This is a genomic window from Streptococcus infantis (assembly GCF_047464615.1).
Lineage (GTDB): Bacteria > Bacillota > Bacilli > Lactobacillales > Streptococcaceae > Streptococcus > Streptococcus infantis_Y.
The window spans coordinates 1-57,671 of record NZ_JASHBO010000008.1; the positions used below are offsets into that span (position 1 = coordinate 1).

At 39.7% G+C, this 57,671-nt stretch carries 58 protein-coding genes, 1 tRNA gene and 1 pseudogene (1 of these 60 running past the window's edge); 6 read left to right on the top strand and 54 right to left on the bottom strand.

Annotated elements, in window-relative coordinates; genetic code table 11:
* Nucleotides 1-336: 336 nt before the first annotated feature.
* A pseudogene (locus tag QM450_RS05680) lies at nucleotides 337-531 on the top strand (helix-turn-helix domain-containing protein); the annotation flags it as partial.
* A 645-nt stretch (nucleotides 532-1,176) separates the two neighbouring features.
* On the opposite strand, the gene QM450_RS05685 reads toward QM450_RS05680, so the two are convergent.
* From QM450_RS05685 to QM450_RS05750, 14 genes are all read right to left on the bottom strand, one after another.
* Complete coding sequence (locus QM450_RS05685; protein ID WP_414320015.1) at nucleotides 1,177-1,638, bottom strand: GNAT family N-acetyltransferase; 462 nt, start codon at nucleotides 1,636-1,638, stop codon at nucleotides 1,177-1,179.
* 37 nt (nucleotides 1,639-1,675) lie between these two features.
* Complete coding sequence (locus QM450_RS05690; RefSeq protein WP_414319937.1) at nucleotides 1,676-2,461, bottom strand: ABC transporter permease; 786 nt, start codon at nucleotides 2,459-2,461, stop codon at nucleotides 1,676-1,678.
* 1 nt (nucleotide 2,462) lies between these two features.
* A complete protein-coding gene (locus QM450_RS05695; protein ID WP_414319938.1) occupies nucleotides 2,463-3,281 on the bottom strand; it encodes an ABC transporter permease in 819 nt (272 codons plus the stop codon).
* A gap of 1 nt (nucleotide 3,282) precedes the next feature.
* Nucleotides 3,283-4,275 carry an ABC transporter ATP-binding protein gene (locus tag QM450_RS05700; RefSeq protein WP_414319939.1) on the bottom strand — a complete coding sequence of 331 codons (993 nt, stop codon included), beginning with the start codon at nucleotides 4,273-4,275 and terminating at the stop codon, nucleotides 3,283-3,285.
* A gap of 286 nt (nucleotides 4,276-4,561) precedes the next feature.
* Nucleotides 4,562-5,443 (bottom strand): class II fructose-bisphosphate aldolase, encoded by an 882-nt coding sequence (locus QM450_RS05705; RefSeq protein WP_049531395.1) that lies wholly within the window; start codon nucleotides 5,441-5,443, stop codon nucleotides 4,562-4,564.
* Between the two features lie 144 nt (nucleotides 5,444-5,587).
* The gene (gene vncS, locus QM450_RS05710; RefSeq protein WP_414319940.1) at nucleotides 5,588-6,910 is read right to left on the bottom strand and encodes a sensor histidine kinase VncS; all 1,323 of its coding nucleotides are present in this window, start codon (nucleotides 6,908-6,910) and stop codon (nucleotides 5,588-5,590) included.
* The gene (locus tag QM450_RS05715) at nucleotides 6,907-7,563 is read right to left on the bottom strand and encodes a response regulator transcription factor (RefSeq protein ID WP_414319941.1); all 657 of its coding nucleotides are present in this window, start codon (nucleotides 7,561-7,563) and stop codon (nucleotides 6,907-6,909) included. The genes vncS and QM450_RS05715 overlap by 4 nt, the downstream gene beginning before the upstream one ends.
* A 70-nt stretch (nucleotides 7,564-7,633) precedes the next feature.
* Nucleotides 7,634-9,013 carry an ABC transporter permease subunit Vex3 gene (vex3, locus tag QM450_RS05720; protein WP_414319942.1) on the bottom strand — a complete coding sequence of 460 codons (1,380 nt, stop codon included), beginning with the start codon at nucleotides 9,011-9,013 and terminating at the stop codon, nucleotides 7,634-7,636.
* A gap of 47 nt (nucleotides 9,014-9,060) precedes the next feature.
* Nucleotides 9,061-9,708: an ABC transporter ATP-binding subunit Vex2 gene (gene vex2 / locus QM450_RS05725; RefSeq protein WP_414319943.1), complete on the bottom strand. Its 648-nt coding sequence runs from the start codon at nucleotides 9,706-9,708 to the stop codon at nucleotides 9,061-9,063.
* Nucleotides 9,709-9,720: 12 nt separating this feature from the next.
* Entirely contained in the window at nucleotides 9,721-10,998 is a 1,278-nt protein-coding gene (locus tag QM450_RS05730) for an ABC transporter permease (protein ID WP_414319944.1), read from the bottom strand.
* A gap of 133 nt (nucleotides 10,999-11,131) precedes the next feature.
* Nucleotides 11,132-11,217: transfer RNA gene (locus QM450_RS05735), tRNA-Leu, on the bottom strand.
* Between the two features lie 81 nt (nucleotides 11,218-11,298).
* Nucleotides 11,299-11,874 (bottom strand): cysteine hydrolase family protein, encoded by a 576-nt coding sequence (locus tag QM450_RS05740; RefSeq protein ID WP_281334752.1) that lies wholly within the window; start codon nucleotides 11,872-11,874, stop codon nucleotides 11,299-11,301.
* Nucleotides 11,874-12,662, bottom strand: coding sequence for a GTP-sensing pleiotropic transcriptional regulator CodY (gene codY, locus QM450_RS05745; RefSeq protein ID WP_414319945.1), 789 nt, complete (start codon nucleotides 12,660-12,662; stop codon nucleotides 11,874-11,876). Before codY ends, QM450_RS05740 begins: the two co-directional genes overlap by 1 nt.
* 284 nt (nucleotides 12,663-12,946) lie before the next feature.
* Nucleotides 12,947-14,524 (bottom strand): DEAD/DEAH box helicase, encoded by a 1,578-nt coding sequence (locus QM450_RS05750; RefSeq protein WP_414319946.1) that lies wholly within the window; start codon nucleotides 14,522-14,524, stop codon nucleotides 12,947-12,949.
* A 339-nt stretch (nucleotides 14,525-14,863) separates the two neighbouring features.
* Here QM450_RS05750 and QM450_RS05755 point away from each other — a divergent pair, with 339 nt between their 5' ends.
* From QM450_RS05755 to QM450_RS05770, 4 genes are all read left to right on the top strand, one after another.
* Nucleotides 14,864-16,180: an FAD-containing oxidoreductase gene (locus QM450_RS05755; RefSeq protein ID WP_414319947.1), complete on the top strand. Its 1,317-nt coding sequence runs from the start codon at nucleotides 14,864-14,866 to the stop codon at nucleotides 16,178-16,180.
* An 86-nt stretch (nucleotides 16,181-16,266) separates the two neighbouring features.
* Nucleotides 16,267-17,610 (top strand): lipid II isoglutaminyl synthase subunit MurT, encoded by a 1,344-nt coding sequence (murT, locus tag QM450_RS05760; protein ID WP_414319948.1) that lies wholly within the window; start codon nucleotides 16,267-16,269, stop codon nucleotides 17,608-17,610.
* Entirely contained in the window at nucleotides 17,610-18,392 is a 783-nt protein-coding gene (gene gatD, locus QM450_RS05765) for a lipid II isoglutaminyl synthase subunit GatD (protein WP_414319949.1), read from the top strand. The genes murT and gatD overlap by 1 nt, the downstream gene beginning before the upstream one ends.
* 114 nt (nucleotides 18,393-18,506) lie before the next feature.
* On the top strand, nucleotides 18,507-19,589 hold the full coding sequence (locus QM450_RS05770) for a M24 family metallopeptidase (protein ID WP_414319950.1): 1,083 nt from the start codon (nucleotides 18,507-18,509) through the stop codon (nucleotides 19,587-19,589).
* Nucleotides 19,590-19,635: 46 nt separating this feature from the next.
* On the opposite strand, the gene QM450_RS05775 is transcribed toward QM450_RS05770, so the two are convergent.
* From QM450_RS05775 to QM450_RS05865, 19 genes are all read right to left on the bottom strand, one after another.
* A complete protein-coding gene (locus QM450_RS05775; RefSeq protein WP_414273171.1) occupies nucleotides 19,636-20,178 on the bottom strand; it encodes a GNAT family N-acetyltransferase in 543 nt (180 codons plus the stop codon).
* Nucleotides 20,179-20,235: 57 nt separating this feature from the next.
* The gene (gene nadE, locus QM450_RS05780; RefSeq protein WP_414319951.1) at nucleotides 20,236-21,060 is read right to left on the bottom strand and encodes an ammonia-dependent NAD(+) synthetase; all 825 of its coding nucleotides are present in this window, start codon (nucleotides 21,058-21,060) and stop codon (nucleotides 20,236-20,238) included.
* Nucleotides 21,057-22,517 carry a nicotinate phosphoribosyltransferase gene (locus tag QM450_RS05785; RefSeq protein WP_414319952.1) on the bottom strand — a complete coding sequence of 487 codons (1,461 nt, stop codon included), beginning with the start codon at nucleotides 22,515-22,517 and terminating at the stop codon, nucleotides 21,057-21,059. Before QM450_RS05785 ends, nadE begins: the two co-directional genes overlap by 4 nt.
* Before the next feature lie 107 nt (nucleotides 22,518-22,624).
* Nucleotides 22,625-23,113, bottom strand: coding sequence for a DUF6773 family protein (locus QM450_RS05790; protein WP_414319953.1), 489 nt, complete (start codon nucleotides 23,111-23,113; stop codon nucleotides 22,625-22,627).
* Nucleotides 23,103-23,312: a helix-turn-helix transcriptional regulator gene (locus QM450_RS05795; protein WP_001107501.1), complete on the bottom strand. Its 210-nt coding sequence runs from the start codon at nucleotides 23,310-23,312 to the stop codon at nucleotides 23,103-23,105. The genes QM450_RS05790 and QM450_RS05795 overlap by 11 nt, the downstream gene beginning before the upstream one ends.
* Nucleotides 23,313-23,459: 147 nt before the next feature.
* The gene (locus QM450_RS05800) at nucleotides 23,460-23,990 is read right to left on the bottom strand and encodes an HAD family hydrolase (protein WP_414319954.1); all 531 of its coding nucleotides are present in this window, start codon (nucleotides 23,988-23,990) and stop codon (nucleotides 23,460-23,462) included.
* A gap of 117 nt (nucleotides 23,991-24,107) precedes the next feature.
* Nucleotides 24,108-24,518, bottom strand: coding sequence for a GNAT family N-acetyltransferase (locus QM450_RS05805; RefSeq protein WP_414319955.1), 411 nt, complete (start codon nucleotides 24,516-24,518; stop codon nucleotides 24,108-24,110).
* Nucleotides 24,519-24,616: 98 nt separating this feature from the next.
* The gene (locus QM450_RS05810; protein WP_414319956.1) at nucleotides 24,617-25,990 is read right to left on the bottom strand and encodes an amino acid permease; all 1,374 of its coding nucleotides are present in this window, start codon (nucleotides 25,988-25,990) and stop codon (nucleotides 24,617-24,619) included.
* Between the two features lie 82 nt (nucleotides 25,991-26,072).
* Nucleotides 26,073-26,555: a transcription elongation factor GreA gene (gene greA / locus QM450_RS05815; protein ID WP_000818756.1), complete on the bottom strand. Its 483-nt coding sequence runs from the start codon at nucleotides 26,553-26,555 to the stop codon at nucleotides 26,073-26,075.
* A gap of 353 nt (nucleotides 26,556-26,908) precedes the next feature.
* A complete protein-coding gene (gene mltG / locus QM450_RS05820; protein WP_414319957.1) occupies nucleotides 26,909-28,756 on the bottom strand; it encodes an endolytic transglycosylase MltG in 1,848 nt (615 codons plus the stop codon).
* Nucleotides 28,757-28,837: 81 nt separating this feature from the next.
* The gene (locus tag QM450_RS05825; RefSeq protein ID WP_414319958.1) at nucleotides 28,838-29,332 is read right to left on the bottom strand and encodes a GNAT family N-acetyltransferase; all 495 of its coding nucleotides are present in this window, start codon (nucleotides 29,330-29,332) and stop codon (nucleotides 28,838-28,840) included.
* Nucleotides 29,329-29,844: a GNAT family N-acetyltransferase gene (locus QM450_RS05830; protein ID WP_414319959.1), complete on the bottom strand. Its 516-nt coding sequence runs from the start codon at nucleotides 29,842-29,844 to the stop codon at nucleotides 29,329-29,331. Before QM450_RS05830 ends, QM450_RS05825 begins: the two co-directional genes overlap by 4 nt.
* A gap of 8 nt (nucleotides 29,845-29,852) precedes the next feature.
* Nucleotides 29,853-31,187, bottom strand: coding sequence for a UDP-N-acetylmuramate--L-alanine ligase (gene murC, locus QM450_RS05835; protein WP_414319960.1), 1,335 nt, complete (start codon nucleotides 31,185-31,187; stop codon nucleotides 29,853-29,855).
* Nucleotides 31,188-31,198: 11 nt separating this feature from the next.
* Nucleotides 31,199-31,795, bottom strand: coding sequence for a cystathionine gamma-synthase (locus tag QM450_RS05840; protein WP_414319961.1), 597 nt, complete (start codon nucleotides 31,793-31,795; stop codon nucleotides 31,199-31,201).
* Nucleotides 31,796-31,853: 58 nt separating this feature from the next.
* Nucleotides 31,854-34,940 (bottom strand): DEAD/DEAH box helicase, encoded by a 3,087-nt coding sequence (locus tag QM450_RS05845; RefSeq protein ID WP_414319962.1) that lies wholly within the window; start codon nucleotides 34,938-34,940, stop codon nucleotides 31,854-31,856.
* 91 nt (nucleotides 34,941-35,031) lie between these two features.
* Complete coding sequence (locus QM450_RS05850; protein ID WP_414319963.1) at nucleotides 35,032-36,198, bottom strand: MalY/PatB family protein; 1,167 nt, start codon at nucleotides 36,196-36,198, stop codon at nucleotides 35,032-35,034.
* A gap of 4 nt (nucleotides 36,199-36,202) precedes the next feature.
* On the bottom strand, nucleotides 36,203-37,297 hold the full coding sequence (locus tag QM450_RS05855; RefSeq protein WP_414319964.1) for a cystathionine gamma-synthase: 1,095 nt from the start codon (nucleotides 37,295-37,297) through the stop codon (nucleotides 36,203-36,205).
* Nucleotides 37,298-37,442: 145 nt separating this feature from the next.
* Complete coding sequence (locus QM450_RS05860; RefSeq protein ID WP_414319965.1) at nucleotides 37,443-39,401, bottom strand: peptide ABC transporter substrate-binding protein; 1,959 nt, start codon at nucleotides 39,399-39,401, stop codon at nucleotides 37,443-37,445.
* Between the two features lie 201 nt (nucleotides 39,402-39,602).
* Nucleotides 39,603-41,225 carry a putative polysaccharide biosynthesis protein gene (locus tag QM450_RS05865; RefSeq protein ID WP_414319966.1) on the bottom strand — a complete coding sequence of 541 codons (1,623 nt, stop codon included), beginning with the start codon at nucleotides 41,223-41,225 and terminating at the stop codon, nucleotides 39,603-39,605.
* Nucleotides 41,226-41,328: 103 nt separating this feature from the next.
* On the opposite strand from QM450_RS05865, the gene QM450_RS05870 reads away from it, so the two are divergent.
* Nucleotides 41,329-42,774 carry a UDP-N-acetylmuramoyl-L-alanyl-D-glutamate--L-lysine ligase gene (locus tag QM450_RS05870; RefSeq protein ID WP_414319967.1) on the top strand — a complete coding sequence of 482 codons (1,446 nt, stop codon included), beginning with the start codon at nucleotides 41,329-41,331 and terminating at the stop codon, nucleotides 42,772-42,774.
* 132 nt (nucleotides 42,775-42,906) lie between these two features.
* On the opposite strand, the gene QM450_RS05875 is transcribed toward QM450_RS05870, so the two are convergent.
* The 21 genes from QM450_RS05875 to QM450_RS05975 all read right to left on the bottom strand — a co-directional run.
* Nucleotides 42,907-43,557, bottom strand: a complete 651-nt coding sequence (locus tag QM450_RS05875) for a DUF1803 domain-containing protein (protein WP_414319968.1) — start codon at nucleotides 43,555-43,557, stop codon at nucleotides 42,907-42,909.
* Nucleotides 43,541-44,053, bottom strand: coding sequence for a YiiX/YebB-like N1pC/P60 family cysteine hydrolase (locus tag QM450_RS05880; protein WP_414319969.1), 513 nt, complete (start codon nucleotides 44,051-44,053; stop codon nucleotides 43,541-43,543). The genes QM450_RS05875 and QM450_RS05880 overlap by 17 nt, the downstream gene beginning before the upstream one ends.
* Before the next feature lie 69 nt (nucleotides 44,054-44,122).
* Complete coding sequence (locus QM450_RS05885; protein WP_414319970.1) at nucleotides 44,123-45,058, bottom strand: manganese-dependent inorganic pyrophosphatase; 936 nt, start codon at nucleotides 45,056-45,058, stop codon at nucleotides 44,123-44,125.
* A gap of 83 nt (nucleotides 45,059-45,141) precedes the next feature.
* Entirely contained in the window at nucleotides 45,142-45,426 is a 285-nt protein-coding gene (locus QM450_RS05890; protein ID WP_414319971.1) for a GIY-YIG nuclease family protein, read from the bottom strand.
* Nucleotides 45,416-46,162, bottom strand: coding sequence for a tRNA1(Val) (adenine(37)-N6)-methyltransferase (locus QM450_RS05895; protein WP_371561507.1), 747 nt, complete (start codon nucleotides 46,160-46,162; stop codon nucleotides 45,416-45,418). Before QM450_RS05895 ends, QM450_RS05890 begins: the two co-directional genes overlap by 11 nt.
* 49 nt (nucleotides 46,163-46,211) lie before the next feature.
* Complete coding sequence (locus QM450_RS05900) at nucleotides 46,212-46,574, bottom strand: S1 RNA-binding domain-containing protein (protein WP_000689622.1); 363 nt, start codon at nucleotides 46,572-46,574, stop codon at nucleotides 46,212-46,214.
* A 1-nt stretch (nucleotide 46,575) separates the two neighbouring features.
* On the bottom strand, nucleotides 46,576-47,976 hold the full coding sequence (locus QM450_RS05905) for a bifunctional Cof-type HAD-IIB family hydrolase/peptidylprolyl isomerase (RefSeq protein WP_414319972.1): 1,401 nt from the start codon (nucleotides 47,974-47,976) through the stop codon (nucleotides 46,576-46,578).
* 80 nt (nucleotides 47,977-48,056) lie between these two features.
* Nucleotides 48,057-48,560, bottom strand: coding sequence for a GNAT family N-acetyltransferase (locus QM450_RS05910; protein ID WP_049530705.1), 504 nt, complete (start codon nucleotides 48,558-48,560; stop codon nucleotides 48,057-48,059).
* A gap of 324 nt (nucleotides 48,561-48,884) precedes the next feature.
* Nucleotides 48,885-49,124 (bottom strand): 30S ribosomal protein S18, encoded by a 240-nt coding sequence (rpsR, locus tag QM450_RS05915; protein WP_000068664.1) that lies wholly within the window; start codon nucleotides 49,122-49,124, stop codon nucleotides 48,885-48,887.
* A gap of 32 nt (nucleotides 49,125-49,156) precedes the next feature.
* The gene (gene ssbA / locus QM450_RS05920) at nucleotides 49,157-49,627 is read right to left on the bottom strand and encodes a single-stranded DNA-binding protein SsbA (RefSeq protein ID WP_049549356.1); all 471 of its coding nucleotides are present in this window, start codon (nucleotides 49,625-49,627) and stop codon (nucleotides 49,157-49,159) included.
* A gap of 11 nt (nucleotides 49,628-49,638) precedes the next feature.
* A complete protein-coding gene (rpsF, locus tag QM450_RS05925) occupies nucleotides 49,639-49,929 on the bottom strand; it encodes a 30S ribosomal protein S6 (RefSeq protein ID WP_414319973.1) in 291 nt (96 codons plus the stop codon).
* Nucleotides 49,930-50,057: 128 nt separating this feature from the next.
* Entirely contained in the window at nucleotides 50,058-50,714 is a 657-nt protein-coding gene (locus QM450_RS05930) for a CBS domain-containing protein (protein ID WP_414319974.1), read from the bottom strand.
* A gap of 408 nt (nucleotides 50,715-51,122) precedes the next feature.
* Nucleotides 51,123-51,833: an ABC transporter ATP-binding protein gene (locus QM450_RS05935; RefSeq protein ID WP_045763246.1), complete on the bottom strand. Its 711-nt coding sequence runs from the start codon at nucleotides 51,831-51,833 to the stop codon at nucleotides 51,123-51,125.
* On the bottom strand, nucleotides 51,833-52,597 hold the full coding sequence (locus tag QM450_RS05940) for an ABC transporter ATP-binding protein (RefSeq protein ID WP_049503117.1): 765 nt from the start codon (nucleotides 52,595-52,597) through the stop codon (nucleotides 51,833-51,835). The genes QM450_RS05935 and QM450_RS05940 overlap by 1 nt, the downstream gene beginning before the upstream one ends.
* Nucleotides 52,597-53,553 carry a branched-chain amino acid ABC transporter permease gene (locus tag QM450_RS05945; protein WP_000662278.1) on the bottom strand — a complete coding sequence of 319 codons (957 nt, stop codon included), beginning with the start codon at nucleotides 53,551-53,553 and terminating at the stop codon, nucleotides 52,597-52,599. The genes QM450_RS05940 and QM450_RS05945 overlap by 1 nt, the downstream gene beginning before the upstream one ends.
* Nucleotides 53,554-53,556: 3 nt before the next feature.
* Nucleotides 53,557-54,426, bottom strand: coding sequence for a branched-chain amino acid ABC transporter permease (locus QM450_RS05950; protein WP_000941435.1), 870 nt, complete (start codon nucleotides 54,424-54,426; stop codon nucleotides 53,557-53,559).
* Nucleotides 54,427-54,541: 115 nt separating this feature from the next.
* Nucleotides 54,542-55,702: an ABC transporter substrate-binding protein gene (locus QM450_RS05955; RefSeq protein WP_414319975.1), complete on the bottom strand. Its 1,161-nt coding sequence runs from the start codon at nucleotides 55,700-55,702 to the stop codon at nucleotides 54,542-54,544.
* 86 nt (nucleotides 55,703-55,788) lie between these two features.
* Complete coding sequence (locus QM450_RS05960) at nucleotides 55,789-56,058, bottom strand: YlbG family protein (protein ID WP_414284433.1); 270 nt, start codon at nucleotides 56,056-56,058, stop codon at nucleotides 55,789-55,791.
* Nucleotides 56,059-56,133: 75 nt separating this feature from the next.
* Complete coding sequence (clpP, locus tag QM450_RS05965; protein WP_000613459.1) at nucleotides 56,134-56,724, bottom strand: ATP-dependent Clp protease proteolytic subunit ClpP; 591 nt, start codon at nucleotides 56,722-56,724, stop codon at nucleotides 56,134-56,136.
* A gap of 172 nt (nucleotides 56,725-56,896) precedes the next feature.
* Entirely contained in the window at nucleotides 56,897-57,526 is a 630-nt protein-coding gene (upp, locus tag QM450_RS05970) for a uracil phosphoribosyltransferase (protein ID WP_000517029.1), read from the bottom strand.
* A gap of 87 nt (nucleotides 57,527-57,613) precedes the next feature.
* Nucleotides 57,614-57,671, bottom strand: the end of a protein-coding gene (locus tag QM450_RS05975) for a deoxycytidylate deaminase (RefSeq protein ID WP_000136981.1). It continues 410 nt past the right edge of the window; only the last 58 of its 468 coding nucleotides appear in the window; the start codon falls outside the window, past its right edge; it ends in the stop codon at nucleotides 57,614-57,616.

Below are 57,671 nucleotides of genomic sequence, written 5' to 3' on the forward strand. Positions count from 1 at the left end.
TTATAGTCAGGTTTTTCTTTGTGAAACATAGGGAACACCTCACAACTCTTCTTACCTCTATTATACGACTTTACACAAAGAAAAGCCCTTAGAAACTTGACTTCCAAGGACTTTGTCTTCAATCTGAGTACTCAATTTCATTTGATATGAGGCTTAATGATGTTAAGCTGGTGTCCAAGACTAAGACTAGCCTTGCTTTAGCTGACAAAACAGCTTCAAGGGGTCCTCTTGTCACATGAAAGCTCTTATAGGCATAAGAAAACAGCTCTGTGTTATACTTGCTGTTCAACCACAAACACAAGAAAGGCACAGAGATTCAAAGCCATTATACTACAAATGACAATCGATAGCCGTCGGTTAATCGAACGATGGAAAAAGGAAGGGAAATCAAATAGAGAAATTGCCTCTCTACTTGGAAAAACTCCTCAAACTATCCATACTGAAATCAAGCGCGGGACAATTCTGCAATGTGTTGGAAAAGGGCGCTTCAAAAAGGTTTATTCGGCCGACTATGCTCAACAGTCTTATGAAAGTGCTGGCATTAAGAAATCCTCACACATCACGCAAGGAAATCGATATATCAAGCAAGCTTTGACCATGTCGGGATTAATTGCAGCACATTCTAATGATTCAGCTTTTTCTTCTTTTTACAATCGAATTTCCCAAAGAGGAATCAAAATGAAAGCCGTCATTGCTTGCGCCCATAAGATTCTCATACTCTTCGAAAATCTCTTCAAACTGCGTCAACGTCGCCTTGCCGTATATATGTTACTGACTTCGTCAGTTTCATCTGCAACCTCAAAACAGTGTTTTGAGCTGACTTCGTCAGTTCTATCTACAATCTCAAAACAGTGCTTTGAGCAACCTGCGGCTAGTTTCCTACTTTGCTCTTTGGTTTTCATTGAGTATCAGAATCATTTCTCCACCAAACAGACTTATCAAAAAGAAAAGGCGCTAGGACTGAGGAAACAGTTCTAACGCCCAAACTAAAAAAATTTCAATTACAGTATAGCACAGGAAGTGATTTCTTGCGCTTTTTTACTGTTTTTATTCATTCTAAGATTGCAGGGCTTGAACATGTGACCTTCGCTTTACGAGTGCGGTGCTCTACCAACTGAGCTAAATCGGCGATTCCACTTATAGTATAGCACTATAAGAAAGGATGCCCAGGGATTCTTAACCTATCTTTTTAATCAAAATCTGACAAGGATTTTGGGGTCCCCACAGTTGTGGAAAAATCTCTAATTTTTTAAAGCCAAGATTGCGATAAAAGACATTTGTTCGGTCATAATCTTTATTAGATCCTTCTGCCACTGTTTTCACCTGCAAAAAATCAACATTTTTGTTGGCTTCACTTTCTAAAGTAGCAAGTAACTGACTCCCAATTCCTCTACCTTGATAAGCTTTTTTTACGCCGAGACAGTCAATCTCCGCACAATCTTCACTGGAATAGGACAAGCTTACAAAGCCAGTCAAATCATTCTCCTGATAGGCAGCCCACACTTGCAAGTCCTTGGCTCCTTCGATATAGGCTTGAGTACTTTCGGGAATTCCAAACCATTCTGGCAAATCCTTTAAAACCTCAGCGACAACTGCCATTTTTTGATTGGCATCTTTCACTTCTTCAATTACAAACATCATAAAATCCTTTCATGATTTGGTCCAATTTTTGCTATTAAGAACCCGCACTTTCATAGGCATCTAAGCCCCTATCCCAGAGTTTTAGAGAGATTCCAAAGAAGATAAGAGAAATCAGAATCAAACCACCAATATTAAAGAGTCCATCTTTATACTGCAAGAAATAGCTGGCAGGGTAGTAAGCCGTAAAGGCAAAAGGCACGATAAAGCTAATCAACCAACGAAGAGCTGAATTATAAATTGAAATGGGATACTTGGCAAAATCATTAAACATATAGAAAATGTAAATCATGGCGCCTGACTGCTTAGTCCGAAAAGCGATGCTAGCTGTCGCGATTTTCAAAGAAGTATAAATCAAGGTCGCAAAAGGAATGCAAACTAGGAAAAGCAGGAATTTTGGAAGAGTCCAAGCAATGCTGGTCACTGTTGTTCCCAATAAAATACCACCGACTAAGAGTTCACCCAAGGCATCAATCTGAAAGGTCTCAACCAGGATGTGAAAAAGAGGATTGATAGGACGCGTCAGATACTTGTCAAATTCTCCTTTGCGGACTAGGCGTTGCCCTAGTGCCCATAAATTGTCAAAAAAGAGATGGTCCAATCCCTTAGGAATCAAGGAAAAACCATAGATAAAGGCTATCTCTTGAAAGGTCCAGCCTTCTAGGGATGGGATGTGTTGAAAGAGTACATTGAGAAACAAGAGGTTCAAGCCTTGAGTCAGAAAAACACCCAGCACACCAACCACAAAATCGACCTTGTATTCCATGATTTGTTTAATGTATTGTCTGATAAAAATCAGATGCATGCGTTGATATTTTTTCATACTAACCTCCCTGAATGGTGATAAATGACTGAACTCGTTTCCAAATCAATTGAGATAAGCCCACCATCACTAAAAGCCAGAAAAACTGCAAAGCGAGTGCCTGAAGAATCTGACTGGCATCGTATTTCCCAACAATAATCATGACTGGTGTGTAGATTAAAGATGAAAAAGGCAGGAAGGAGAGAATATCTGAAACAACTTTTGGAAAGAAAGCCAAGGGAATCAAGCTTCCTGACATAAAGGCCACTAAGGAAGTCTTGAGTAGATTGGAACCCCAAAGATTTTTAAAGACAAAGGCTGAAAAACCAAAGCAGATATTAAAGAAAAAGTTAATCAGATAGGCCAGCGTCAAGCTAAAAAGATATAGTACCGTTAATCCTAGCACTTCTACAATCCCTTGACCAGATAAGATTTTCATCAAGACAATAACACTTAAAAATGGAAAGCCAACAGAGATAAAGATCAACCACTTGGAACCAAGCTCTGTAAAAAGGTAAGATGCCGCAAAATGCACTGGTCTCAACAAACGCATGATAATAGAGCCATCCTTGACCTCCTCCCCAATCATAAAAGAGCTATCTGACTTGGTCAACAGATTGGTCACAAAACTCATGATGATGTAAAGGGTGATATCTGCCATGCTGAAGCCCTGAATCAAGGACTCCTGCGAGGAATCAAAGACAGCCTTCCAGAGATAAAAAGCCACAAAAGCTCCCATAACATCGCCAATCCGATAGAGAAGAAAATTGACTCGATAGGTGATCAACTCCTGAATCCCTGCATTGATAAAGGGTTTATAACGTCTCCACAATTTGACCATCTTAGAGCTCCTTTCGGTAGAAACGACGGATAATATCCTCAATATCCGTATCCACCATCTTCAAATCGCGGATTTCAAAATCAGACAGGGTTTGCTTAATAATATCAGCCGACTGGTAGCGCGAACTATCAAATTCAATATTGAGGCTATTTCCTTGTCTATCAATGATCATATCAGGCAGGCCTTCATAGCGAGAAACGAGATGACTTTGACCCGGTACTAGTTCAAAGGAAAGAGTCTTCATCTTGCCAAAGGTCTCCTTGAGCTGGCTCACCGTTCCATCAAAAATCTCCTGCCCCTTGTCAATCATAAAAATCCGATCACAAAGTTGCTCAATATCACTCAAATCGTGAGTGGTCAAGAGGATTGTTGTTTCTTCCTCCTGATTGATCTGGGTAATAGCACGGCGAATGTTGTCCTTGACTGAAACGTCCAAACCAATGGTCGGCTCATCTAAAAAGAGAACCTTGGGATTGTGAAGCAAGGAGGCTGCAATATCCGCCCGCATCCGTTGACCTAGTGAAAGAGTTCGCACAGGATCCTTGATAAATTCCTTCAAATCCAAGACTTCATTTAAAAAGTCCATGCGCTTATGAAAGAGCGAATCTGGAACATCGTAAATCTCTTTCAAGACCGTGTAGGTCTCTTGAAGAGCCAAATCCCACCATAACTGAGTACGTTGTCCAAAGACAACTCCAATATCCTTGACATAATCTTGGCGATTGTCCTGTGGAATCTTGCCATTAATCCGACAAAAACCAGATGTCGGTTTCAAAATCCCAGTCAGCATTTTGATGGTTGTCGACTTCCCAGCACCATTTGCCCCGATAAATCCTAAAATCTGCCCTTTTGGAACTTCAAAAGTCAAATCCTTGACCGCTTCAAAGGTCTGCTTTTCAGGATGAATAAAGGAGCGTAAAGCCCCCTTCAAACCTGGCTCCTTGACCGTCTTCACAAAATTTTTCTGAAGATGTTCCACTTCTATCATTGCCATATCTATCTCCCTATGGTAAGGAAGAGCAATATTGTATTATTGACTACAAATATTCTAAATCCTTACTTTCTAAACCTTCTACATTTTATTATTACAAAAGGCTTTATACCAACCTATTATAGTCTAATAAAAAATGGAATGCAAGCGTTTGCCTACAGATTATGAAATTAGAGATTTCTCTCTTAAAATAATAGTTTTAATCAAAAATTCTGGTTTGATAGTTTTCTTAGAACGCCAAAAAACCCACCCTCAGGGGCAGGTTTCTGTTTTGTATTGTTCAGCTAGATTAAGCTTTACCTTCTGAACCGAATACGTCGATACGTTCTTCAACTGATGCTTGGATAGCTTTTACACCGTCAGCCAAGAATTTACGTGGGTCGAAGAGTTTTTTCTTGTCGTATTCTGCTTCGTTTGCTTCGTAGTCACGAGCAAATTTACGAGTTGCGTTAGCGAATGCGATTTGGCATTCAGTGTTAACGTTAACTTTAGCAACACCAAGTTTGATAGCTGCTTGGATTTGCTCATCAGGAATACCTGATCCACCGTGCAATACGATTGGGAATCCTGGCACAGCTTCAGTCAATTTTTGCAAGTGGTCAAGGTGAAGACCTTTCCAGTTTGCTGGGTAAGGACCGTGGATGTTACCGATACCAGCTGCCAAGAAGTCGATACCAGTTGCAACCATTGCTTTAGCGTCTTCGATTGGAGCCAATTCACCATCACCGATGATTCCGTCTTCTTCACCACCGATAGTACCAACTTCAGCTTCTACTGATACACCATTTGCGTGAGCAAATTCTACAACTTTACGAGCTTTTTCAAGGTTTTCTTCAACTGGAAGGTGCGAACCGTCAAACATAACTGAAGTGTAACCAACTTGAATACACTCAAGTGCATCTTCGTAGTGACCGTGGTCAAGGTGGATAGCCACTGGTACAGTGATACCCATTGATTCAACAAGGTTAGCGATCAAGTTGCGAGCAACTTTGTAACCACCCATGTATTTAGCAGCACCCATTGAAGTTTGGATCAAAACTGGAGCTTTTTTAGCTTCTGCTGCGCGCAAGATAGCTTGAGTCCACTCAAGGTTGTTTGTGTTAAATCCACCAACTGCATAACCGTTGTCACGAGCTGCTTGGACAAATTTTTCTGCTGAAACGATTGCCATTTTATCAGGCCTCCTGTATATTTTTATGGGACATCCCATTTACATTGTTCATTTTATCACTTTTTCACAAAAAAAGCTAGTTTTTCCCGTGGTTTCGATTGAATTTCTTCTATTTTCAGATATGTAAACCTTTTCCCTCTTTGTCTAATCCTTGTTCTCAGGCAGGTTCATGTAAAATACCAAGTGATCATCATGTCTTTCAAAGCGATAGTCAATTTCTTCGTTTTCCAATAAACTTTTAACTACGAAAAGTCCCAAACCAGCTCCCTTGCTTTGTCGACTAGAGGACGTGAAGGATTGTTCAAATTTATCTTGCTCTTCTGTTGTACAGGTGTTTTCAATGAAAAACCAGCCATCTTCTGTCCCAATTTTTAGATAGCCTCCTTGGACAGAGTGTTTCACCGCATTACTGATAAGGTTGGAAAGAATCAGCTTGAGTACTGAAGGATTTAGATAAACGTGCTGATCAGTTAGCTGGTTCTCTACTGAGATTTTTCTCTCCTTGGCTAACAAGTCATAGTCCTTCAATAGAAGATTGGTCATATCCAGAAGATTGATTTCTTCCTTCTTATCTCGCAATTCCTGCACTGAAGAAAGGGATAAGATTTGCTGAACGTGGTGAGTCAAATCATCCACAATTCCTAGAGAAACTCCAAGGTAATGGTCTCTATCTTTATAGCGTCCAATATTGGCTTTCATATTCTCCAGAAGAATCTTTAGACTAGCTAGAGGTGTTTTCAGTTCGTGGGAAGCTCCTCGTAAAAACTCAACCTTCATCTTTTCCAGCTGTAGAATGGCCTCGTTTTTCTCATGCAAATCTGCAATCACAGTCAAGAGATGCTGATAAAGGCTGTTGATTTGTTCTTTAAGATCGCCAATTTCATCCTTAGAATCTACGCGCAACCTCACTTCTGCATCCAAATCCATCATCCGTCGAGTTACTCGTTTGATTTCCAAAATAGGAGCAACAATGGTTCTAGCATAGATAAAGGCAATGAGGAGCGAAATGATGAAAGACGCTAATAAAGTATAAGGCAGAAATTGAAGACTGATGTCTTCTGCTTCTTTCTGCAAATCCATAGAAGCTAAAAACTGCAAGGTCATAGTCTGACCATCCTTGGTTTGAACTTCTCTTTCCTCAATAACCAAGGAGGCCGTTTGTCGTTCTTTATCAATGGGAAGATTATCATTGACCTCCAACTTGTCCTGGGTCATTTCTCCCTTGATGGCTCCCTTAATATCGCTACTTTGAGAATAAAGTTCAAGGACTTCCTGAATAGCTTGACTATCTTTGCCTTGGAGGGACTGGGCAATTTCTGTAGCCTTTTGCCCTATGCTCTCCTGACGATGACTGAGATAGGTCGGAGGAAAGAGGAAATAGATGGCCAAATGCAAACAAATGACCATGGTAGAAAATACCGAGAAGGTATAGATAAAAATTTTTTTAAATAAACCTGAACGTCTCATTTTCTCTCCAATTTATAACCAACATTGCGCACGGTAAGAATACAGTCTAAATCCAATTTTTTCCGTAGTTCCTTGATATAGACATCGATCACTCTGTCAAAAGGAACCTCATCTGTCATCTTCCATACAGCATCGATAATCTGCGACCGTGTTAAGGCTCGACCTTCATTTCTAACCAGATAGTCTAAAATTTCCAGTTCTTTTGCATTCACTGCAACTTCTTGACCAGCCACTTTGGCGCTATAGCTGTCAAAGTCTACCTGGGTGTCTCTATAGGTAAAAATACGACCAGTATCATAATAACGCTTGAAAATAGCATCCACTCGTACCTTTAACAAAGATAGAGAAAAAGGCTTTTCCAAATAACCATCTGCTAACGCTGAAAAGGCACTCATCTTATACTCCTCATCCTGAAAGGCAGTTAACATCAAGACCGGAACTTGACTGCTTTTACGGATTTCTGACAAGACCTCTAAACCATTAAGTTTAGGCATTTGAATATCTAGGAGAATCAGAGCAACTTGGTGATTGGAAAATTGTTCTAAGGCCTCAAGACCATCTGCTGCCTGAATGGTTTCATAGCCACAATCCGTCAAATAGTCACTAAGCCCCTCACGGATCATGTCCTCATCTTCTACAATTAGAATTTTCATATAAATCCTTTTCTATCAAAAATGCTACCTATATTATATCTCATTTGAGTGAGAATAGGTAGCAGGTTTTTTATTCACTATCCAACAAGAGTTCTTTTGGTTGTTTAAAGAGAAGATTGCTTGAAGCAAGAGCCATAACTAGTACTACTAAAACCAAGCCAAGTACAAAGATGATGGCAAAGTCAGAAGCTTGAATGGAAATATCAAGACTAGAAAGTGTTTTACTAAAGCCGTCCACTTCTGCACCACCACCGAGATTGGAAGCTTGGGCTGCCTTACTTGCCTGTTTAGCCACATCTGATGTGACATTTGCAAGAACAGTATTTCCAATGGCACGAGCAGTATAGTTGGCTAGGAAGTAAGCTGAGATCAGCGCTGGAATAGCAATCATAACTGCTTCTGTGATAAATTGTCCTAAAATACTTGCTTGTTTTAGACCAATTGAAAGGAGAATTCCCACTTCTTTGCGACGGGCATTGATCCAAAGTGTCAGTAAGAGACCAAGTAGGAGAACTGAGAATCCTAAGCTACCCCAGAAAAGCAGATTAGCCATCTTGTACATCCCTGAGATCGATTGCTCAAGGGCAGGGTAGTTAGATGAACTCTTAATCAAGCTATACATCTTCCAGTTGATACCGTTGATAGACCCTAATTCTTGCATGACAGTATCTAGATTCTTATCTCCAGCTACAAAGAAGGTAGCATCTACATAGATAGCTGTATCTTCTGTATAACCATAGAGTTGGGCAGCTGTGTGAATATCTGTGATAGCTGTATTCTCATAAAGTTCTTGTGAGTAGGTTACAGCAGATTTGTTATGTCCATCAAAAAGTCCTTTGATCGTTACTTCTACTGTTTCCTTGGCTCCTTTTTCATTATCGGCATCGTAGATATTGGAGTTGAGTTTAACCTTGTCTCCTACCTTCCATCCATGCTTTTCTGCCAAATCTTTATGCATGAGAATCTGGTACTTGTCGTCATTGGTTAAATGCTCACCTTCGACCAGCTTGTAAGAGCCTGATACAAACTTGTCTTCTTTAGAAGAGTCATTGACACCTGTTATCATCAAACTACTTCCAAAACGTTGAGCTCGATCAGCCGTTAGATTTTTCTTGGTTTCAGGCGTTTCAATCAGTTCATAGCCTGTTAAATCACCGATAGCATTAATCCGTTTGATGTAGGATTCGATGGCCTTATTTTCAGTAATTTTTTTAATATCTTCACCCTTGATATTCCCTGCACCACGTGGAGTTCCTTGGTTGACTCTACGATTGATTTGCATAGAAAAACTATTGGTGATATTTTTAAAGGTTTCCTGAGAAGCCTTAGCTGTCGCCCCCTTGATAGACAAGCCGACCAAACTCAAACTAGCCATCAAAAGAATGATAAGAAAGATCACAATAGACTTAAAAAATTTTCTTGTGACATAGGCAAATGCGTTGTGTAACATAAGATTCCTTTCTAGATTTTCTTCCGTTTTTAATATGTTTAAAAGTTTTAGTTACTGTTTGTTCTTATTTCAGTCAGTTTCTTGTCCTTCAATTCAAGTGTAATATCTGACGCCCGTGCCACTTCCTTACTGTGGGTCACAACAATCACACACTTGCCTGTTTTCTCAGCGAGAGATTTGAGCAAATCGATGATATCTCCAGCAGTCTTAGGATCCAAGTTTCCAGTTGGTTCATCTGCTAAAATCACTGGCGCCTCAGAGACAAGACTACGAGCAATGGCAACCCGTTGTTGCTGTCCACCTGATAATTGGAGAACATTCCGCTTGATTTGACTTTCATCTAAACCAAGTTCAAGAAGGGTATCCTTGCTAGCTTTTTTATTAACCAAGCGGATATTTTCCAATGGAGAAAGATAATCAATCAAGTTATAGTTTTGGAAAACTAGCGAGATATGGTGCATGCGATGATAAGAATAACCTTGTTCACGAATATCCTTGCCTTCGAATAGGATAGCACCTTCTACTGGGCTATCAAGTCCTGCTAAGAGAGACAAGAGTGTTGACTTCCCAGCTCCTGATTCTCCGATAATACTATAAAACTTGCCTGGTTCAAAATCGTAATTGATTTTATATAAGACTGCTTCTGCAGTATTTTTATAACGATATGTAAGATCTTGTAATTGTAGTAAAGTCATGATTTCTCCTTTTTAACTGATGGATGATAAAATTTCTTTCGGCGATTTTCTAAATAAAAAGATAAAACAAAGTGCAACTGACAAGCAGCTAATCACAAGTAGAAAGACATAAGATTCTCCAAATGAAAGAAAACTTGTTGAAAGATTAGTTGCTTTTGCTAGCGTATCTTGTAGGGCAGCTTGCTCCCCACTTGCAAGTACAGTCTTCAAGAGATAGGAAGTAATAGCATTCCCAGCCACAAATGCTGGCAGAATAGCTGCCAATGAAACTAGGATGACTTCCAGGCAGAATTGACTATAGATTGCTATTTTCCCTTTTCCTAGTACCAATAAAATACCAACTTCGTAGACTCGCTCTCGTAACCAAAGGGACAAGACCAAGACCAGCGCTCCTACTCCAGCAATCATAATGCCATAAAGGAAAATTTGGAGGAAGGTTTGGAAGGTCGAAACGGAATCCTTGATTTGTTCAAAGGCCTTATTTTCCTTTTCCACTTGGAAACCTTGGCTTTCCAGAGATAACTTTTCAACTTCTTGAATGATACTATCCATATCTTTTGGATTTTCTAGATAGAAACGAGCGGCAGTAACTTGAGCTTCCTTATTTCCAAGAAGAGTTTGGCTACTTTCGAAGTCTGTATAGACCGTGTTTTCACTAAAATCTGAGCTAAGACCAGTGAATTTTTCTTGCTTCTTACCTGAGAAAATACCTACGATTTCATAGTCTAGCCTTTGTCCACTATTTCCTTCTACCTGACCAGGATTTAAGCTAATCTTATCTCCTACTTTTAAGTTGTTTTTCTTGGCTAAATCTTCGTGGATTAAGATTTTTTTACGATCCCCTTTTTGGATATGCCTTCCTTCTTTAAGGGTAAAGGCGGAACTTGTAAAAAAAACATCCTTGGAAGAATCTTCCAAAGCAATTAAACTGATAAGATTTTTTTCAGCCTCTGTCAAATCATCCCTTTGGATACTTTGTTCTCCAGTAACGACTTCTTTGTCAGTTAACTTGGCTATTGTTTCTAGCTCAGGTGAAATATTCTCCAGACCCTTTATCTTTTTAAGCTCATCTAGTTGAGACAGTTGAAAGGTCTGATCTGCTTCTATTCTTTTAATAGAAAAAGATGTATTCAATGAGCGATAGAGATTATTTTCTACTGTTTTGTTGGACTTCATGAGCGTCAAACAAGCCGATATTCCAGCCAATAAGACAAATAGAATCAAGAATAATATGAGACTTCTCAGTCGTTTTCTGCTGACGTAAGCCCAAGCTCTTTGAGTGGGATTCATATAGCACCTCCATATTTGTAAAACCATTATAATATTCAAATATGAAATGTTTATGAAATCACAAAAAAAGAGCAAAATCTTTGCCCTTGTTTATATAAAAATAAAGAGCTAGCCAAAGCTAACTCTTTTCCTATGCGGAGAGAGGGACTTGAACCCTCACGACCTAAAGCGGTCACAGGATCCTTAGTCCTGCGCGTCTGCCAATTCCGCCATCCCCGCGTCGATTACTTTAGTAGTATATCAACTTTCACAAACTTTGTCAACACTTTTTTCAGATTTTTTTCAGATTTTTTGAATACATTATTCTTTGATTTCAACTAGGTTTTCATCAAGGAGTTTCGCTCCTAATGTATTCTTAAAATGTCCAAGTGCAAACTGGTGATTTTCAGGCCAAATGGATGCGACTGCTGGCTTAACAACTTCTATCTGATACCCAAGATTATAGGCATCAATAGCCGTATGCAATACACAGATATCTGTCAGAACACCTGTTAAGATGACTGTATCCACGCGACGCTCTCTCAGACGGATATCCAAATCTGTGCCAGAAAAAGCCGAATAGTGACGTTTATCCATCCAGAAAACACGACTATCCTGGGCCTGTTCCTGATAAAATTCAGCTAACTTACCATATAGATTACGCCCACTAGTCCCAATAAGGTTATGAGGGGGAAATAGTTTACTTTCTGGATGAAAGACATCATTTTCCTCATGAGCATCAATGGTAAAGAAAATATAATCTCCACGGTCAAATGCTAATCTAGTTACCTGATTGATTGCTTCTGATATTTCTTGAGCAGGAGCTCCTGCTGTCAATTTTCCATAATCCGCTACAAAATCTTCTGTATAGTCAATCGAAATTAAAGCCTTAGCCATTAATAGTCCCTCTTTTTCACTTCTTCAAAGATATCTGGGATCAAGACCTTAAGATAAGTTCCCTTCATCCCCAGTGAACGACTTTCAATAATTCCTGCTGATTCGAGCTTCCGAAGGGCATTGACAATCACAGAACGCGTAATACCGATACGGTCTGCAATGACTGACGCAGTTAATTGTCCTTCATTGCCATTCAATTCACCCAAAATAGCTGATACTGCTCGTAACTCAGAATAAGAAAGAGTGTTGACTGCCATCGTTACGGCTGTACGACGACGGATATTTTTCTCGTCTTCTTCACGTTGGAAGTTCAAAAGCTGAATACCAACCACCGTACTAGCAATCTCAACAAGAATCAAATCCTCATCTTCGAATTTCTTGTCATTTCGCCAAATAATCAAAGAACCCAAACGAATCCCAGAAACATGGATTGGAGCAATTGTTGTCAAACCTTCTGGAAAATCAGAACGACTCTCTACAGGGAAAATACTCAAATCATGATCAACTGTCAGATTGGCCTCTGTTTCATAAATCATGTTCGCACCTTGTACATAGTCATCCGGGAAAATCTTAGTTTGGAAGAACTGCTCTACGCGATCTGTATTGGTTTTGTAACGCATAAAATAGCCAAGGAGGCGCCCCTTGCTGTTAACAATACAAGCGTTGCAATCAATAATATCCGCTAATTGGCGTGTGATGGCATTATATGGAAGATCATCTTGTAATTTCTCCTCCGCACGCTTCAGGATAGACGTAATTTTTCTCGTTTTTTCTAATAAATGTGCCATTTTTCACCTCGTATTTAATCGCTTCCATTATACCATAAATTGATCATTATTTCAATAATTATCTGAAAATTGTTTATTGAATTGCAATTCATGACTGTTCGAAAATTTTTACTAGTTTTTTCTAATTTTCTTGTTGACAGGTTCCTAAATTTTTGATAATATAACATTACAAGATAACAAATATATGAATCTATTTTCTCGTATTAAACTTTTCTTGACTCTCGGTCTCCTTATATATAAAAATATATAAAAGCGATCCACCTCAGTGAACCGCTTTTTTTTTATTATTTATCGCCCTTGTTACGGATTACAAAACCAGTTTTCTTCTCGCTTGAAGTATTGCGTGGTTTTTTATTATCCTTACGGTAACGTTTTTCCTTCTCAAAGCGGTCGTTTTTGCGACTGCCTTTTTTGAAATCATCTCGACGTTCACCACGACGATTGTCGCGACGGCGATCACGATCTCGACGATCCTCACCACGACGTCCTCCCTTAGCTTTGCCAGCAAAGCCATTACCTGACGGTTTGAACGGCAGTGGTTTTTCACGCGCAATCTCCACTTCTGGAAGGCTATCTGGATCTTGGACTGTCAGACTCAAGATATACATAGCCAATTCTTCTGGACTAAATTCTGCAGCTAACTTACGAGCATCTTTAGCAAATTTCTCAAAGTTCCCACGAATAGTTTCATCCGCAAAATCACGTTCGATTTTCTTGAGAGCTACTTGTTTCTTAGCTTGGAAGGCTTCTTCTGCTGTCGCTGGTTTCAAGCCTTTCATACGTTTCTTAGTCAAGTTTTCGATGATTTGAAGGTAGCCCATTTCATTTGGTGCTACGAAAGTAATAGACTGACCTGACTTACCAGCACGACCTGTACGACCGATACGATGAACATAACTTTCAGGATCTTGTGGAATATCGTAGTTGTAGACATGGGTTACACCTGAGATATCCAAACCACGAGCCGCAACGTCCGTTGCTACGAGGACATCAAGGTTACCATTTTTAAAATCACGAAGGACACGAAGACGTTTGTTTTGATCCAAATCTCCATGAATCCCTTCTGCACGGAAACCGCGAATCTTCAGACCACGAGTCAATTCATCTACACGACGTTTGGTACGTCCAAATACGATTGCCAGTTCTGGTTGCTCCACATCCATAAGACGAGTCATAGTGTCAAATTTTTCTTGTTCCTTAACACGGATATAGTACTGGTCTACTAGTTCTGTTGTTAACTCTTTAGCCGCAATCTTCACATGCTCAGGTTCTTTCATAAACTGAACCCCGATACGTTTGATCGCTTCAGGCATAGTTGCTGAAAAGAGCAAGGTTTGACGATTTTCTGGGACACGAGAGATGATGGCTTCAATATCCTCAAGGAAGCCCATGTTAAGCATTTCGTCCGCTTCATCAAGAATAAGAGTTTCAATATCTTGCAATTTCAAAGCCTTGCGTTTGATCAAGTCTAGGAGACGACCTGGTGTTCCAACTACGATATGAGCACCTGATTTAAGAGCCTTGATTTGTTTTTCGATACTTGAACCACCATAAACAGAACGGACTTTTACACCCTTGCTTCGACCAAAGCGAAAGAGTTCTTCCTGACTTTGCACAGCTAGTTCTCGGGTTGGTGCAATGACCAAAACTTGAATGGTTGCTTCTTCTGTACGAATTTTTTCAAGTGTTGGCAAACCAAAGGCAGCAGTTTTTCCTGTACCAGTTTGGGCTTGTCCGATAACATCTTTTCCTTCAAGAGCCAAAGGAATTGTTTGCTCTTGGATAGGACTTGCTTCTACAAATCCTGCTTTTTCAATTTCTGCTAATAAATCAGCAGAAAGGTTAAATTCATTAAATTTCACGTTATTCTTCTTTCTAAAGATGGTGCGAAGCCATCCTATAGCGCTTAGTTTATACTTTTCTTGTCATGACGTACTTTCATATCTTTTATGAAAGACCGTGTTGCTTCTTTTCCACTAAAGAAAAGTACTGCTTTTTTGCAACTTATCTAGTATAACATAAGAGAGGGTCAAAAGATAGTCTAACCTCCTGATTAAGTCATGTAAACGATTTTTCTATCGATTTGCTTCACTCAAAAAGTATTTGTTAGAGCATTCGGTTCCTGAAACTATTTTCCGTAGCAGATTTGTGCAAAAGTTTTTTTCTTGTGCTAGAATGAAAATCGAACAGGAGGAATAAAAATGTTAACATACGATTTAATTGTAATAGGATTTGGTAAGGCAGGTAAGACGCTTGCTGGAAAACTAGCTTCAGCTGGTAAAAAAGTTGCCCTCGTTGAACGTAGCAAAGCTATGTACGGCGGAACTTGTATCAATATCGGTTGTATCCCAACTAAAACCTTGTTAGTTGCTGCAGAAAAAGACCTCTCATTTGACGAGGTTATGGCAACAAAGAATACTGTTACTACACGCCTCAATAGTAAAAACTATGCTACTGTAGCTGGTACAGGCGTAGATATCTTTGATGCTGAAGCTCACTTTGTATCAAACAAAGTCATCGAAATTCAAGCTGGTGATGAAAAACAAGAACTAACTGCTGAAACAATCGTCATCAACACTGGTGCTGTTTCAAACGTTTTGCCTATTCCAGGACTTGCTACAAGCAAGAATGTCTTTGACTCAACAGGCATCCAAAACTTAGACAAATTACCAGAAAAACTTGGAATTCTTGGTGGCGGAAACATCGGTCTTGAATTTGCTGGTCTTTACAACAAACTTGGAAGCAAGGTCACAGTCCTAGATGCCTTGGATACTTTCCTACCTCGTGCAGAACCTTCCATCGCAGCTCTTGCTAAGCAATACATAGAAGAAGATGGAATCGAATTGCTTCAAAATATCCATACTACTGAAATCAAAAACGATGGTGACCAAGTTCTTGTTGTGACTGAAAATGAAACCTATCGTTTCGATGCCCTTCTTTACGCAACAGGACGTAAACCAAATGTGGAGCCACTTCAACTTGAAAACACAGACATTGAACTAACTGAACGTGGTGCGATCAAGGTTGACAAACACTGTCAAACAAACGTTCCTGGTGTTTTTGCAGTCGGAGATGTCAACGGTGGACTTCAATTCACTTACATTTCACTCGATGACTTCCGTGTTGTTTATAGCTACCTTGCTGGCGATGGCAGCTACACACTTGAAGACCGTCTCAATGTACCAAACACTATGTTCATCACACCTGCACTTTCACAAGTTGGTCTGACTGAAAGCCAAGCAGCTGATTTGAAACTTCCATACGCTGTTAAGGAAATCCCTGTTGCAGCAATGCCTCGTGGTCACGTAAATGGAGATCTTCGTGGAGCCTTTAAAGCTGTTGTCAATACTGAAACTAAAGAGATTCTCGGTGCTACTATCTTCTCTGAAGGTTCACAAGAAATCATCAACATCATCACTGTTGCAATGGACAACAAGATTCCTTACACTTACTTCACAAAACAAATCTTCACTCACCCAACCTTGGCTGAGAACTTAAATGACTTGTTTGCGATTTAGTTTTATCAAGCAGCCCTCCTTGGGCTGTTTTTCTTTTTCTAAAATCTCAAATCTGTCTTTTTCAGCTTTTATGATATAATAGAAACATGAAATTAGAAACTACTTTTGGGCTCCTTGCTGGACGTTCTTCTCACTTTATTTTGAGTCGTCTCGGACGTGGAAGTACGCTCCCAGGGAAACTTGCCCTCCAATTTGATAAAGACATTTTACAACATTTAGCGAAGAACTACGAGATTGTCGTAGTTACTGGTACCAATGGAAAAACCCTGACAACCGCCCTCACTGTCGGTATTTTAAACGAAGTCTATGGTCAAGTTCTGACCAATCCTAGTGGTGCCAATATGATTACAGGAATTACCACCACCTTCTTGACAGCCAAATCTTCTAAAACAGGCAAGAACATCGCTGTCCTTGAAATCGATGAAGCTAGTCTCTCTCGTATCTGTGATTACATCCAGCCAAGTCTCTTCGTCATCACCAATATCTTCCGTGACCAAATGGACCGCTACGGTGAGATCTATACGACTTACAACATGATTTTGGATGCTATTCGGAAAGTTCCTACTGCTACTATCCTTCTCAACGGTGATAGTCCACTTTTTTACAAGCACTCTTTCCCAAATCCTGTTCAGTATTTTGGTTTTGACTTGGAAAAAGGACCAGCACAACTAGCTCACTACAACACGGAGGGAATCCTCTGTCCTGAATGTCATAGCATTCTTAAGTACGAGCTCAATACCTATGCCAACTTGGGTGCCTACATCTGTGAAAATTGTGGATGTAAACGTCCTGATTTGGACTACCGTCTGACAGAATTGGTTGAGTTAACCAACAATCGCTCTCGCTTTGTTATCGACGGCCAAGAATACGGTATCCAAATCGGTGGACTCTACAACATCTACAACGCTCTCGCAGCAGTCGCTATTGCTCGTTACTTTGGAGCTGATTCTCAACTGATTAAACAAGGATTTGACAAGAGTCGCGCTGTATTCGGTCGCCAGGAGACCTTCCATATCGGTGATAAGGAGTGCACGCTTGTTCTCATCAAGAATCCTGTTGGTGCTACCCAAGCTATTGAAATGATTAAACTAGCTCCTTATCCGTTTAGCCTTTCTGTTCTCCTAAATGCCAACTATGCAGACGGAATTGATACCAGCTGGATTTGGGATGCTGATTTTGAACAAATTACTGACATGGATATTCCAGAAATCAATGCTGGTGGCGTTCGTCATTCTGAAATTGCTCGTCGTCTTCGAGTAACTGGTTATCCAGCTGATAAAATCACTGAAACAAGCAGTCTGGAACAAGTTCTTAAAACGATTGAAGCTCAAGACTGCAAGCATGCTTATATCCTTGCGACTTATACGGCCATGCTGGAATTCCGAGAATTACTAGCCAATCGTCAGCTTGTTAGAAAGGAGATGAACTAATGGTTTATACTTCACTTTCCTCAAAAGACGGCAACTATCCTTACCAGCTAAATATCGCCCACCTCTATGGTAACCTCATGAATACCTACGGAGATAATGGGAATATCCTTATGCTCAAGTACGTAGCTGAAAAGCTTGGTGCCCATGTAACAGTTGACATCGTTTCACTTCATGATGATTTCGATGAAAATCACTACGACATCGCCTTTTTCGGTGGCGGACAGGACTTTGAACAGAGCATCATTGCTGGTGATTTGCCTGCTAAAAAAGAAAACATCGATAACTTTATCCAAAATGATGGTGTTGTCCTTGCTATCTGTGGTGGCTTCCAGCTATTAGGCCAATACTATATTGAAGCTTCTGGCAAGCGTATCGAAGGATTGGGTGTTATGGGACACTACACACTTAACCAAACCAATAACCGCTTCATCGGTGATATTAAGATTCACAATGAAGAGTTTGATGAAACCTACTATGGTTTTGAAAATCACCAAGGCCGCACCTTCCTCTCAGATGACCAAAAACCACTGGGGCAGGTTGTCTACGGAAATGGAAATAATGAAGAGAAAATCGGAGAAGGTATTCACTATAAAAACGTCTTTGGTTCATATTTCCACGGGCCAATCCTTTCTCGTAATGCCAATCTAGCTTATCGCTTGGTCACTACTGCCCTCAAGAAAAAATACGGTCAGGACATCGTTCTACCAACTTACGAGGATATTCTCAGCCAAGAAGTTGCTGAAGAATACGGCGATGTTAAGAGCAAGGCTGACTTTACTTAAAAACCTAATTCCAAGGAGATAGCTTTCTTGGAATTTTTTTGTATCCTTTTCTCCTTCTCCCTTGCTTTTTCTCCTATTTTTTGCCAAAATAGAGGGGTAGAAAGAAGGTAGCTTATGTCTAAATTACAACAAATCTTAACATATCTTGAAACAGAAAAACTAGACGTCGCTGTCGTATCTGACCCCGTCACTATCAATTATCTCACCGGCTTTTACAGTGATCCACACGAACGTCAAATGTTCCTTTTTGTCCTTGCAAATCAGGAACCACTTCTCTTCGTTCCAGCCCTTGAGGTTGAACGTGCGACTAGCACTGTCTCTTTCCCAGTTGTGGGCTATGTGGACTCTGAAAACCCTTGGAAGAAAATCCAAAACGCCTTGCCACAGTTTGACTTCAAACGTGTCGCTGTTGAGTTTGATAATCTCATCTTGACCAAATATCATGGCTTGAAGACTGTCTTTGAAACTTCCGAGTTTGAAAACTTGACTCCATTGATCCAACGTATGCGCTTGATTAAATCAGCAGACGAAGTGCAAAAGATGATGGTTGCGGGTGTTTACGCCGACAAGTCTGTTAAAGTTGGTTTTGACAATATCTCTCTTGATAATACGGAAACTGATATCATTGCGCAGATTGACTTTGCTATGAAACGCGAAGGCTACGAAATGAGCTTTGATACCATGGTCTTGACTGGTGATAATGCTGCGAATCCGCATGGTATCCCTGGAGCTAACAAGGTTGAAAACAATGCCCTTCTCCTCTTTGACCTCGGTGTGATGGTGAATGGTTATGCATCAGATATGACTCGTACAGTCGCTGTTGGTAAACCTGACCAGTTCAAGAAAGATATTTACAACTTGACTCTGGAAGCCCAACAAGCTGCCCTTGACTTTATCAAACCTGGTGTGACGGCTCATGAAGTAGACCGCGCAGCTCGTGAAGTGATTGAAAAAGCTGGCTACGGTGAGTACTTCAACCACCGTCTCGGTCATGGTATCGGTATGGATGTACACGAGTTCCCATCCATCATGGAAGGAAACGACATGGTTATCGAAGAAGGCATGTGCTTCTCAGTTGAGCCTGGTATCTACATCCCTGGTAAAGTCGGTGTCCGCATTGAGGACTGCGGTGTTGTTACCAAAGATGGCTTCGACCTCTTTACAAGTACTAGCAAAGATTTGCTTTATTTTGATTAAAAAGTATATTATAAAAAATAAGATGGAAAAGTTATTCTTTTCCATCTTATTTTTTGATTTGATAATAAATTTTATCAGCTATATAACCTTTTCGTTCAACTGCATTTGGAATTGTCTTCCAAAAAGTCATACCTGCTTTTTCCATGACACGCCCAGATGCAGGATTTAGACTTGCATAGCAAGCATCTACCTGGTCAAAACCAATCTCATCTAGACAGAATGATAAAACAGCTTTCAAGGCTTCTGTCATGATCCCTCGTCCCCAGTAATCCATACCTAAGATATATCCAATCTCACAGCTAGATTTTTCTTCATCCATACTGACCAGACTAATATCTCCAATGACATATTCTGGATTTTCTTTGAAACTAATGGCCCATTTGTAGTAATTTGGATTGTCATAGGATGCTACCCAAGTTCTTATTGAGTTCTTTGTAAAATCAACATTTGGATGAGGATCCCAAGTAACATAGGTTAGATTATCTAGACTAGAAGCCCAATTTTCAAACATGGCTTGAGCATCAGTTTCACAAAAGCGTCGCAATAGCAACCGTTCAGTATGTAATGTCTTTGTACCTATGGATTTCATAATTCAACCTCGCTTTTCTATTTTCAGGCTCGGGCTAAAAAAGTCCCCCGGACTTTTTTACTCCCAAAACGTATCAAACACGGTGATTGGTAAATGGCGTTTGTGTTGGCCTTTGTACCACCATTTTTCAATGGTTGCTTGCGCTTCTGGGCTTACTTGCTTACCTTCGAGGTAATCATCAATTTCATTGTAAGTGACTCCCAAGGCTACTTCGTCTGCAATGCCTGGTTTTTCTTCTTCCAAATCTGCTGTTGGAACTTTTTCATAGAGGGCTGGATCAGCTCCAAGCTCTTTCAAAAGTTGTTTTCCTTGGCGTTTATTGAGGCGATAGAGTGGGAGAATATCTGCGCCACCGTCACCAAACTTGGTAAAGAAACCTGTGATATTTTCCGCAGCATGGTCTGTCCCGATAACAGCTCCGCTATGAGCACCTGCAAGGGCATATTGGGCAATCATACGACTACGAGCCTTGATATTTCCCTTGTTAAAATCGGAAACTGCACTCCCTGTTGCTTCAACAGCTGCAGCCATAGCATCAGCAGATTCCTTGATATTCACTACCAAGCTCACATCTGGCTGAATAAATGCTAGGGCTTTTTGAGCATCATCCTCGTCAGCTTGCACTCCATAAGGGAGGCGAACAGCGATAAATTTATAACTATCATCACCTGTTTCTGCTCGCATTTCTTCCATGGCTAATTGAGCCAAGCGACCTGCCAAGGTCGAGTCCTGTCCCCCAGAAATTCCTAAGACAAATGTCTTTAAAAAAGGATGTTTTTTCAAGTATCTTTTCAAAAAGTCAATCGAACGACGGATTTCTTCCTTGGCGTCAATTACTGGTTTTACACCTAGTTGCTGGATAATTGTTTCTTGCAAACTCATTCTTCTTCTCCTTCACCTAGAGCTTCCTTACGCATCTTATCAATCAAGTCCATCTTGTCTTGCCATACATCACGAGCCAAGTCCACAGGATAATGTTGTGGGTTCAGTACGCGTTTGTATTCATCCCAGAGCTTATCAAATTCCTTACGAGCATAGGCTTGGATTTCAGGCAGACTTGGTAAGTCATAAACCAGCTTACCTTCCTTGAAAATGTCTACCAAGAGAGGAACAGCATCAAAATTACGGACAGTTTTCTTGATGTAAGTATAGGTTGGATGGAACATCTTGATTTCAGTCATGCTAGCAACATCGACACCATCATAGGTAATGTAATCACCTTCTGACTTGCCTTTTTCACGACTGGTGATGCGCCAAACTTGTTTCTTACCAGGCGTTGAAACCTTCTCTGCATTGTTTGAAAGCTTGATGGTATTGCGCATATGACCATTCTCGTCTTCAATAGCAACAACTTTGTAAACTGCTCCAAGTGCTGGTTGGTCATAAGCAGTGATGAGCTTAGTTCCTACACCCCAGACATCAATCTTAGCTTTTTGCATTTTGAGGTTAAGGATGGTATTTTCATCAAGATCATTGGATGCATAGATCTTAGCATCCGTAAATCCTGCCTCGTCCAGTTGCTGACGAACTTTTTTAGAGATATAGGCAATATCTCCAGAGTCAATGCGGACACCAAGGAAATTAATCTTATCACCAAGTTCACGCGCAACCTGAATCGCTGCTGGAACACCGATGCGAAGAGTGTCGTAGGTATCCACTAGGAAAACACAGTTTTTGTGAGTTGAGGCATAAGCCTTGAAAGCCTGATAATCATTGCCATAGACTTGTACCAAGGCGTGAGCATGAGTACCTAGTACAGGAATTCCAAAGAGCTTACCAGCACGCACATTACTAGTTCCATTGGCTCCACCAATAACAGCGGCACGAGTTCCCCAGATAGCTGCATCCATTTCTTGAGCACGACGTGTACCAAACTCCATCAAAGGCTCATCTTCAATGACTGAACGAATACGAGCAGCCTTAGTCGCAATCAAGGTTTGAAAGTTGACGATGTTCAAGAGTGCTGTTTCCACTAATTGGCACTGAGCCAAAGGCCCCTCCACTTGAACGATCGGTTCATGGGCAAATACCAAGTCCCCTTCTTGAGCAGAACGTACAGTCAATTCCAACTTGAGATTACGGAGATATTCCAAGAAGGCACCATGATAACCAAGTGACTCCAAATAAGCAATATCGCTATCTGAGAAACGCAAGTTTTCAAGGTATTTCACAATTCGTTCCAAACCTGCAAAAACAGCATAACCATTTTTAAACGGTTGTTGGCGGAAATAAACTTCAAAAACTGCTTTCTTGTTATGAATCCCTTGGTCGAAGTAAACCTGCATCATGTTAATCTGATACAAATCTGTGTGCAATGTTAAACTGTCATCTGGGTACATATACTGTCCTTCTTCCTTATTTGCAAAAAGATGAAAATCTTTCTTCTTTTCTCATAAATTAGTACTATTATATCACATTTTAGCTGGATTGAGAAAAGAGTAACAAGCTATTCTCCACTCTCCAGTTCATCCATGTCTTGCTCAAATTTTTTCTGAGCCCATTCGCCATAGCTCTTCAGACCTAGATTGCCAATAAAAACCCAAGGAAGGTAAATAACATAAGTAATTGCCCAAGCAGACAAGTATTTAACGTTCAGAGGATTGTGCTGATAAATTTCGATATTGAATTGATAGTTTTGTAGCATCAAGATAGTGGTAATTACTAGAGTTAATATTAGGCATCCTAAAATTGTAAAATGAAAACGACTATAATAGGTCACACCTAGACTTCGAGCACGGTTAAAAAAGTAAAAAGTCCCTATGATGATAACGATGAGAAGCATGTTAGGATTAAAAAGGCTTGGTGCCAATACTGCAATGATATAAGATAGGAGAGACAAAGCAATGCAGATATAGAAACTTTCAGCCCCCGCTTTATTCATCAGTTGTTCTTCTCTTTCGTCTAGTAATTGATAATAAAAAAATCTATTTTTCATCTTCTTCCTCCCAAAATAATTGGTCTAGGGTTTTCCCTAAACATCTGCAAATGGACTGGCAAAGGGAGAGACTAGGATTATATTTACCAGCTTCTATCAAGCCGATAGTCTGTCGCGTAACCCCGACAGCTTCTGCCAGGTCACCCTGTGTCATATCAAGCTCCACTCGAGCTAGTTTTAATTTTAAATTCTTAGCCACTTCTTACCTCCTTTATGATTTTAAACAGTTGCGCTTCTTTCCAAGTTCATTATATCATATAATTTACATCATGCAATATATATCTAACATTTTGTGCGATTTTTTAACAAAAATTCTCTACCAACTAAATGATAGAGAGTTTTCTGCTTATTCAAATTTTTTCAAAATATCTACAACGTCACTTCTCTGTTTTACTTGATAGGCTTTGATGCCTAAACTTTCTGCCATCTTGATATTATCTTTTACATCATCCAGAAAAATACAATTTACTGGATCCAACTGATATTTATGGAGGATTTCTTCAAACATTTTTGGATCTGGTTTGATGGTCTTGATATCGCAAGAAAAAACGAATCCATCTAAGATTTCATTTAAAGGAGAGAGTTGTTCCTCTAATAATTCATAAAAAACTGGTGATGTATTTGACAAAACAAAAATACGATGGCCTTTTTCCTTTAAACGTACCAGGAGAGGAAAGACTTCCGTGTAAATTTCAATGTAAGAAGGCCAATTCCAGACTACTTCTTGAACCTTTTCTTGATATATGCTTCCAATCATGGAAACAACTTTCAAGACCAACTCTTCTCTGGTCAGGGTTCCGAGATCTAATCTTTCCCAAAGACCTGATTGAAAGATCGCCTTGTCCAATATCATATAATCCTTCTCTGTTTTTAGCACACCTCGTAAAATCTTATCCTTGTTCCATTACAGTAGAACATTACCCATATCTAGTATGATATCCATTAACCTACCTCCATTATGATGTGCCACTCTCTTCAATCGTTCATTTTCCATTTACAACTCTTTTTGATAATAGTGCCTTTGTCCTGTGTAGGGATAGTCTTTTAAAGTAAAGACTTCCTCGTAGCCCTGCTTCTGATAAAATGTTGGCGCTTGAAACTGGTAAGTATTGACAAAAGCATAGCGACAGTTTTTCTTCTTAGCTTCACTTTCTGCTTGTTGCAATAGTTGAGAGCCGATTCCTTGTCCTCTGAATTCCTCTTTCACGAACAAATACTCGATTTCTAACCAATTTCCAAAAGTCTCTGCTACTAAGCCAGCCATTAGTTCACCCTTATCATCTTCGACATAAAGGTTAAGTGGCTCGCTTTCAGCTTTTTCTCTTTTTGATCGATTATAAGAACGAATCAAATCGCCTATTTCTTGCGCTTTCTGAGACTCTGTATTATCCAATCTAATGTGCATCAAAACCTCCTCAAAGACACTTACGCCTTGATTATATTCCTATTTTGAAGAACTGTCAAACTAAAAAACTCACCAACCTAAGTTGATGAGAGTAAAACTTATTTTCTAAATTTCCATTGGCTATAAATACCAAATGCGACAATCCAGATAGCTGAACCGATTGCTCCTACAAATGTAGAGTCTTGTAAAAAGAGTGTTCCAAATACAAAGATAAAGAAGAGCATGGTCAGAGGATTTAGCAAGCGGTATTGAGGCATGAGATAGCCATTTACCATGAAATCTTTAGACTTGCGATACTTGAGATGGGCTACCATGATCAAGATGTAGATGGCGATATAAACACCTGATGAAGAAGCTGTAATCAAAGCAAAGGCATCTGATACGCCAGGAAGTACATTGATGAAGGCTGCAAAACCAATCAATACGGCAGAAGCAATGATTGCATTCTGAGGAACGTTGTGACGTGAGAGCGTGTCTGCCTTAATAGCTTTCAAGAAACGATTTGGTGAATCATGGGCAATTTGGTACAAGTGACGACCTGTTGAGTAAAGGGTTGAATTCAAGGCTGACGCTGCTGAAGTCAAAACTACAAAGTTAATCAAGGCTGCTGCCCACTTAAGACCAACAAGTTCAAACACTGTCACAAATGGTGAATCTGCTGCAGAAAGTTCACGCCAAGGAATAATAGACATGATGGCTAAGAGAGCTCCACCGTAGAAAAAGATAATTCGCAAAGGAATTTCCTTAACAGCCTTAGGCAATACTTTTCGAGGATCCTTAGTTTCAGATGTTGTAACACCGATAAACTCAATCATCAAGTAAGCAAAGAAAACCATTTGGAAGGCCATGACAAACTTCATACCTCCATTTGGGAAAAGGGAGAAATGATCACTGATATTGGCAAGGCTTGCTGAACCATAAGGCGTTTCAAAGCCAGTCAAAACTAGAAAAACACCTGTTGCAATCATGGCAAGAATGGCCACAATTTTAATCATAGCAAACCAAAATTCCACCTCACCAAAGATTTTAACAGCAATCAAGTTCACCAAACCGAGTATTGTCAGAAATACAACCTGAATCAACCAAGAGGGCCAAGATGGAAACCAAAACTGAACATAGTGAGCAATAGCTGTAATCTCGGCCATTCCGATAAAGACTACTGAGAGCCAATATGACCAGACTGAGAAGTAACCCCATCCCTGGCCAAGATGACGCGTAATAAAGTTGATAAAGGTGTGCTGCTCCGGATCTTGGTACAACATTTCCCCGATAGCGCGCATCATAAGATACATGAAGCCACCCGTAATCATATAGACCAAGACGATTGACGGACCTGTCAAACTAATTGAACGGCCAGCTCCTAGAAACAGTCCTGTTCCAATTGTTCCTGCAATGGCCATAACCTGAACATGGCGATTGGTCAAACCACGCTCCATTTTATTTTTCTTTTTGTGCTTGTTTTCTGAATTCATATAGTCTCCTTTAGTTTTTAGAATTAAGAAAAGGAGTGACGGGAAGCGCTTTCCCTATATCTACTCCTTCTTTTTATTCCTATTAAACTGTTTTTTCTACTTTTAAGATTTTAACATCATAGCTTCCTACAGGTGTTTCAATCGTAGCGGTATCACCTGTTTTCTTACCAATCAAGGCTTGCCCAATTGGGCTTTCATTTGATACTTTACCTGCAAAGGCATCTGCACCCGCTGATCCCACGATGATATATACTTCTTCGTCGTCTTCACCAATTTCTTGGATAGTTACTGTTTTCCCGATAGCAACTTCATCTTGAGCAACCGCATCGCTATTGACAATCTCAGCATAACGGATTTTTGTTTCCAAGCTAGAGATTTGTCCTTCAACGAAGGCTTGCTCGTCCTTAGCTGCTTCATACTCACTATTTTCTGACAAGTCACCGTATGAACGCGCAATCTTGATGCGTTCTACAACTTCTGGACGACGAACTAGTTTCAACTCTTCTAATTCTTTTTCGAGTTTTTCCTTTTCTTCAAGGGTCATCGGATATGTTTTTTCTGCCATTTTTCTCAACTTTCTTTTGATTAAATTTATATTTCTTTAGGTAGTAAAGCAAAATTATGTGGTAAACCACATAATTTTACAATGAAGACAAAGTCTTTTTAAAGCTTTCCTTGAATGATTTTAGTCAGTATCAACCTTTTAAAATCTGTGCCTAAACCGAATGATTCTATCACTGCTAGACTCAGGTTCAAATAAGAGGTAGGTTTTTACTTTCGTAATTTCCGAACGCCTAAAACTTGTGAATTTCAGGCGTTTCTAATCATAGCGAAAAGACTGGTGTGACTTGCTATTCCCATAAAAAGAGAGTTTCTCTTCTACACTCAGGGATTTAATCGCAAATTTTGTTCTAAGAGTTAGTTTGAGCTACTTGATTGTGTCAGTTTACTGTTGACATGCTCTGCAACGTTTCGATCATGTTCTTCTCGTGTCGTTGCAAAGTAAACCTTACCATCTTGTACGTTGGCTACAAAGTAGAGATAGTCGCTCTTAGTTTGATTGATACTTGCTTCAATTGCATCCAGACTTGGACTGTCTACTGGGCCAGGCATTAAGCCAAGGTTTGTATAATCATTATAAGGTGAATTGATTGTTGTATCAATTGCTGCATCATCTGCCAAGCTAATATTTTGTCCTAGCTTACCTTGTGCATAGAGAATAGCAATATTACTCTGAAGTGGCATACCAAGGTTCAAACGATTATAGAAAACTCCAGCGATCAGTTTGCGATCGTCAGCTTTCAATCCTTCTTTTTCCACAAGTGATGCGATGGTGAGAAGTTCATTCACTGTCAAGTTCTTTTCTTTGATTGCAGTATAATGTGCTGACAAGTTTTTGTCCATAGCTGCCACCATTTCATCAATCAAGCTTTCAATAGTTGTGCTTTCTTTGATAGCATAAGTTGCCGGGAATAGGTATCCTTCTAAACGATAACGAACACCACTTTCTTTAGTTGGTAGACTTCCGAGAAGGGTTGGGTACTTAGCAATTAATTGAGAGATGAAGGTTTCATCTTGCACTTTTGCCAAGAAGGCATCAGCAGTCAAAGGTTCTTTAAAGTCTCCTTGAAGCTGACCAACTGTTTGTGCGATTTGATCAAGGGTATATCCTTCAGGGATTGTAAGATTTGCAAGTGCAACTTCTTGAGGTTGAGGCGTTCCACCCTTTTGCAATTCTTTGATGATATCATCTGTACTCATGCTCTTTTGCAAATTATAGTAACCAGATTTCAAATCATTGTAGTCTTTATACTTAGCATAAAGGCTAAAGATAAAACCGTGTTTTACCAATTCAGATTTTTCTAAGGTATCCCCAATTTGCTGAAGATTAGCTCCTTCTGGAATCTGAACAGTGACATACTGTTTTGAACTTGCATCAACTGGTTGTAAAGCTGATTCGACATAACGGTAACCGAAGAATCCACCCACACCTAGTAAAATCAATAAAACAGATACTGTTACGAAAAATCCTTTCAAGCGTGATTTTTTCTTTCTCTTGATTGGTTTCACTGATTCTTTACGACTTCTTCTAGGAAGTTCAGGTCTAGTTTCAACTGGAGCAACCGGTTCTTGACTTGGAGTTTCTTTTGCAAGAACTGTTGGTTTCGGTTGAGGTTTAATATTCTTTCGAGCAGGACTTGGTTTGGCCTGATTCGTACGATAAGAAACTGGAATCCTTGTCGAATTAGCATTGAACTCTTTCTCTTCTTGAACCGGCTGAGCAGGTACATGAGATTCAACTGGATCTACAGTAGGTACTACTGGTTCTGTAGCTACTGTAGATTCTGCATGTGTAACTTCTGCTGGAACTACAGCTGGTTCTGCAGGTGTAACTTTTTCTGGAACTACAGCTGGTTCAACAGGTGTAACTTTTTCTGGAACTGCAGCTGGTTCAACAGGTGTAACTTTTTCTGGAACTGCAGCTGGTTCAACAGGTTCTTCTGATGACAAAGACGGACGTGGTGGAACTGTTGGAGCATTAGCAAATAGTTCATCCACTAGTGAAACTGAATCTTCCATCAAGTCTTCTACAGACGGCTCTTTCACTAGTTCATCTGTCTTTGAAAGATTACTGAAATCAGAGAAAAGCTCATCCTTACCACTCTCGGTAGCGTTAACCTCTTCTTCTCTTTTCAATCTTTCTAAATCTCGTAAAATTTGTTCTTTAAAACTTAACTTTTCTTCTTCTCGAGAATTTTCGCTCAAAGGTATTACCTCCTTGTTGATAATCCATAATATTATATCTCAAAAACTAAAGAAAAGCAACCATAGATGCCTTTCTGATGCCTAATTCGTGTTTTCCCAGACCATATCATACCATTCTTCACCAGCAAAAGTCGACTTGGATTTTCCTTCATTCACAAAACCATGTTTCTCATAATAGCCAATGAGATAGTCATGGCAAGTCAGATTGATTCCCTCACGCTCATGCTCAAGAGCGAGATCTTTTAAAGCGGTCAATAATTTTCGTCCGACACCTAACGCTTGAGCTTTCTTAGCAATGGATAGACAAGTCACAGAGATATAGCCACCTTTTTGACGGCTGTAATCTTTAATGTCTTCTGTAAAGGACTGGTCTTGTAAATATCGATGAGGGACTACTGGTCCCTCAATATAGCCTAGTATTTCCCCCTCTTTTTCAGCCACTAAAAAACTGGTCTTAATTTCCTTCAGATGAGCTTCAAAAACAGGACGAGGAATGGCTTCTTCAATTGAAAAATTTTCTAGTTCAATTTCAAAGATACGATCTAAATCTGTCAATCTAGCTTGTCTAATAATCATAGTTCCTCCTGATAATAGGGATTCTGCCAACGCATGAGAAAGGCAACTTCACTGCTCCTTTCTCCATCTACGATCCCTTGTTCCACAAATCCATTCATTTCAAAGTAGGACAGCAACTCATCCTCACAAAGCAGATAAATACCTGGTCTATTTTGCTGACGGGTAACTTCCTTCAAAGCTGCTAGCAACAAGGTTCCAAAGCCTTGCCCCTGAAAATCGGGATCGACAGCTAAATCTTCAAGGATGATTGAGTTCTCACTAATGAATTCCTCATCTCCGATCTCAAGCATCCATTTTCTTAAAGAGGGAATAGGAGGTGTCGTCGCAGTGATATAAGCAATCCCTTGATCATCCAGGCTAGCTAAGAGAAACGTACCCGCATGGTTGCGGATACGTTCTTCTATTATTTCTTTATTCATTATTTCTAGGGAGCTTAAAATACTTTCTTGTATCAAGCAAATCTGATCAATATCTGAATCCTGAGCTTCCCTGATTTTAATTGGAAATTCCATGATCTTCCTTACTGAACATTGCTTGTCAAATTAGACAAGAGACGTTCGAATGAATATTCATACGTTTGGATGTCGCCAGCTCCCATGAATACATAGACAGCATTGTCATGGTCTAGGAGTGGAGAAACATTTTCAACTATGATAACTTGATGTTTCTTGTTGATTTTATTGGCAAGGTCTTCTACCTTGACATCACCATGGTCCACCTCACGAGCAGATCCATAGATTTGTGCTAGATAAACTGCATCAGCCTGATTCAAGGCTTGGGCAAAATCGTCCAACAAAGCAATTGTACGAGTAAAGGTATGCGGTTGGAAGATAGCGACGATTTCCTTGCTTGGATATTTCTGACGTGCAGCATCTAGAGTTGCAATGATTTCAGTTGGATGATGCGCAAAGTCATCGATGATAACCGTATCATTGACAATCTTTTCTGTAAAGCGACGTTTCACTCCACCAAAAGTCTTCAAGTGTTCACGTACCAAATTCAAATCAAAGCCAGCAGTATAAAGCAAACCAATTACTGCAGTGGCATTCATGATGTTGTGGCGACCGAAAGTTGGAATGTGGAATTGGCCCAACTCTTGACCACGGAAGTGAACGGTAAAGGTTGAACCTGTAGTAGAACGAAGCAAGTCGCTGGCTACAAAGTCATTACCTTCTGCTTCAAAACCATAGTAGTAAATCGGAGCATTTGCCGTAATCTTACGCAACTCAGCATCTTCACCATAGACAAACAAACCTTTGGTAATTTGTTTAGCATAATCATTGAAGGCGTTGAAGACGTCCTCTAAGCTTGTGAAATAGTCAGGGTGGTCAAAATCGATGTTAGTGATGATAGAGTATTCTGGGTGATATGGCATGAAATGGCGCTCATACTCGTCTGATTCAAAGACAAAATACTTGGCATTTTCAGAACCACGACCTGTACCATCTCCGATCAAGTAGCTTGTATCAGTGATGTGTGACAAGACATGAGAAAGCATTCCTGTCGTTGACGTCTTACCGTGGGCACCTGCAACTCCCATACTGATAAAGTCACGCATAAAGCCACCAAGAAACTCATGGTAACGTTTGTAGCTGATACCATTTTGGTCTGCATAAGCAATTTCAACATTGTTATCTGGACGGAAGGCATTACCAGCGATAATTTCTAAATCACCTTGAAGATTTTTTTCATCAAAAGGTAAAATTGTAATTCCTGCTTGCTCTAGTCCACGTTGAGTAAAATAGTACTTTTCAACGTCAGAACCTTGCACCTTGTGCCCCATTTGATGCAACATCAAAGCCAAGGCACTCATACCTGATCCTTTGATTCCGATAAAATGATAGGTTTTTGCCATTTTCTTCCCCTCTATTCGCTCATTCTAGTCAAGTTGAGCTCTTGGGCCACTTGACGTTCTTGTTCTTTTTGTTTACTTTTTTTGTTATAAATTTGACTTTTCTTTAAAAAGTCATAATTGTTTTTCTTGGAATGACTTGTTTCACCATCTGAAATTGGAGGTTCCACTTGAGAAACTGTTTCTGCCAAAATATAGTGAGACTGACCTAACTTCTGACTATATTTCGCAAATTCTCCTGGATTTTCCTTTTGAAAAGGTGCTGTCGGTTGATTTGCTGGACGCACATGGCTTGTCTTCGGTTGACGTCTCGTATGACTTACATCCTGAGTCAAATATCTAGCCGAGCGCTTCTTTTTCAAATCCGCTCGAGCTTCTTCACGCGCTAATTCAGCATAGGATTTTTCTTTTTTCTCAATCGGTTTTACAAGAGACTTGGCTTCCTCTTGCTTTTTTTCTTCAGTGATTGGAGACCATTCCAAGTAGTTTTTGTCTTGGTAATCACCTTTTATATTACTGATGAAATCAGACTCATCATAGAGATTCATAACTGGCATTTCTGTCAACATGACTTCATCATCTGCCACTATTGGAAATCGTTTTTGTGTCATATTTATTTCCTTTCAATACTCCATTATAGCGTAATGTCTTGATTTTTCAAGTATAGGCTCATGAAATCCCTAAAATTTCTCGTATTTCAGCTAGACTCAGACTGCCTCGAGACTCTGTTCCATCCAAGATTTCAGAAACAAGATTTTTCTTTTTCTCTTGTAATTCTTGAATCTTTTCTTCAATTGTACCTCGAGTCACAAGGCGATAAACTTCAACAGCTTGCTCTTGCCCCATACGATGGGCGCGACCGATAGCCTGCGATTCAACCGCAGGATTCCACCATAAGTCTACTAGAATGACTGTATCGGCACCAGTGAGATTGAGACCGACCCCGCCAGCCTTTAGGGAAATTAAAAATACATCGCGCTCACCTTGATTAAAGGCTTTGGTCATCTCTTGACGTTCTTGCGAAGGTGTTGAACCCGTAATTTTAAATGAAGTCAAACCTAAGTCAGGCAGCTCTTGCTCAATCCGATCCAGCATACCTCTAAATTGTGAGAAAATAAGTACACGATGCCCACCTTCAGCAATCTGAACCAGCAAATCTCGTAAACTATCCAGTTTCCCGCTCTCTCCTTGGTAGTCCTCCATAAAGAGCGCAGGCGTATCACAAATCTGACGCAGACGCATGAGTCCAGTCAAAATTTCGACGCGATTTCGTTGAAATTCCGAATCGCTTACCTGTCCCAAACGTTCCTGCATCTGTTGCAGTTGAGCAAGATAGATAGCTTTTTGTTGATCCTCCAGTTCATTCTTATAGACAACTTCAATCAAGTCAGGTAACTCTGTCAAAACTTCTTCTTTCTTACGTCTCATGACAAAGGGCTTGATAAATTGAGCCACTCTCTCGGTTGATAGTTTCATAAACTCCTTCTTAGCAGGTAAGAGACCTGGTAAGACAATCTGAAAAATCGACCAGAGTTCTCCCAGATGATTTTCAATCGGTGTTCCTGATAGTGCAAAGACAGATGGAACCACAAATCGTCGTAAACTTTGAGCAATCTTCGTTTGTGCATTTTTCATCACTTGAGCTTCATCTAGAAAAAGAAAATCAAAAGATAGGTCTCGATAAATTTCACTATCTTGACGGAAAGTAGCATAGCTTGTCACATAAATCTGATGATTTTCTGCCAAAATTGACTCTCGATGAAATTTTAAGCCATGCACAACCGCGACATCCAAATCTGGAGCAAACTTTTGAAATTCATCAGCCCAGTTATAGATTAAGCCAGACGGAGCAAGGATTAGGACACTAGTATCTGCTTGAACCTGACTACTTAAAAAGGCGATAGTTTGCAAGGTCTTCCCAAGTCCCATATCATCTGCTAAAATCCCACCAAAGCCATAATGGTGAAGCATTTGAAGCCACTGAATTCCCTTTTTCTGATAGTCTCTAAGTTCTGCTTGGATATTCAGCTCTTTCATCGGAAAATCTTCTGGATGCGTCAAATCATGGGCCAGATTGCGAAATTCTTCGGTGAAAGAAATTTGATCCTGATTCTTAAATAGATGAGATAGGGTATAAGCTAGGGATTTACGAGCTCGAAAAGCTCCATCTTGTAGGTCCTCTATCCCTAATTCTTCTAAATCCTGACGGATACGCTTAGTCTGATCATCGAAATAGTAAACCTGATTCGAAGAGCTGATGTAATAATCCTGCTTCTCAACTAGAGCTTTCATCGCTCGATCGATTTCTTCTTGATCTATATTTTGAAAATCAAATTGAATTTCTAATAGGCTTCCCTTGGATGAGATGTGTACTTGAGGCTTCTGAACCTGATAGAGATCTTGCAAGCTCTCAGAAATCTTTAATTCTCCAAGCGCTTCAAAAGCTGGTAAAACCTCCTGAAAGAAGGTATGAACTGCATCAGCTTTCAAACTTTGACGCCATGAACGAAAATCTGCTTCAAATCCAGCAGATAGAGCCAACTGAAAGACTTGCTTCTCCAGTTGAATATCACTAGCAAAAGGAAGACTCTCTAGTTCATTACGATTTGTTACTAAGCAAGTTTCATACTGAAACTGCATATCCAAACGAATAGAACCGTCCTCTTCTCCTTCCATGTAGAAAGAAGGACGGAAAGACTGAATTTGAAGCGCATCAGGGGCTTTTACCTCTCCTATGTCTTTAAACTGCGACAAGGTCGAAGCTAAAAGATCTCGATCACTAGTATCAAATTGTAAAATCTTTCTACCACTTTTATCGATAGATACTTTTTTTAATTTTTCTATAAGTCTAGCTTGTTCTTTAGACAGAAGATAGAATGTACCTTTAGTAAACAAGACTTGTCCCTTATAAAATGAATTGAGCCCTACCTGTTGAAAAATTTCCATCTCATAATAGTTGGACTTTTCTTCAATTTGAAAGGTAAATAAGCCTGCTTGACCATCAAAATCTTGAAATACAAGATGAGGATAGCTTGAAATCTGATGGTCAAATTGGAATGCATCTAAGCCCATCAGCAGACTGACACCCTGTTCAAAAAAGGATAGAGGAAAATAGAGGTGACGACCTTGATTCTGAAAAAAGAGGGCATTTTCAGACTCATCTTCTACAATTCCCTGAAGAAAATTTAAGACAAACTGGCTACTCTCATCAAACTGACTAAGCTTCAAGGAAGCTTCATATAGCTTACCAATCATATAAGGTTTACTATTTTCTAGAACCTTCAGAAAGAGAGGGATATCTCGAATTACATAAAACTTCTGGGTCTGGATAAGACCAACCCTTAAAGTCCAAATAATACGATTGGTTCCAGATTCAACCTGCCCTTGGACGGCTAACTGATAGATTTTAGGCGAGTTAGTAGCTTGTATACTCTCTAGGAAACGTCCCCCAAAGGTCACTTGGGTTTCGACTTCCTCCTTCTTTTCCTGCCCATTTTCTAGTTTCTGTAAAAGTTCTTGACCCAAATGATCATTTTTCAGGTAATGCTCTAGTGCTGCCAAATGGACACAGAACCCTCTTTTTTGGAAAAAATCACAAGCACAAAAGACCAGTTGATCATCTAGACTATAGCGAATTTCAGCCTCCGCCACACGAGCATATAGGCGATGATTTTCCTCTTTGATGATTTGGATCTTACCAGTTTCGTATAGTTCTACTCCCTCATTGCGAAGCTTTCCTGGAATCAATTTAGCCATATTTTCCCCTTTTCTTTATCTCTTAATTATACCATATTTCTTCCCATGAAAATAGCCTTCCAGGGTACTTTTCCCCTAGAAGACTAGCTTCTTAAAGTTTAGCGAAAGTGGTAATGATTCGTTGGCAAACTTCTTCCAAGACGGATGTAGGCATGGCTACATTTAAGCGAGCGTGGAGGGCTCCTTCTTCACCAAAGTCCAAGCCTCTATTCAGGATAACCTTGGCTTCTTTTTTCAATAGTCCCTGTAAATCCTCTTCGGACAAACCATAGGCAGAAAAATCAAGCCAAATGAGATAGGTCCCTTGAGGTTTCATAACCTTGATTTTGCTTTCTTTACCAAATACATCCACTACATAATTGATGTGCTTCTCAATCAATTCTTTGAGTTCTGTCAACCAATCTTCACCATAGCGATAGGCAGTTTCTGTTGCTAAATATCCCAAACCTGATATTTCATGTTGATTATTAGCAAGCTGGCGTTTTTGGAAAGCAAGTCTCAACTTTGGATTTTCGATAATAGCGTAGGAATTTTTCGTTCCGGCAATGTTGAAGGTCTTGGTAGCACTGCTTAAAATTAGTGAAAATTCTTTGAAGGCTTCATTTACCGTATTGAATGACTGGTGCTTGTTTCCAAACAAGGCTAAGTCTTGGTGGATTTCATCAGATACCAGCAAGACTCCATGTTTTTGACACAGTTTTCCAATCTTTTCCAAAACTTCATTCTCCCAAACCCGTCCGCCAGGATTGTGGGGATTACAAAAAATGTAGAGTTTCACATCCTCTTCGACAAAGTCTTTTTCCAGTTGGACAAAGTCAATCTCAAAAAGACCGTCTTTTTCTACTAGAGGGTTGGTGATTAGTCTACGATTATTGAGCTTAATGCTGCGAGCAAAAGGAGGATAAACTGGAGTGTTAATGAGCACTGCTTCACCCTCTTTGGTAAAGGCTTGAATGGCTGTTGAAATAGCTGGTACTACCCCTTCGATAAAGACTAGAGCATCCTTATCAAAGCGATAGCCGTGCTGTTTTTCCTCCCAGTTTTGAACGGCTTCAATCAAGCCATCACTAGCATAGGTATAGCCATAGGCTAATTGCTCAGCATAGTCATGGACAGTCTGACGAATTTCAGGTAACACTTCAAAGTCCATATCAGCAATCCAGGCTGGCAATACTTTTCGGTCAGTCTCTGCTTCTTTCCATTTGTAGGTATGATGTCCAAAACGATTGGGCAAGGTCGTAAAATCATATTTTCCCATAGTCTTATCCTTCCAAGGCTTGACGCAAGTCTTCAATCAAATCTCTAGCATCCTCAATACCAATAGACAAGCGCAAGAGGTCATCTGTCAATCCATAAGAATGACGAACCTCTGCAGGAATATCTGCATGGGTTTGAGTAGTTGGGTAGGTAATCAGACTTTCTACGCCACCTAAACTTTCAGCAAAAGAGAACACTTTCAAGGTATTTAAGATATGAGGGATACGCTTCTCATCTGCTACTTTAAAGGAAATCATTCCCCCACGACCTGTATACAAAACTTCTTTGACAGCAGGTGATTGTTCTAGAAATGCTACAATCTCTTGAGCATTTGCTGTTGAGCGCTCCATTCGAAGTGACAAGGTTTTAAGACCACGAATCAATTGATAACTATCAAATGGTGACAAAACAGCCCCTGTCGTGTTGAGATTGTAAAAGAGTTTTTCGTATAAATCCGCACTATCTGTCACAACTACACCAGCTAGAACATCATTATGTCCTGCAAGGTATTTTGTCGCTGAATGAAGGACGATATCTGCCCCGTCTTCAATTGGACGTTGATAGATTGGACTGTAGAAGGTATTGTCCACGACAACTTTAGCCCCCTTAGCATGAGCTATTGTTGACAATTTTTCAATATCAAATTCCAACATCAAAGGGTTGGTTGGTGTTTCGATATAAAGTACATCCACATCCTTTTCTAGCTCGGCAATTAGCTCTTCTTCTGTGTTGGCATAGGTAAAGTGGAAACGTCCTTCCTGCTCAACTTGATTGAACCAACGGAAGGAACCACCGTAAAGGTCACGGACAGCCAAAACCTTGCTTCCTACTGGAAAAACGCTAAAGGCCAACACAATCGCAGACATACCTGAACTAGTTGCTAGAGCATAGTGGGCTGATTCAATAGCTGCTAAGACTTCCTCTGCCTTGCTACGAGTTGGGTTTTTAGTGCGGGTATAGTCAAATCCCGTTGATTGACCAAATTCTGGGTGCTGATAAGTCGTTGAAAAGTGAATAGGTGTAACCAAAGCACCTGTTGCTTCATCAGACTTAATCCCTGCTTGTGCTAAAATTGTGTTGATGTGAAATGATTTACTCATACAATACCTCCAAATCTATAGTAACTATTGTACCACTTATTTTGTATCCTTCGTTTTCTTGTTTTCAAGAGCTAGTTATAGTTTCAAACTATACAAAAACGATAGCTTCCTGAGAAACTATCGTTTTTCCTGTTGCACTGACTGATTATTTAACGTGTTTAGCTAATTCTTCTTGGGCTTTTTTGTTAGATTCTTCTTTTTCTTTTAGCCATTTTTCTTTAGCTTTTTCATACTCATCAGCCGTTACAGTCTTATCTTGCAACTTGAGATATTTGTATGATTCGACACCCTTATTTCCTGCTTGTGAGAATGGCGATGAGAATGGAACTGTCTTTCTCAAGGTCGGTGTTCCACCAAGGGAAACGTTTGGAATTGCAAGGGCGCTATCGACGAGCCAAGCTTGAACTTCAGCATATTTTTCATAACGTTTCGCTGGTTCTTGCTCCTTGTTCGCTTCTTCTAGCATTTGAGTGTAAGTATCGAGTCCAACTGCCTTAGCCTTGTCATTTACCTCACCTGGTTCTAGACCAATGTTTTGCAACATACCCCCATTATTAACATTTAGGATATCAAGATAACTTGAAGGATCCAAGTAGTCAGCACTCCAACCACCATTATAAATGTCAAAGTCTTTTTGAGCTGCGGTTTGAGCGAGGTAGCTAGAATTATCGAAGTCGTCTGTTGATAATTGTTGAATATCGATAACCACATTCTCAGCCCCTAAGACAGATTCGATGGATTGTTTCAAAGAACTTGCTTCAAGTACACCTTTTTTAGCTGATTGGTCAACTGATACATCCAAGTGGATTGGGAACTGCACACCCTTAGCTTCCAATTCTTTCTTAGCTTCTGCAAACTTAGCCTTAGCCTTGTCAGGATTGTAGTATGGGTCTTGCGCATCTGCAAAGTTGATTCCTTGCCATTCTTGGCCATAGTTGACCATCTTTTCTGAAACAACATCTCCAAAGTCTTTCCCGTTGATGGTTACAAATGTAGGAGGTACAACCAGGTTACGAATAATCTTCGTTGCTCCGTCTTCCCCTTGAGATTGAGCTCCATAGGCTGTACGGTTATAAGCATAGTTGAAGGCTTGACGGAAGTTTTTATTCAGAACTGCTTCTTGAGTTGATTTCTTTTCGATATCTGAGGATTTAGACGTGAAGTTATAAGATTTTCTGTCCAAGTTGAAGTTCAAGTAATAAGAAGTTGCGGTTTGCATACTATAAATGATGTTATCTTTGTTCTTCTCTTTAATTCCTTCAAAGCTTGAGCTATTTGGATAGAGACGTGCGTAGCTGTAGACTCCTTCTACAAAGTTACGAGCTAGTGCATCTTGGTCACTACCATCATAATATGCCAATTTCACATCATCCACAAAGACATTTTTTTCATCCCAGTAGTTGGGATTTTTCTTGAATTCGATGACAGATTTTGAAACAAAGGATTTCATCAAGAAAGGTCCATTGTACAAAATACTAGAAGGATCCACCTTACCAAAATCATCCCCTTTTGATTTCAGGAAGTCTGCATTGACAGGGAAGAGAATGGTTGATGTTGTTTTAGAATTCCAATAAGATTCTGGTCGTGTCAAAGTGTACTGAACTGTTTGGTCGTCAATCGCCTTAACTCCGACAGTTGAAAAGTCAGTTGTTTTCCCGTTGATATAGTCATCCAAACCTGCTACAGAATCTTGAACCAGGTACAAAGCTTCGGATTTTTTATCAGCAGCATATTTCAAACCAGTTACAAAATCTTGGGCAGTTACTGGAGCATATTCTTCACCTTCAGAGGTATACCACTTAGCATCTTTACGAAGTTTATAAGTGTATGTCAAACCGTCCTGAGAAACACTCCAATCCTCTGCTAAGGATGGAACGTAGTTACCGTATTGGTCATTTTCCATCAACCCATCTACCAAATTGGTAACGATGTCATTGGTTGTTGCACGGTTTTCTGCAAGATAGTTCAAACTAGACGGATCGCTAGAATAGACATAGTTGTATGTTTTAGTTGAACTAGCTGAGTTGCTACAAGCCGCCAATAGTAGACCGGCACTTAGGGCAAGGCCTGCCAGCGTCAGATATTTTGCCTTAGACTTTTTCATTTCCAGAACCTCCAAATTTAAATATTTGTATCATTATACAGCTATTGTTTTTTTTAGTCAAGCAATTTTATCTAATTTTTACCAAATTATAGATTTTTTTCTACTAATTTTATATTTTATACTATTTTTTAAATAAAAAAATGAACAATTTAAACTTTTTTAGAGTTGAAAGTTCAAATTATTCATTTTATTTATAAATCTTTATGATAGTTTTAAACGTGCCCGTAGACGATCTGCTTGAGCCTGTCCAATAACCTTATCCAAGAGACGAGTATAGAGACACATGACTCCGTAGAGACCACCACCGATTGTTCCGATTAGGGCGACATAGATGAAGCTCCAGAAACGACCTGAGGGTTGGAAGACAAATCCAATCATCCATTGTAAGAAGCCTACCAGAATAAACATGACTAGAGTCAAAATAGTAACTAAGATTGTTCTCTTCAGAATAATCTTTCGACGTGCACCTGTCACCTCACAGATATCTCGGTACATCAAGACATTTGGAATGATGAGACCAATTGTCGTTGAAATTAAAGGACCATAACTATGGAAAATCGCTATCGATGGTAATTGTAGAACAATTTTGGCAATGGATCCATAGACAAAGTAAAGAACTGCCTTACGATTTCTAAACATGGCTTGAAGCATAGGGGATAAGACCATGTACAAACCAAGAATAGTTGACTGTAAGACTGCAAAAACAAACAAGCCCATAGCCAAGCTATCTGGTTTACCGTAAAAGACTGTATAGAGGGGTTCTCCTACCATGACTACTCCAACAGTTGCTGGAAGTAAGAATAAGAAGAGCATGGTGATACTATCTTGCACCAAACGAGCAGCTGCTGGCAAATCACCCTTGACATAGTTCTCTGTCAAGAGAGGTAGCCCAACGCTACCAATCGAAACTCCAACCGAAATCAAAATCATGGTGATTTTATTAGGATTGGCAGAAAAATAAGAAAACATGACAATCAAGTCTTCATTACTATAGTTGGTAAACCACTTCATGCTATTGATAAAGGTATTTTGGTCCAAGATTTGGAAAAGCTGAATGGCAGAACCAGTCAAGATAAAAGGAATTGCTTCCTTAATCGTATCAACCAAAAGACTCTTACTGTCAATCTTATCTCGTGTTTCAAAAACTTTTTGGAGCAATCCTTCCTTATAAAGGAAATAAAGCAAGACTGCAAAACTAGCTACCATTCCCACAAAAGCTGCAAAGGTAGATTGGGTAACAGCTGATAGATAATCCTTTGAACCGAGCTTCATGATGATAAAGGTTGCTAAGAGCATCCAAATGACACGGATAACCTGCTCAGCAATTTGACTCATGGCATAAGGTTTAAGATTATTCATCCCTTGGAAAAATCCACGGATAACACTCATAGACGGGAAAATCAAGACTGCCCAAGCTAGACTCTGCATAATGGGGATGAGTTCCTTACCGACACCCGAAAGATCCGCTAACCACGGAGCAAAGAGATACAAGATTAAAGCAAAGACCACACCAAGTCCTGTCATAAAGCCTAGGAAACTCCGAATCAGGGCAAAACTATGCTCTTCCTCATGCATGGTATTGTATTTAGCGACCTGCTTTGCGACTGCCACTGGGATACCTGCTGTCGAAATTAACAAGAACCAGGCGTAGATATTATAGCCCATGGTGAAAAGTCCATTTGCCTTAGCGGCATAAGTCCCCATCCAGATATACCAAGGGATGATGTAGATGGCCCCGAGCAGGCGACTGATAAAGTTACTAGCCGTTAGCCAGGCAGTCCCTCGTAACATCTGGGCCTGCTGATGATTATTTTCGTTAGACATAACTTCCTCATTCAATTTTAATAACGGAAATGTTCCTTATCTTCCATTATAAACTTTTCCTTGTTACTTGTAAAATTCAGACTTTCGGTTTACAATAGAAAGTATGATAAAGATTGAAACTATATTAGATATTTTAAAGAAAGATGGTCTCTTCCGTGAGATCATCGACCAAGGACATTACCACTATAACTACAGCGATGTTGTTTTTGACAGCATCAGTTACGATAGCCGAACAACCAAAGAAAATACTCTATTTTTTGCAAAAGGAGCTGCCTTTAAAAAAGAATATCTGTTTTCAGCTATCGCACAAGGGCTTGGTTGGTACGTGGCTGAACAAGACTATGAAGTTGGTATTCCTGTTATTGTTGTTAACAATATCAAAAAGGCCATGAGTTTGATTGCCATGGAATTTTATGGCAACCCTCAGGAGAAACTTAAAATCCTTGCTTTCACTGGCACTAAAGGAAAAACAACAGCGGCTTACTTTGCCTATCATATCTTGTCCCAACGCTACCCAACTGCCCTCTTGTCGACAATGAATACAACTTTAGATGGCAAGACTTTCTTCAAATCTTCCTTCTCAACACCTGAAAATATCGACCTCTTTGATATGATGGCTCAAGCGGTTAAAAATGGTAGAACTCATCTGGTAATGGAAGTTTCCAGCCAAGCCTATCTGGTAAATCGAGTGTATGGGTTAACTTTCGACGTGGGAGTTTTTCTCAACATCACACCAGACCATATTGGTCCTATTGAGCATCCAACCTTTGAAGATTATTTTTATCACAAGCGTCTCTTGATGAAAAATAGCCGAGCAGTTGTCATTAATAGCGATATGGACCACTTCTCTGTCTTAAAAGAGCAAGTTGAGAACCAAGAACACGACTTCTACGGCAGCCAATCAAGTAATCAAATTGAAAACTCTAAAGCCTTTAGCTTCTCAGCTACTGGTAAATTAGCAGGAGACTATGATATCCAGTTGATTGGACATTTCAACCAAGAAAACGCAGTCGCTGCTGGACTTGCCTGCCTTCGTTTAGGTGCTAGTTTGGAAGACATCAAAAAAGGGATTGCTACTACTCGCGTCCCTGGACGTATGGAAGTCCTCACTCAGAAAAATGGCGCAAAAGTTTTCATTGACTACGCCCACAATGGTGACAGTCTTAAAAAACTAATCTCAGTTGTTGAAACACATCAGACTGGAAAGATTGCTTTAGTACTTGGTTCAACTGGAAACAAGGGAGAAAGCCGTCGTAAGGACTTTGGACTTCTCCTCGATCAACATCCTGAAATCCAAGTCTTTCTAACAGCTGATGATCCAAACTATGAAGATCCGATGGCCATTGCAGATGAAATCAGTAGCTATATCCATCATCCTGTTGAAAAGATTGTCGATCGCGAGCAAGCTATCAAGGCCGCTATGTCTATTACGAGCCAAGCTGAAGATGCCGTCATTATCGCCGGTAAAGGAGCTGACTGCTACCAAATTATCCAAGGTAAGAAGGAAGACTATCCTGGAGATGCCGCCGTCGCAGAACGTTATCTATAGTAAATTTAAAGAAGCTAGACAAAAACTCAATTTCATCAAAAAATAAAGAAATTAAAACGCATAGTATCAAGTTTTTTCAACACCTGATATTATGCGTTTTTCTGATTTTAAAGAATTTTGTCCAGTCTACTTCTATCTTTTTATAAAGATAAAGCGTTCTTTATCAAATTCTACAGCTAACTCATATTTCCCATCTTCATTTTGAATGATGTAGCCCAATAAAACTAAACTGTCCACAAAGATATCACGACGTTTCTGCATGAGCTGGTCTTTTTTGAGAAACTTGAGCAAAAAAGTCGTCATGTACTTGAGAGCATACTCAGGATTGACATCCCCCAAAACAGCATAGAGTTTCTGTTGATCTTCTGTCAGCGGATACTGATGTTTTACCTTATAAAAATAATTAGACAAGGTCATCTTTTCCCTAGCAAAATCCGTATACTCTTCTAGGATTGCTGCATTGGTTTGATTGCGTAATTCCGTCTGAAATCTTTTCTCCAGGATTTCTAGATAGATGGGACTATCATCTCTCACAAAGACTTCTTGGTCTAGTTCAAGAGATTCTGTAGATTCTAGAAATGGGAGATGGAGATAATAGCGTTTGTTTTCTCGAAGAATGAAACCAGCTTTAATGTATTCCTCCAAATACTTATCAACAGGTATCTCCGGAAACTGAGCCTTGATTTCACGGAGGATAACATCATCATGCTGATCAAGATAGTCTACCAAATCCCTAAAGAATGGTTGACGCGTCAAGCGAGATGGATTAAAAATCTGAATCATGAAGATTCCTTTCTTTACAAACTAAAAGTGGTGATGCTGCTAATTGACTCGGGTTAGTGCCAGGCTGATTCAAAGGTACAGAAAGTCCCAACTCTCGATAATATTCTCTCCAAAAATCACTGATTTCCTGTGTATCATCCCCAAACTTCATGGGAATGGTCTCAAAAATAGGGAGAATTTCTGCTACAAACCGGGAACAGTAGAAACCATCTCCAGCCGGGTAAAAGGAAGCATTGTAGGGAGCTCCCAGATGCTGGTCTGCTCTTTTCTTTACCTTTTGAATATCTATCTGTGGATAGCAATAGATATCGTAGAGACACTCAGATTCCAGAAATTCTGTTAGTTTTTGACAAACAATACCAGCTTTCCCACTAGCATGATAGACCTGTCCGTCCCAAAAGATGGCCACATGACTATAGTTGCCTGTGGAAATCTGGATGGCCTGTCCTATATCCGAATTATCTTTCACAAAAATCAAATCGCCATTTTCTAACATACTTCTCTCCTAGCAAAAAAGGAGCCGAGACTCCTTTTTACAATGGGTATCCCCATTTTCATTTTACAATTAAGCATTGAAGCTTTCAGTCAATTGTGGTACAACTTGTTTCTTACGTGAAACAGCACCTGGAAGGAAAGCGTGGTTGTTTTCAAGTTTGAAGTTGAAAGCTGCTTCTACTTTGTCCATGTTGGCACCAAGAGCCAAAATTTCTGAGTTTGAGTTGACGATGTCTGTAATCATCAAAACAAAATCAGAGTATCCGTTAGCTACATTTGCTGCTTGGATAGCTGCTTCGATTTCAGCTTGGCGTTCCAATACTTCAGCGATATCAACTGTATTGACTTGAGCCACACGAACGTTGGTTCCATTCAATTCAAAAGTCTTAGCATCGATGTCAATCAACTCTTCTGCTGATTTGCTTGCTAAGTTAGTACCAGCCTTGAGCATGGCAAGACCGTATTCTTCCAAGTTGACACCAGCCAATTCAGCCAATTCAGGCGCAATCACCTTATCAGATGGGTGTGTTGTTGGAGATTTCAAAAGAAGAGTATCTGAAATCAAACCTGAAAGCATCAAACCAGCGATTTCTTTTGGAACAGCTACACCGTGTTCTTTGAACATACGGTATACGATAGAAGATGCTGATCCAACTGGCTCCAAACGCATGTAAAGTGGGCTTGCAGTTTCAAAGTTAGCTACACGGTGGTGATCCACAACACCGTAAACTTCTACTTCAGCGATATCTGATACTGATTGTTGGAATTCATTGTGGTCAGTCAAAATGACTTGCTCTGCACCTTCTGCTTTAGCAGATTTAATCACGCGCGGTGCTTCCACACCAAAATAGTTCAATACGAAAGCTGTTTCTTCATTTGGAGTTCCAAGAGCCACCGCTTCTGTATCCAAACCGTATGCTTCTTTTGCAAGATAAGCAAAAGCTACAGATGAACCAATAGCATCCGAGTCTGGATTTTGGTGACCAAATACTAGAATCTTAGACATGGTAATACCTCGTTTCTTTATTCTCTTTATTGTAGCATTTTTTTCAATTTTTGACAAAAGTAAGAGGAGTCAAAGAACTCCCCCTACTCTTCAAAATGACTGAGTAAATTTTTTTCTTGGTTTTCAGATAAAAATCTTTCCTTTTGCGCTCTCTTCTTACGTTTGAGAAGTACCTCAGCCGACATTGCTTCTTCCTTACTATCGAAACCTTGAACATAGATGAGTTTTACCGGCAAACGAGCTCGTGTATACTTGGCTCCCTTACCACTATTGTGAACAGCTATTCTTTTTTTGACATCCGTTGTATAACCAGTATAGTAGGAACCATCCCGACACTCAACTACATACATATAAGCTTTATGATCCATAATAGATTTCTTGAATTTCTGGAGTATAGGAACCATCATCATTATGAACAATGAGTGGTGGCAGAACCTTAAAACCACTAGTGGAGCCGTCCTTAATAGCCTCGATCAAAAGCATATTGGCTTCCTTCTCCCGTTTAGGGTAGACAAATTGCAGACGCTTTGGAGCCAAATTGTGTTGTTGAAGCGTGTCTAAAATATCTAACAATCGATCAGGACGATGGACCATGGCTAAACGCCCATTGGATTTGAGAATACTTTGGGCACTACGGCAAATTTCCTTGAGATTGGTCGTAATTTCGTGCCGAGCCAACAAGTAGTGCTCACTCTCGTTCAGATTAGAATTTGGATCCACCTTAAAATAGGGAGGGTTGCATAAAATCAAATCAACCTTACTCCCCTGAATGTAAGCAGGCATATTCTTCAAATCATCACAAATGACCTGCATCTGTTCTTCTAAGCCATTTAATCGGACTGATCGTTCAGCCATATCTGCCAGGCGTTCCTGGATTTCAACAGACAGAATTTTCGCCTTAGTCCTGCTACTGGCAAAAAGTCCAACAGCTCCATTCCCAGCACAAAAATCCACAATTAACCCATTTTTTGGAAAACGAGGAAAGCGTGACAAAAGTACACTATCCACCGAATAGCTGAAAACCTCTCTATTTTGAATAATCTTGATATCTGTAGAAAAGAGCTGATTGATTCTCTCTCCTGATTTTAATAATTCTTCTACCATACTTCTATTATAACAAACTATATTAACATTTCAAGAGAAGAAAAATCAATTAAGATTTTTTCTTATTTAGATTAGAAATAGCTTCCTTGGTCCAGATAGGCATCATACGAGCCAAAGGAGCAAAGCCGTATTTGACACGGTCACTTGAAAAACGTCTCCGTCTCGGTAACTGATGTTTCTCTTCTTCCAAAGTCCGAATAGAAAGACTTGCTTTACCTGTATATTCGTCCAAATCGACAACCTGAACTTGAACTTCTTCACCGATTTTCAGTACATCATAGATATTCTCAATAAATCCTGTACGAATTTCAGAAATGTGAATCAAACCTGTGATACCAGTTTCTAGCTCCACAAAGGCTCCATAAGACTGAATCCCTGTAATTCGCCCAGTTAGCTTATCACCTATTTTCATACTAGTCCTCGATTTCAATCGTTTCGATGACGACATCTTCAACCGGCTTGTCCATTGCACCTGTTTCTACACCTGCAATTGCATCCAGAACTTCATAAGAAGCTTCATCTGCAAGCTGTCCAAAAACTGTGTGACGACGATCAAGGTGAGGAGTTCCACCTTGTTCCGCATAAATTTCCGCAATTGGTTCTGGCCAACCACCACGAGCAATTTCTTTCTTAGAGTATGGCAAGTGTTGATTTTGCACGATAAAGAACTGGCTACCGTTTGTATTTGGTCCAGCATTAGCCATAGAAAGGGCTCCGCGGATATTGTAAAGTTCCTCTGAAAATTCGTCTTCAAATGACTCACCATAGATTGATTCTCCACCCATACCAGTAGCAGTTGGGTCTCCACCTTGAATCATAAAGTCTTTAATAATACGGTGGAAAATGACCCCGTCATAGTAACCATCTTTTGACAGAGCGATAAAGTTGGCTACTGTTTTTGGTGCATGTTCAGGGAAAAGCTTAATACGCATATCTCCATGATTTGTTTTAATAGTCGCAATCGGACCTTCTACTGCTTCAATGTCTACTTGCGGAAAATGTAATTCTTTTTCTACCATACCAAATCCTTCTAAGGCATCAAAAATGCCATCTTCTTCTAATGTTTTTGTAATATAATCTGCTTTTTCTTTGATTTCGTCATGAGAAATCCCCATAGCAACACTAATACCTGCATAATCAAAGAGCTCTAAATCGTTAAGACCGTCTCCAAAGACCATGACGTTCTCAGGTTTAAAACCTAAATGTTCTACAACTTTTGCTACACCAGCTGCTTTTGAACCTGAAATTGGTACCACATCTGACGAATGTTCATGCCAACGTACCATACGCAAAGTCGATGCTAAACTTTCAGGCAAAGTCAGGTCATCTCCCTGATCCTCAAAAGTCCACATCTGATAGATGTCTTCTTTTTCATAAAAATCAGGATCAACATCCAAGTCAGGATAAATTGGATCAATGGCCTCACTAATCAACTCAGTTCTAGTGGAGAGTTTAGCAGTATGACTACCAACTAAACCATATTCAATCTCCACTTCCTTAGTCCAAGCAATATACTCTTCTACCTTATCCTTAGCAATTTTGTTACTATAAATGACATTGCCCTTTTTATCCTCAATATAGGCACCATTCAGAGTAACAAAAAAGTCAGGTTTAAGCTCGCGAATCTCTGGCACGACACCGAAAATCCCACGACCAGTCGCAATCCCAGTCAAAATACCTTTTTCACGCAATTGTTTAAAAACAGTTGGAATTGAGGTGGGGATAAAACCAGTCTTTGAGTTTCTCAACGTATCATCAATATCAAAAAAAATAACCTTTATCTTTTTTGCCTTATATCTTAATTTCGCATCCATCACCTTTCCTCCTTCAATTCACTCTTTCCATTATACCATAAAGTAGAGAAATCCCACATCCCCAATAAAATCCTTATCTCTTATCCAAATTCCTTTACTAGATACAAAACCAAATCATCATTATTTTGGCTAGTTGCATTCATTTCCAAGGGTTGATTTCGATACCAGACACCTGTCCCATCTGGAATGTAGCCCCGTCTGATATACAATCTCTGGGCAGGGCCATAGCCTAAGTGCAAACCTACACCAAGAGTGACCTTACTCGAAACAAACTTGACTCGTTTTTCTGCTTCTTCTAGCAGTTGATTCCCAATCCCTTGATTTCGAAAAGGCTCAAACACATTAAAATCTGATAATTCTGGATAGACTTCTGCAAAAGGACCATGTTTAGCAGAGGGCAAAATGGTAACGTAGCCCGCTACAGCACCATCAATCTCTGCAACTAAGACTTCTCTCTCCCCACTTTCCTGTTCCAGAAAATATCTAGCCAAAATATCCTCTCTACCAGGCCAACCTTGATTCATAAATCCATGAGATAAGGATTCAATATCAGACTTAATCATATTTCTAATCGTACAATTCATCTTTGACTTACCCACCTTTACTCTTTCTATTACCATTATAGCACGCCAAGGTCAGAAAAAAACTATCTCGTGAGAAAAGACCCACCCGGGTTTTAATTCGCTTTCTTGTTTTCAAGCTAATGAAAAAGAGAGCCACTCGGACCCAAACTCGCTCTCTCATTTCAAAGCTCGTGAAAAAAAGACCCAAATGGGTCTGAAAAAGAGGTCCCCCGGACCTCAACTCGCTTTCACATTTCTATGCTCGTGAAAAAAGACCCGTCGGGGTCTTAATTCGCTTTCTTGTTTTCATGCTCATGAAAAAGAGGTCCACCCGGACCCCTTTTTTTAATCTTCGTTTACGAAAGGCATCAAAGCCATTACGCGAGCGCGTTTGATAGCTGTTGTTACTTTACGTTGGTTTTTAGCTGAAGTTCCTGTTACACGACGAGGAAGGATTTTCCCACGTTCTGAAACGAAACGGCTAAGAAGCTCAGTATCTTTGTAATCAACATATTCAATTTTGTTTGCTGCGATGTAATCAACTTTTTTACGGCGTTTGAATCCGCCACGACGTTGTTGAGCCATGTTTTTTTCTCCTTTATAGTATTAATTGTCCATTAGAATGGTAAATCATCATCTGAAATATCCAAAGGATTCGTTGCTCCGAATGGATTTTCATCACGTGAAAAGTCAGGTACTGATTGAGTAGGTGCTGAATAGTTTGAACTTGGTGCAGAATAAGCTCCACCAGTATGTCCTTCACGCACACTACGGCTTTCCAACATTTGGAAATTCTCAGCCACGACTTCCGTCACGTAGACACGTTGTCCTTGCTGGTTATCGTAACTACGAGTCTGAATACGACCTGTCACCCCGATAAGTGAGCCTTTTTTAGCCCAATTAGCAAGATTCTCAGCCTGTTGGCGCCACATAACGACATTGATAAAATCAGCCTCACGTTCGCCATTTTGACTCTTAAATGTACGGTTTACTGCAAGAGTAAAAGTCGCAACTGCTACATTTGATGGGGTATAACGCAACTCAGCGTCACGAGTCATACGCCCTACAAGTACAACATTGTTAATCATAATCTACCTTCTTACGCGTCAGTTTTGACGATCATGTGACGAAGAATGTCAGCGTTGATTTTTGAAAGACGGTCAAACTCTTTAAGAGCTGCATCATCAGTTGCTTCAACGTTAACGATGTGGTAAAGTCCTTCGCGGAAATCTTGGATTTCGTATGCAAGACGACGTTTTTCCCATGTTTTTGATTCAACAACAGTTGCACCGTTGTCAGTCAAGATAGAGTCAAAACGTGCTACCAAAGCGTTTTTCGCTTCTTCTTCAATGTTTGGACGAATGATATAAAGAATTTCGTATTTAGCCATTGATATGTTCCTCCTTTTGGTCTAATGACCCCAAGACATTGCAAGGGGTAAGTGAGGTTTGCTCACAATAAATTATTATACTAGAAAAAAATTTTTTTAGCAAGTAAAAACTGCTTCTATTTTATTTTTTACAGTTTTTTTGCAGAAGTTTGTGTAATTTCTTCAACCTGAATATTCTCAGATTCAAATTTCTGTTTAAAGGTAGTTAGATCAACCGTTCCCTCAATTTGAACTTCGATAACAATCTTACCATCTTTACGTGGAATATTAACAGTATGAGAAATATTTAGATTTTCCTCAACGATTAAAGAAACAATCTTACCAAGTACCCCAACTTCATTTTCTGTGATAAAACGAACACGGATTCCCTCTTCGCCATAACCAGAAATTTCAAGAAATGCTCTGAATACATCACGGTCAGTAATGACACCATAGACTTGTCCATTATCAATAACTGGCAAGATTCCAATCTTATTTTTCAGCATAAGGTAGGTTGCATCTTCCAAACTTGCATAACCTGAGACAGTTACAACATCACGAATCATGACGTCTTTTACTTTTGTTTTATTGAGCAAGTAATTCATCTCGAAGATTGAAAGACTCGTTGCTTTTGATGGACTGGCTTCAGCAATTGTTCCTTCTGTTACTAGACCAACTAATTTATCATTTTCAATAACAGGAAGACGATGCAAACCTTGTTCGCGCATCAAGTCTGCTGCATGTGCTACAGTCGTATCTGGGCTAATATATACAACCTTTCGTGTCATAAAATCTTTAACTGCCATAGGAACTCTCCTTTATGTTTATAGCTTTATTATACACTTTTTACGAAAATCAATCAAACGCTTTCATCTCTTTTTCAAGATTCTGAAAACTCTGAAATACTATAAAAAGAGCTCTATATTAGAGCCCTCAATCTTATGATTATGTAATTTGTTTGGTAATCTTTCCCGCGAACTAAAACTATCCACTGGTTCTGATGATTCCCAAGCAATCTCTATCCGCTGACTAAAAAGGTCACCCGGACTAATGTGGATTGCTGGCGCAATCTTTATCCGCCGACTAAAAAGGTCCCACGGACTAATGTGGATTGCTTGCGCAATCCTTATTCGCAACCTAAACTAGTCTCCCAGACTATGCGAAGATTACTACGCAATCTTTATCTGCCGACTAAAACAATCCACTGGATTGTTTTAGCCACCTAGATATGCTTTTCTGACTTCGTCTGATGCTGCGAGTTCTTTACCTGTTCCTGAAAGAACGATTTTACCTGTTTCAAGAACATAGCCTCGATCTGCGATGGCTAGTGCTTTATTCGCATTTTGCTCGATCAAAAGAACAGTTGTACCTTGTTTTTGAATATCTTGGATGATATCAAAAATTTCTTGGATGAAAATTGGTGCAAGCCCCATTGATGGTTCATCTAAGAGAAGAAGTTTAGGCGTTGACATAAGCGCACGTCCCATAGCAAGCATCTGCTGTTCACCACCAGAAAGGGTAGCTGCATCTTGGTTTTTACGTTCTTCCAGACGAGGGAAACGTGAAAAGACTTTCTTCAAATTTGCTTGATTCTCTTCACGATTTTTCTTAAGAAAGGCTCCCATCTCCAAGTTTTCCATAACTGTCAAACCAGGGAAGACGTGACGTCCTTCTGGTACTTGAGAGAGTCCTGATGCCACAATTTTTTGTGCAGGCATCTTTTGGATTTCTTGTCCCAAAAATTCAATTTTACCAGAACTCGGACGAACAAGTCCTGATAGGGTACGGAGGATGGTTGTTTTACCAGCCCCGTTGGCACCGATAAGGGAAACAACTTCTCCTTCATTTACTTCAAAGCTCACATCACGTACAGCTTGAATCATACCGTAGTGTACTGAGAGGTTTTCAACTTTTAACATAGACATTAGGCTTCACCTCCAAGATAAGCTTCGATAACACGTTTATTACTCTTGATTTCATCTGGTGTTCCATGAGCAATCAAACGACCGTACTCAAGAACATAGATACGCTCAGTAACTTCCATAACCAAGTTCATATCATGTTCAATCAGCATAATAGTAATGTTGAATTCATCCTTGATGCGACGAATCAACTCAGTCAATTCTGCAGTTTCTTGTGGATTCATACCCGCTGCAGGCTCATCCAAGAAAAGGATTTTAGGTTCTGTAGCAAGAGCACGAACAATTTCCAAACGACGTTGTTGACCATAGGCTAAATTTTTAGCTAGAGTTTCAGCATCTCCATCCAAATCAAAGATTTTTAGTAATTCTAAGGCTTTAGCTTTCAATTCTTTTTCATTCTTATAAAAAGCTGGTAAGCGCAAGAAACTTGCAAAAACATGTTGCTTATGATGATTACTAAATGCAATCAGAACGTTATCCAAAACTGTCAAGTCCTTAAAAAGGCGGATATTTTGGAAGGTACGCCCTAAACCAAGAGATGCGATTTTATAGGGTTGCTTGCCATTTAACAAGTGACCATCCAAGGTTACTGTCCCTTCGCTAGGTTCATAAACACCTGTCAACAAGTTGAAGAGGGTTGTTTTCCCAGCACCATTCGGTCCAATCAAACCAACAAGTTCACCTTCGTTCAATTCGAGAGTGACGTCCCCAACGGCAGTCAGACCACCAAAATGTTTGGTTAAATTTTTTACTTCAAGTAATGCCATTAGTTTTGTCCCTCCTTCTTACCTTTTTTAAAGAGACGTGATAGGCTCAATTCCCATGTCCCAAGAAGACCACCTGGTCTGAAGATCATAACGAGTACTAAGGCCAAAGCATAGATAATCATACGAACACTGGCCACATCTTGAAGGAGCATGTTCAAGATTCCAAGAACAATCGCCGCAACAATTGCCCCTGTAATGGATCCTAAACCACCAAATACAACAATAATCAAGACATTGATAGAGTTGATAAACGTATAATCTTTTGGTACGACTGATCCGATAAATCCTGACTGAAGAGTACCTGCGATACTTGCAGTAACAGCACCAAAAACAAAAGCAATGATTTTAATTTTTGTAGTATTTACCCCTACTGACTCAGCAGCAATCTCATCTTCACGAACTGATAAGGTTAAACGTCCGATAGGACTGCGAAGGAAATTAAGAGTGGCAATCGTTGTAATCACAGCAAAGAAATATACCATTTGCCAGGTTGTAAAGTTAGGAATCCCCAAAATACCAGCAGCACCGTTTGTAAGGCTTCCACCATTAATAATGAAAATACGAATAATTTCAGCAACCCCTAAAGTTGCAACTGCAAGGTAATCACCCTTCAAACGTAGGGTTGGAATTCCAACGACCAAGGCAACCAAACCAGCAATGATAGCACCGAGCAACATAGCTCCAAAGAATGCACCATAGGTTGGAGATTTTGATCCGATAATGGCTGCTGCATAGGCACCAATAGCCATAAATCCAGCATGTCCAAGTGAAAACTGACCAGAGAACCCAACGATAAGGTTAAGACCTACTGCTAGAATAATATTGATACCGATTTGTTCAATAATCTGAATATGGAAAAGGTTCAAGACTCCTACTGAAACCAATAGACTAATCAAACCATATCCAAGCAACAAAAGGAATAACCATAGAATATTAACTTTTAAATTTTCTTTCATTGTTTACACCTTCTCTTTCACATTCTTACCGAGGATACCAGCTGGACGAACAATCAAGATTAAGAGCAAGATTCCATACACGATGGCATCACGGAAATCTGACATTCCGAAGGCGGTAGCAAATGTCTCCAAAAGACCAATAACAAAGCCACCCAGAGCTGCACCAGGGATAATTCCGATACCACCAAGAACGGCAGCCACGAATGATTTTATACCTGGAGTCATTCCCATCAATGGTTCAAGAGAGTTATAGTAAAGCGCAATCAAGACACCCGCTGCACCAGCTAGAGCTGAACCCAATGCAAAGGTGAAACTGATTGTACGGTTCACGTTAATCCCCATCAGCTGAGCAGCATCACTATCTACAGAAACGGCACGCATGGCTTTCCCCATCTTGGTTTTTTGTACGATGAGTTGTAGAAGAACCATCAAAACAAGTGAGACAGTCAAAATCAACAATTGAATATTTGTTAAACTAATTGGTCCCAAGTCATAACGAACTGTTTGGATTGCTTGAGGGAAGGCACGTGTGTTGGCACCTACCAGATAGACCATTCCATACTCCAGTAAGAAGGATACCCCGATAGCTGTAATCAATACAGAGATACGAGTTGAATGACGTAATGGACGATAAGCAAGAAACTCAATGATAACACCGAGAATTGCCGTTCCGATCATCGATAAGATCAAGGCAACAAAGAAATTTAATTGCAAGGAATTAATCAAGAAATAACCCATGAAAGCACCCATCATATAAATATCACCGTGGGCAAAGTTAATGAGCTTGATAATTCCATAAACCATAGTATAACCTAGGGCTAGCAGCGCATAGACACTCCCCAAGATTAGACCATTGACAAGTTGTTGAAGCATATGGTTCACTCTTTCTAAGTTTTATTTTTTAGGATTTTTATAAAAAAATAATCCTTTCATAAACACCGAAACAGGGAGTGAGTAAAAGCTCATTCCCCATTTACAATATCTATAATTATGGTTTTACGACTTCTGCTGCTTCAACCTTACCATTGTTCATGGTCATCATGTAAGCAGTTTTGACTGTGTTGTGGTCTGCATCGAAGCTTGTTTGACCAGTTACACCTTCAAAGTCTTTTGTTTTAGCAAGGTTATCCTTGATTTCACCAGAGTTTTTAGCACCTTTTGCTGCATTAGCTACAAGGTGAACTGAATCATAAGCCAAGGCTGCAAATGTTGATGGGTCTTCATTGTACTTAGCACGGTAAGCATCAAGGAAGGCTTTTGCTTTTGCTGAAACTTCTACAGTAGTTGAGAAGCCTGAGATAAAGTAGATGTTTGATGCGCGTTCAGCAGTTGCTTGTTGTACAAACTCTTCACCGTTGAATCCATCACCACCAATGATTGGTTTATCAATTCCCATACCACGAGCTTGGTTTACAATCTTACCAGCTTCTGTGTAGTAACCTGGTAATACGATTGCATCAAAGTCTTTATCTTTGATTTTTGTCAAAGCTGCTTGGAAGTCAGTGTCACCTGATACAAACGTTTCATCTGCTACGATTTCGCCTGAGAATGAATCACGGAATGATTTTGCAATTCCTTTAGCGTAGTCGCTTGAGTTATCAGTATACAAGACAACTTTCTTAGCGTTCAACTTGTTTGTAACATAGTTAGAAATGATTTTTCCTTGGAAACTATCTTGGAAAGTTCCGATAAAGAGGTAATCTTGACCTTTAGTCAATCCATCTTGAGTCGCACTTGGCGAAATCAATGGAACACCTGCTTTTGTAGCGTTCGCTACCGCAGCTGCAGTTGCACCAGATGTCGCAGGTCCTACGATAGCTGATACTTTAGATTGGGTTACAAGGTTAGTTGTAACTGAAGCTGCCTCAGCTGTTTCAGACTTGTTATCTTTATCAACTACTTCGATTTGTTTTCCATCGATACCGCCTGCGGCATTGATTTCATCAACGGCGAGTTGGGCACCTTTTTGTTCAGATGTTCCGTAGGCAGCTACGGCACCAGTTTCTTCGAAGTTAAATCCGATTTTGATTGTCTTTTCATCTACTGAGTTACCAGCAGTGTTTGACGCTCCAGACTTCACTTCTCCGCAGGCTGCAAGAAGTGCTACACTTGCAAGCGCCACAAACGATAGGGCAAATTTTTTCTTCATATTTTTGTCTCCTTATTTCTTAAATAAATAGCATGTTAAGAATATACCGAATTATCAGAAAATTGTCAACACATTTATCTAAATTTTTACATGATAACGTTTTCGTTATTTCTGTAGAGACTACCAACAAAGGGAGTTTCCAATTCTTGGATATGACATTGTCTCACTTTTTTAACAAATTTCTCTTTTCCTAAACGGCTAACCAGTTCTTCCACTTCTTCTGTTGGGACATAAAGTTGCAGATAACGGTGTTTTTTAGAGTGGTAACAAATATCACCATAATGATCGAGTTTTTTTGCATCACGATTATAGTATAGGTAGATAATCAGACCAGACCGATTCTCTTTTTGAAACATATTACAACTTCCTTCTAACAATCTTCTTACTATTATATCAAAAAAAGCAAACTCAGTCGAGTTTGCTTCAAAAGATTAATTCAAAGAATTATTAGCCATGATTTCATCAATGAAACCATATTCAAGTGTTTCTTGAGCGCTCATCCAGTAATCGCGTTCAGCATCTGCATGGATTTGCTCAACTGATTTACCAGAATTATCTGCAAGAATTTGCTCCAAAGTCTTACGAGTTTTAAGCAAGTGTTCAGCAGCAATCGCCATATCTGTTTGCTGTGTACCACCACCTGTACCACCCATCGGTTGGTGAATCATGTATTCTGCATTCGGAAGCATGAAACGTTTGCCCTTTGCTCCACTTGAGGCAATAATTGTTCCCATTGAAGCAGCCATCCCCATAACGATGGTTTGGACATCTGCTTTAATGAAATTCATAGTATCTACAATTGCTAAACCAGCTGAAACTGATCCACCTGGTGTATTAACATAGAGGTAGATATCTTTAGTGCTGTCTTGAGCATCCAAGAAAAGCAATTGGGCGATAACTGAATTGGCCATATTGTCTTCAACTGGACCAGTCAACATGATGATACGATCTTTTAAAAGACGTGAGTAAATGTCATATGAACGTTCTCCACGACTTGTTTGTTCAATAACTACAGGAATCATTCATTTCTCCTTCTGATTTCAATTTTTCTTAGTCAAACGACTCAATATAGGTCTATTATATCTTTTTGGTCAAAAAAGGTCAAATTTTTGCTCTATTCTAAAGACAGACACAAAAATTCAACCTCCTTTCGAGACTAAAACCAATGAACAGTTTTAGTTTATGCTTAGAATCTTATTTAGTACCGAACAAGCGGTCTCCTGCGTCACCAAGACCTGGAACGATGTAGCCATGTTCGTTCAAACGTTCATCCAAAGCTGCTGTAAAGATTTCTACATCTGGGTGAGCTTCCTGAAGAGCTTTTACACCTTCTGGAGCAGATACAAGGCAGACAAATTTGATGTTTGATGCTCCACGTTTTTTGAGGGAATCAACAGCCAAGATTGCAGAACCACCTGTTGCAAGCATAGGGTCAACCACAAAAATTTGACGTTGGTCGATATCTTCAGGTAATTTTACCAAGTATTCTACTGGTTGAAGAGTTTCTTCGTCACGGTACATACCAATATGTCCAACTTTGGCTGCTGGAACCAAGCTCAATAGCCCATCGACCATCCCGATACCTGCACGCAAGATTGGAACAATTGCCAATTTTTTACCAGCCAATTGTTTTTGAACTGTTTTTGTGATAGGTGTTTCGATTTCAACGTCTTCAAGCGGAAGATCACGAAGTACTTCATATCCCATCAACATAGCAATTTCATCTACTAACTCACGAAAAGCTTTTGTAGAAGTGTCTGTACGACGCAAGATTGACAATTTGTGTTGAATGAGTGGATGATTAATGACTTCAAGTTTTCCCATTTTCTGAATTCCTTCTTTCAATTTATTCTTCTTATTATATCAAAAAATGGTCTAAAAATCCTTCTAAACCATCTTTTTTTTTAATTTTTAAATCAAGTTAGCTTCTTGAAGAGCTGCTTGTACTGTCTCAAGTGGTAAATGGGTC

Excerpts from the sequence above, each read along its gene's own strand:
- QM450_RS05685 (WP_414320015.1), bottom strand. The coding sequence starts at position 1,638 with ATGTTTGTAATTGAAGAAGTGAAAGATGCCAATCAAAAAATGGCAGTT.
- QM450_RS05690 (WP_414319937.1), bottom strand. The coding sequence starts at position 2,461 with ATGAAAAAATATCAACGCATGCATCTGATTTTTATCAGACAATACATT.
- QM450_RS05695 (WP_414319938.1), bottom strand. The coding sequence starts at position 3,281 with ATGGTCAAATTGTGGAGACGTTATAAACCCTTTATCAATGCAGGGATT.
- QM450_RS05700 (WP_414319939.1), bottom strand. The coding sequence starts at position 4,275 with ATGGCAATGATAGAAGTGGAACATCTTCAGAAAAATTTTGTGAAGACG.
- QM450_RS05705 (WP_049531395.1), bottom strand. The coding sequence starts at position 5,443 with ATGGCAATCGTTTCAGCAGAAAAATTTGTCCAAGCAGCTCGTGACAAC.
- vncS (WP_414319940.1), bottom strand. The coding sequence starts at position 6,910 with ATGAGACGTTCAGGTTTATTTAAAAAAATTTTTATCTATACCTTCTCG.
- QM450_RS05715 (WP_414319941.1), bottom strand. The coding sequence starts at position 7,563 with ATGAAAATTCTAATTGTAGAAGATGAGGACATGATCCGTGAGGGGCTT.
- vex3 (WP_414319942.1), bottom strand. The coding sequence starts at position 9,013 with ATGTTACACAACGCATTTGCCTATGTCACAAGAAAATTTTTTAAGTCT.
- vex2 (WP_414319943.1), bottom strand. The coding sequence starts at position 9,708 with ATGACTTTACTACAATTACAAGATCTTACATATCGTTATAAAAATACT.
- QM450_RS05730 (WP_414319944.1), bottom strand. The coding sequence starts at position 10,998 with ATGAATCCCACTCAAAGAGCTTGGGCTTACGTCAGCAGAAAACGACTG.
- QM450_RS05740 (WP_281334752.1), bottom strand. The coding sequence starts at position 11,874 with ATGGCTAAGGCTTTAATTTCGATTGACTATACAGAAGATTTTGTAGCG.
- codY (WP_414319945.1), bottom strand. The coding sequence starts at position 12,662 with ATGGCACATTTATTAGAAAAAACGAGAAAAATTACGTCTATCCTGAAG.
- QM450_RS05755 (WP_414319947.1), top strand. The coding sequence starts at position 14,864 with ATGTTAACATACGATTTAATTGTAATAGGATTTGGTAAGGCAGGTAAG.
- murT (WP_414319948.1), top strand. The coding sequence starts at position 16,267 with ATGAAATTAGAAACTACTTTTGGGCTCCTTGCTGGACGTTCTTCTCAC.
- gatD (WP_414319949.1), top strand. The coding sequence starts at position 17,610 with ATGGTTTATACTTCACTTTCCTCAAAAGACGGCAACTATCCTTACCAG.
- QM450_RS05770 (WP_414319950.1), top strand. The coding sequence starts at position 18,507 with ATGTCTAAATTACAACAAATCTTAACATATCTTGAAACAGAAAAACTA.
- QM450_RS05775 (WP_414273171.1), bottom strand. The coding sequence starts at position 20,178 with ATGAAATCCATAGGTACAAAGACATTACATACTGAACGGTTGCTATTG.
- nadE (WP_414319951.1), bottom strand. The coding sequence starts at position 21,060 with ATGAGTTTGCAAGAAACAATTATCCAGCAACTAGGTGTAAAACCAGTA.
- QM450_RS05785 (WP_414319952.1), bottom strand. The coding sequence starts at position 22,517 with ATGTACCCAGATGACAGTTTAACATTGCACACAGATTTGTATCAGATT.
- QM450_RS05790 (WP_414319953.1), bottom strand. The coding sequence starts at position 23,113 with ATGAAAAATAGATTTTTTTATTATCAATTACTAGACGAAAGAGAAGAA.
- QM450_RS05805 (WP_414319955.1), bottom strand. The coding sequence starts at position 24,518 with ATGCACATTAGATTGGATAATACAGAGTCTCAGAAAGCGCAAGAAATA.
- QM450_RS05810 (WP_414319956.1), bottom strand. The coding sequence starts at position 25,990 with ATGAATTCAGAAAACAAGCACAAAAAGAAAAATAAAATGGAGCGTGGT.
- greA (WP_000818756.1), bottom strand. The coding sequence starts at position 26,555 with ATGGCAGAAAAAACATATCCGATGACCCTTGAAGAAAAGGAAAAACTC.
- QM450_RS05825 (WP_414319958.1), bottom strand. The coding sequence starts at position 29,332 with ATGATTATTAGACAAGCTAGATTGACAGATTTAGATCGTATCTTTGAA.
- QM450_RS05830 (WP_414319959.1), bottom strand. The coding sequence starts at position 29,844 with ATGGAATTTCCAATTAAAATCAGGGAAGCTCAGGATTCAGATATTGAT.
- murC (WP_414319960.1), bottom strand. The coding sequence starts at position 31,187 with ATGGCAAAAACCTATCATTTTATCGGAATCAAAGGATCAGGTATGAGT.
- QM450_RS05840 (WP_414319961.1), bottom strand. The coding sequence starts at position 31,795 with ATGACACAAAAACGATTTCCAATAGTGGCAGATGATGAAGTCATGTTG.
- QM450_RS05845 (WP_414319962.1), bottom strand. The coding sequence starts at position 34,940 with ATGGCTAAATTGATTCCAGGAAAGCTTCGCAATGAGGGAGTAGAACTA.
- QM450_RS05850 (WP_414319963.1), bottom strand. The coding sequence starts at position 36,198 with ATGGGAAAATATGATTTTACGACCTTGCCCAATCGTTTTGGACATCAT.
- QM450_RS05855 (WP_414319964.1), bottom strand. The coding sequence starts at position 37,297 with ATGAGTAAATCATTTCACATCAACACAATTTTAGCACAAGCAGGGATT.
- QM450_RS05860 (WP_414319965.1), bottom strand. The coding sequence starts at position 39,401 with ATGAAAAAGTCTAAGGCAAAATATCTGACGCTGGCAGGCCTTGCCCTA.
- QM450_RS05865 (WP_414319966.1), bottom strand. The coding sequence starts at position 41,225 with ATGTCTAACGAAAATAATCATCAGCAGGCCCAGATGTTACGAGGGACT.
- QM450_RS05870 (WP_414319967.1), top strand. The coding sequence starts at position 41,329 with ATGATAAAGATTGAAACTATATTAGATATTTTAAAGAAAGATGGTCTC.
- QM450_RS05875 (WP_414319968.1), bottom strand. The coding sequence starts at position 43,557 with ATGATTCAGATTTTTAATCCATCTCGCTTGACGCGTCAACCATTCTTT.
- QM450_RS05880 (WP_414319969.1), bottom strand. The coding sequence starts at position 44,053 with ATGTTAGAAAATGGCGATTTGATTTTTGTGAAAGATAATTCGGATATA.
- QM450_RS05885 (WP_414319970.1), bottom strand. The coding sequence starts at position 45,058 with ATGTCTAAGATTCTAGTATTTGGTCACCAAAATCCAGACTCGGATGCT.
- QM450_RS05890 (WP_414319971.1), bottom strand. The coding sequence starts at position 45,426 with ATGGATCATAAAGCTTATATGTATGTAGTTGAGTGTCGGGATGGTTCC.
- QM450_RS05895 (WP_371561507.1), bottom strand. The coding sequence starts at position 46,162 with ATGGTAGAAGAATTATTAAAATCAGGAGAGAGAATCAATCAGCTCTTT.
- QM450_RS05900 (WP_000689622.1), bottom strand. The coding sequence starts at position 46,574 with ATGAAAATAGGTGATAAGCTAACTGGGCGAATTACAGGGATTCAGTCT.
- QM450_RS05905 (WP_414319972.1), bottom strand. The coding sequence starts at position 47,976 with ATGGATGCGAAATTAAGATATAAGGCAAAAAAGATAAAGGTTATTTTT.
- QM450_RS05910 (WP_049530705.1), bottom strand. The coding sequence starts at position 48,560 with ATGAATTGTACGATTAGAAATATGATTAAGTCTGATATTGAATCCTTA.
- rpsR (WP_000068664.1), bottom strand. The coding sequence starts at position 49,124 with ATGGCTCAACAACGTCGTGGCGGATTCAAACGCCGTAAAAAAGTTGAT.
- ssbA (WP_049549356.1), bottom strand. The coding sequence starts at position 49,627 with ATGATTAACAATGTTGTACTTGTAGGGCGTATGACTCGTGACGCTGAG.
- rpsF (WP_414319973.1), bottom strand. The coding sequence starts at position 49,929 with ATGGCTAAATACGAAATTCTTTATATCATTCGTCCAAACATTGAAGAA.
- QM450_RS05930 (WP_414319974.1), bottom strand. The coding sequence starts at position 50,714 with ATGGCAGTTAAAGATTTTATGACACGAAAGGTTGTATATATTAGCCCA.
- QM450_RS05935 (WP_045763246.1), bottom strand. The coding sequence starts at position 51,833 with ATGTCTATGTTAAAAGTTGAAAACCTCTCAGTACACTACGGTATGATT.
- QM450_RS05940 (WP_049503117.1), bottom strand. The coding sequence starts at position 52,597 with ATGGCATTACTTGAAGTAAAAAATTTAACCAAACATTTTGGTGGTCTG.
- QM450_RS05945 (WP_000662278.1), bottom strand. The coding sequence starts at position 53,553 with ATGAAAGAAAATTTAAAAGTTAATATTCTATGGTTATTCCTTTTGTTG.
- QM450_RS05950 (WP_000941435.1), bottom strand. The coding sequence starts at position 54,426 with ATGCTTCAACAACTTGTCAATGGTCTAATCTTGGGGAGTGTCTATGCG.
- QM450_RS05955 (WP_414319975.1), bottom strand. The coding sequence starts at position 55,702 with ATGAAGAAAAAATTTGCCCTATCGTTTGTGGCGCTTGCAAGTGTAGCA.
- QM450_RS05960 (WP_414284433.1), bottom strand. The coding sequence starts at position 56,058 with ATGTTTCAAAAAGAGAATCGGTCTGGTCTGATTATCTACCTATACTAT.
- clpP (WP_000613459.1), bottom strand. The coding sequence starts at position 56,724 with ATGATTCCTGTAGTTATTGAACAAACAAGTCGTGGAGAACGTTCATAT.
- upp (WP_000517029.1), bottom strand. The coding sequence starts at position 57,526 with ATGGGAAAACTTGAAGTCATTAATCATCCACTCATTCAACACAAATTG.